40 protein-coding genes (1 of these 40 cut by a window edge) are annotated in these 40,402 nt (G+C 62.2%); 24 read left to right on the forward strand and 16 right to left on the reverse strand.

Translation table 11 applies throughout. From position 1 onward, the window contains the following. The 4 genes in view from kdpB to NPS47_RS18620 are tightly spaced (at most 16 nt apart) and all read left to right on the forward strand, a layout consistent with a single transcriptional unit that may run on beyond the window. Window positions 1-390, forward strand: partial view of a potassium-transporting ATPase subunit KdpB gene (gene kdpB, locus NPS47_RS18605; RefSeq protein ID WP_274296265.1) — the end only. The gene continues 1,665 nt to the left of window position 1, outside the view; the window shows 390 of its 2,055 coding nt (coding positions 1,666-2,055); the start codon falls outside the window, past its left edge; it ends in the stop codon at window positions 388-390. Window positions 391-406: 16 nt separating this feature from the next. Further along, window positions 407-967: a potassium-transporting ATPase subunit KdpC gene (gene kdpC / locus NPS47_RS18610; RefSeq protein WP_274296266.1), complete on the forward strand. Its 561-nt coding sequence runs from the start codon at window positions 407-409 to the stop codon at window positions 965-967. A gap of 9 nt (window positions 968-976) precedes the next feature. Beyond that, entirely contained in the window at window positions 977-3,637 is a 2,661-nt protein-coding gene (locus NPS47_RS18615) for a sensor histidine kinase (RefSeq protein WP_274296267.1), read from the forward strand. Then, window positions 3,634-4,332: a response regulator gene (locus NPS47_RS18620; protein WP_274296268.1), complete on the forward strand. Its 699-nt coding sequence runs from the start codon at window positions 3,634-3,636 to the stop codon at window positions 4,330-4,332. The genes NPS47_RS18615 and NPS47_RS18620 overlap by 4 nt, the downstream gene beginning before the upstream one ends. Before the next feature lie 24 nt (window positions 4,333-4,356). Here the strand turns inward: NPS47_RS18620 and NPS47_RS18625 are convergent, their stop codons facing one another. Then, on the reverse strand, window positions 4,357-5,397 hold the full coding sequence (locus NPS47_RS18625; protein ID WP_274296269.1) for a patatin-like phospholipase family protein: 1,041 nt from the start codon (window positions 5,395-5,397) through the stop codon (window positions 4,357-4,359). Between the two features lie 157 nt (window positions 5,398-5,554). On the opposite strand from NPS47_RS18625, the gene NPS47_RS18630 reads away from it, so the two are divergent. The 3 genes from NPS47_RS18630 (at window position 5,555) to NPS47_RS18640 (ending at window position 7,500) form a co-directional block, all read left to right on the forward strand. Next, window positions 5,555-5,833: a hypothetical protein gene (locus NPS47_RS18630; protein ID WP_274296270.1), complete on the forward strand. Its 279-nt coding sequence runs from the start codon at window positions 5,555-5,557 to the stop codon at window positions 5,831-5,833. Between the two features lie 14 nt (window positions 5,834-5,847). Then, on the forward strand, window positions 5,848-6,615 hold the full coding sequence (locus NPS47_RS18635; RefSeq protein ID WP_274296271.1) for a CHAD domain-containing protein: 768 nt from the start codon (window positions 5,848-5,850) through the stop codon (window positions 6,613-6,615). A gap of 81 nt (window positions 6,616-6,696) precedes the next feature. Beyond that, window positions 6,697-7,500, forward strand: coding sequence for an acyl-CoA thioesterase (locus tag NPS47_RS18640; protein ID WP_274296272.1), 804 nt, complete (start codon window positions 6,697-6,699; stop codon window positions 7,498-7,500). On the opposite strand, the gene NPS47_RS18645 is transcribed toward NPS47_RS18640, so the two are convergent. The 3 genes from NPS47_RS18645 to NPS47_RS18655 form a co-directional block, all read right to left on the reverse strand. Continuing rightward, a complete protein-coding gene (locus NPS47_RS18645) occupies window positions 7,497-7,859 on the reverse strand; it encodes an Mpo1-like protein (protein WP_274296273.1) in 363 nt (120 codons plus the stop codon). The genes NPS47_RS18640 and NPS47_RS18645 overlap by 4 nt on opposite strands. Window positions 7,860-7,934: 75 nt before the next feature. Continuing rightward, window positions 7,935-9,413, reverse strand: a complete 1,479-nt coding sequence (locus tag NPS47_RS18650) for a methyl-accepting chemotaxis protein (protein ID WP_274296274.1) — start codon at window positions 9,411-9,413, stop codon at window positions 7,935-7,937. Window positions 9,414-9,499: 86 nt separating this feature from the next. Continuing rightward, window positions 9,500-10,306, reverse strand: coding sequence for a TatD family hydrolase (locus tag NPS47_RS18655; protein WP_274296275.1), 807 nt, complete (start codon window positions 10,304-10,306; stop codon window positions 9,500-9,502). 158 nt (window positions 10,307-10,464) lie between these two features. On the opposite strand from NPS47_RS18655, the gene NPS47_RS18660 reads away from it, so the two are divergent. Both NPS47_RS18660 and NPS47_RS18665 read left to right on the forward strand, forming a co-directional pair. Further along, window positions 10,465-11,883, forward strand: coding sequence for a transglycosylase SLT domain-containing protein (locus NPS47_RS18660; RefSeq protein WP_274296276.1), 1,419 nt, complete (start codon window positions 10,465-10,467; stop codon window positions 11,881-11,883). 219 nt (window positions 11,884-12,102) lie between these two features. After that, complete coding sequence (locus NPS47_RS18665) at window positions 12,103-12,411, forward strand: hypothetical protein (protein ID WP_038609161.1); 309 nt, start codon at window positions 12,103-12,105, stop codon at window positions 12,409-12,411. Between the two features lie 4 nt (window positions 12,412-12,415). On the opposite strand, the gene greB is transcribed toward NPS47_RS18665, so the two are convergent. The 3 genes from greB to NPS47_RS18680 form a co-directional block, all read right to left on the reverse strand. After that, the gene (gene greB, locus NPS47_RS18670; protein ID WP_274296277.1) at window positions 12,416-12,910 is read right to left on the reverse strand and encodes a transcription elongation factor GreB; all 495 of its coding nucleotides are present in this window, start codon (window positions 12,908-12,910) and stop codon (window positions 12,416-12,418) included. Window positions 12,911-12,989: 79 nt separating this feature from the next. Continuing rightward, on the reverse strand, window positions 12,990-15,500 hold the full coding sequence (locus tag NPS47_RS18675; RefSeq protein ID WP_274296278.1) for an ABC transporter permease: 2,511 nt from the start codon (window positions 15,498-15,500) through the stop codon (window positions 12,990-12,992). After that, window positions 15,500-16,183 carry an ABC transporter ATP-binding protein gene (locus NPS47_RS18680; RefSeq protein ID WP_274296279.1) on the reverse strand — a complete coding sequence of 228 codons (684 nt, stop codon included), beginning with the start codon at window positions 16,181-16,183 and terminating at the stop codon, window positions 15,500-15,502. The genes NPS47_RS18675 and NPS47_RS18680 overlap by 1 nt, the downstream gene beginning before the upstream one ends. Window positions 16,184-16,193: 10 nt before the next feature. Between NPS47_RS18680 and NPS47_RS18685 the strand changes: the two genes are divergently transcribed. From NPS47_RS18685 to NPS47_RS18695, 3 genes are all read left to right on the forward strand, one after another. Continuing rightward, the gene (locus tag NPS47_RS18685; RefSeq protein ID WP_274296280.1) at window positions 16,194-16,799 is read left to right on the forward strand and encodes an arylesterase; all 606 of its coding nucleotides are present in this window, start codon (window positions 16,194-16,196) and stop codon (window positions 16,797-16,799) included. A 56-nt stretch (window positions 16,800-16,855) separates the two neighbouring features. After that, window positions 16,856-17,137, forward strand: a complete 282-nt coding sequence (locus NPS47_RS18690) for a hypothetical protein (protein WP_274296281.1) — start codon at window positions 16,856-16,858, stop codon at window positions 17,135-17,137. Between the two features lie 121 nt (window positions 17,138-17,258). After that, window positions 17,259-18,230 carry a L,D-transpeptidase family protein gene (locus NPS47_RS18695; RefSeq protein WP_274296282.1) on the forward strand — a complete coding sequence of 324 codons (972 nt, stop codon included), beginning with the start codon at window positions 17,259-17,261 and terminating at the stop codon, window positions 18,228-18,230. A 491-nt stretch (window positions 18,231-18,721) separates the two neighbouring features. On the opposite strand, the gene oprI is transcribed toward NPS47_RS18695, so the two are convergent. Continuing rightward, window positions 18,722-18,973, reverse strand: coding sequence for an outer membrane lipoprotei OprI (oprI, locus tag NPS47_RS18700; protein ID WP_003259780.1), 252 nt, complete (start codon window positions 18,971-18,973; stop codon window positions 18,722-18,724). A gap of 508 nt (window positions 18,974-19,481) precedes the next feature. Here oprI and NPS47_RS18705 point away from each other — a divergent pair. Then, window positions 19,482-19,763 (forward strand): GNAT family N-acetyltransferase, encoded by a 282-nt coding sequence (locus NPS47_RS18705; RefSeq protein WP_028941432.1) that lies wholly within the window; start codon window positions 19,482-19,484, stop codon window positions 19,761-19,763. 84 nt (window positions 19,764-19,847) lie between these two features. Here NPS47_RS18705 and NPS47_RS18710 read toward each other — a convergent pair whose 3' ends face one another. Next, complete coding sequence (locus NPS47_RS18710; protein WP_274296283.1) at window positions 19,848-20,924, reverse strand: 3-deoxy-7-phosphoheptulonate synthase; 1,077 nt, start codon at window positions 20,922-20,924, stop codon at window positions 19,848-19,850. A gap of 170 nt (window positions 20,925-21,094) precedes the next feature. After that, a complete protein-coding gene (locus tag NPS47_RS18715) occupies window positions 21,095-21,541 on the reverse strand; it encodes a PilZ domain-containing protein (protein ID WP_274296284.1) in 447 nt (148 codons plus the stop codon). A gap of 116 nt (window positions 21,542-21,657) precedes the next feature. Here NPS47_RS18715 and NPS47_RS18720 point away from each other — a divergent pair, with 116 nt between their 5' ends. From NPS47_RS18720 to cysB, 4 genes are all read left to right on the forward strand, one after another. Then, the gene (locus NPS47_RS18720) at window positions 21,658-22,632 is read left to right on the forward strand and encodes a putative 2-dehydropantoate 2-reductase (protein WP_274296285.1); all 975 of its coding nucleotides are present in this window, start codon (window positions 21,658-21,660) and stop codon (window positions 22,630-22,632) included. A gap of 49 nt (window positions 22,633-22,681) precedes the next feature. Next, window positions 22,682-23,611, forward strand: a complete 930-nt coding sequence (locus NPS47_RS18725) for a 5'-nucleotidase (RefSeq protein ID WP_274296286.1) — start codon at window positions 22,682-22,684, stop codon at window positions 23,609-23,611. 72 nt (window positions 23,612-23,683) lie between these two features. Continuing rightward, window positions 23,684-24,181 carry a universal stress protein gene (locus tag NPS47_RS18730; protein WP_274296287.1) on the forward strand — a complete coding sequence of 166 codons (498 nt, stop codon included), beginning with the start codon at window positions 23,684-23,686 and terminating at the stop codon, window positions 24,179-24,181. A gap of 125 nt (window positions 24,182-24,306) precedes the next feature. Continuing rightward, on the forward strand, window positions 24,307-25,281 hold the full coding sequence (gene cysB, locus NPS47_RS18735) for an HTH-type transcriptional regulator CysB (protein ID WP_038609205.1): 975 nt from the start codon (window positions 24,307-24,309) through the stop codon (window positions 25,279-25,281). A 59-nt stretch (window positions 25,282-25,340) separates the two neighbouring features. On the opposite strand, the gene NPS47_RS18740 is transcribed toward cysB, so the two are convergent. Beyond that, window positions 25,341-26,075 (reverse strand): phosphoadenylyl-sulfate reductase, encoded by a 735-nt coding sequence (locus tag NPS47_RS18740; RefSeq protein ID WP_274296288.1) that lies wholly within the window; start codon window positions 26,073-26,075, stop codon window positions 25,341-25,343. Between the two features lie 129 nt (window positions 26,076-26,204). Between NPS47_RS18740 and thrH the strand changes: the two genes are divergently transcribed. Then, window positions 26,205-26,822: a bifunctional phosphoserine phosphatase/homoserine phosphotransferase ThrH gene (gene thrH / locus NPS47_RS18745; protein ID WP_133211780.1), complete on the forward strand. Its 618-nt coding sequence runs from the start codon at window positions 26,205-26,207 to the stop codon at window positions 26,820-26,822. Window positions 26,823-26,940: 118 nt separating this feature from the next. On the opposite strand, the gene pabB is transcribed toward thrH, so the two are convergent. The 4 genes from pabB to NPS47_RS18765 form a co-directional block, all read right to left on the reverse strand. Next, entirely contained in the window at window positions 26,941-28,284 is a 1,344-nt protein-coding gene (gene pabB / locus NPS47_RS18750; RefSeq protein WP_274296289.1) for an aminodeoxychorismate synthase component I, read from the reverse strand. A 134-nt stretch (window positions 28,285-28,418) separates the two neighbouring features. After that, the gene (locus NPS47_RS18755) at window positions 28,419-29,399 is read right to left on the reverse strand and encodes an alpha-L-glutamate ligase-like protein (protein ID WP_274296290.1); all 981 of its coding nucleotides are present in this window, start codon (window positions 29,397-29,399) and stop codon (window positions 28,419-28,421) included. Then, window positions 29,399-30,931, reverse strand: coding sequence for an inactive transglutaminase family protein (locus tag NPS47_RS18760; protein ID WP_274296291.1), 1,533 nt, complete (start codon window positions 30,929-30,931; stop codon window positions 29,399-29,401). Before NPS47_RS18760 ends, NPS47_RS18755 begins: the two co-directional genes overlap by 1 nt. Before the next feature lie 5 nt (window positions 30,932-30,936). After that, on the reverse strand, window positions 30,937-31,473 hold the full coding sequence (locus NPS47_RS18765; protein ID WP_157191901.1) for an ATP-dependent zinc protease family protein: 537 nt from the start codon (window positions 31,471-31,473) through the stop codon (window positions 30,937-30,939). A gap of 292 nt (window positions 31,474-31,765) precedes the next feature. On the opposite strand from NPS47_RS18765, the gene NPS47_RS18770 reads away from it, so the two are divergent. The 6 genes from NPS47_RS18770 (at window position 31,766) to prpD (ending at window position 40,144) form a co-directional block, all read left to right on the forward strand. Beyond that, window positions 31,766-32,476: a GntR family transcriptional regulator gene (locus tag NPS47_RS18770; RefSeq protein ID WP_274296292.1), complete on the forward strand. Its 711-nt coding sequence runs from the start codon at window positions 31,766-31,768 to the stop codon at window positions 32,474-32,476. Continuing rightward, window positions 32,473-33,363 carry a methylisocitrate lyase gene (gene prpB, locus NPS47_RS18775; protein WP_274296293.1) on the forward strand — a complete coding sequence of 297 codons (891 nt, stop codon included), beginning with the start codon at window positions 32,473-32,475 and terminating at the stop codon, window positions 33,361-33,363. The genes NPS47_RS18770 and prpB overlap by 4 nt, the downstream gene beginning before the upstream one ends. Before the next feature lie 82 nt (window positions 33,364-33,445). Further along, the gene (prpC, locus tag NPS47_RS18780; RefSeq protein WP_274296294.1) at window positions 33,446-34,573 is read left to right on the forward strand and encodes a bifunctional 2-methylcitrate synthase/citrate synthase; all 1,128 of its coding nucleotides are present in this window, start codon (window positions 33,446-33,448) and stop codon (window positions 34,571-34,573) included. A gap of 162 nt (window positions 34,574-34,735) precedes the next feature. Continuing rightward, window positions 34,736-37,324 carry a Fe/S-dependent 2-methylisocitrate dehydratase AcnD gene (gene acnD / locus NPS47_RS18785; protein ID WP_274296295.1) on the forward strand — a complete coding sequence of 863 codons (2,589 nt, stop codon included), beginning with the start codon at window positions 34,736-34,738 and terminating at the stop codon, window positions 37,322-37,324. 95 nt (window positions 37,325-37,419) lie between these two features. Continuing rightward, on the forward strand, window positions 37,420-38,610 hold the full coding sequence (gene prpF, locus NPS47_RS18790; protein ID WP_274296296.1) for a 2-methylaconitate cis-trans isomerase PrpF: 1,191 nt from the start codon (window positions 37,420-37,422) through the stop codon (window positions 38,608-38,610). Window positions 38,611-38,659: 49 nt separating this feature from the next. After that, window positions 38,660-40,144, forward strand: coding sequence for a 2-methylcitrate dehydratase (gene prpD / locus NPS47_RS18795; protein WP_274296297.1), 1,485 nt, complete (start codon window positions 38,660-38,662; stop codon window positions 40,142-40,144). Between the two features lie 139 nt (window positions 40,145-40,283). Here prpD and NPS47_RS25815 read toward each other — a convergent pair. Continuing rightward, window positions 40,284-40,402 (reverse strand): hypothetical protein (locus NPS47_RS25815; protein WP_425313530.1); only part of this gene is annotated, 119 nt, incomplete at its 5' end.

Consider the following 40,402-nt stretch of genomic DNA (forward strand, 5'->3'; position numbering starts at 1 on the left):
GACCCGACCAAGCTGCTGGATGTGGTCCAGGTCGGCAAGGAGCTGCTGGTGACCCGCGGCGCCTTGACCACCTTCTCGATTGCCAACGACGTGGCCAAGTACTTCGCCATTCTCCCGGCGCTGTTTGCGGCGATCTACCCGCAACTGGGTGTGCTCAACCTCATGCACCTGAGCAGTCCGCAGAGCGCGATCCTCTCGGCCATCGTCTTCAACGCGCTGATCATCGTCGTGCTGATTCCGCTGGCACTGCGCGGGGTGCGGGTGCAGGCCGCCAGTGCTGCACACCTGCTGCGTCGCAACCTGCTGATCTACGGCGTGGGCGGGCTGATCGTGCCGTTCGCCGGGATCAAGCTGATCGACATGCTGCTCACCGCTTTGCACCTGGTCTGAGACCAAGGAGATGACCATGACTACTTATCTACGTCCGGCCGTGAGCCTGATCCTGCTGATGACCCTGATTACCGGTGCGCTGTACCCGCTGGTGGTCACCGGGGTGGCGCAGGTAGCGTTCCCCGAACAAGCCAACGGCAGCCTGCTGCGCGATGACCAGGGCCAGGTGCGCGGCTCGCGGCTGATCGCCCAGGCGTTCAAGGGCGATGCCTGGTTCCACGCGCGGCCATCGGCGGCTGACTATGCCACCGTCGCCAGCGGTGCCAGCAACCTGGCACCGAGCAACCCGGCGCTGGCCCAGCGCATTGGCGACAGCGCCGCGCAGCAATATATCGAGGCGCAAGGGCCGGTGCCGCTGGACCTGCTGACCACCTCCGGCAGTGGCCTGGACCCGCACTTGTCGCCTGCCGCGGTGGCCTATCAGCTGCCGCGGGTGGCGGCGGCGCGGCAACTGAGCACGCAAACCTTGCAAGCCCTGGTCGAGCAGTCCACCCTGCAGCCATTGATTGGTCCGCCGGTGGTCAATGTACTGGTGTTGAACGCCGCGCTAGAGCGGCTGGCCCCGGCTTCGAATTAAGGACAGGCAGTGAGCGATAGCAATTCCGAACGCGCCGATGCGTTGTTGGCCGGGCTGCCGCGCGAAGGGCGCGGCAGGCTCAAGGTGTTTTTGGGCGCAGCGCCCGGGGTGGGCAAGACCTACGCCATGCTCCAGGCTGCCCATGCCCAGGTGCGCCAGGGCGTGCAGGTGCTGGCGGCGGTGGTCGAAACCCATGGCCGGGCCGAAACCGAGTCCTTGCTCGCCGGGCTGGTGCAACAACCGCTGGTGCGCTCGGACTATCGCGGAGTGCAGCTGGAAGAGATGGACCTCGATGGCCTGCTCAAGGCCGCGCCGCAACTGGCGCTGGTCGACGAGCTGGCCCACAGCAACGCCCCCGGCAGTCGCCACGCCAAACGCTGGCAGGATGTGCAGGAACTGCTGGCTGCCGGTATCGATGTCTACACCACGGTCAACGTTCAGCACTTGGAAAGTCTCAACGATCAGGTACGCGGCATCACCGGCGTGCAGGTGCGTGAAACCCTGCCCGACTGGGTGCTGCAGGAAGCCTTCGAACTGGTGCTGATCGACCTGCCGCCGCGCGAGTTGCTCGAGCGTTTGCGCGAAGGCAAGGTTTATGTACCGGAGCAGGCGCGGGCGGCAATCGACGCCTTCTTCAGTCAGACCAACCTCACTGCGTTGCGTGAGCTGGCCATGCAGACCGCAGCGGCTCAGGTCGATGCCGACCTGGCGCATGGTTACCGCCAGCTGGGTCAGGACGCTCCCACCTTGCGCGGGCGCTTGCTGGTCGGGGTGGATGGCGATGCCCAGGCCGAGCGCCTGGTGCGCCATGCCAGCCGGGTGGCGCAACGTCGGCATTTGCCCTGGAGTCTGGTGCATGTCGACAACGGCAGACTGCGAGACGAGACCGCCCGCCAGCGCCTGCAGGCAGCCCAGCAGCTGGCCGAGCGTCTGGGCGGCGAAGTGGTGTTGCTGCGCGCCGGTGAAGTGGCCAACACCCTGATCCAACATGCCCTGGAACGTCGCGCCAACCTGGTGTTGGTCGGCCAGTCCCGAGATCGCCTGCGCCGACGACTGTTGGGTGCCGGGGTGGCCACGCGGCTGTTGCGCGAGGCCCATGGCCTGGAAATCAACGTGCTCGACCGCGACGAGCGGCCCGAGCTGCCGAGTGCGGCGGTGAAGAAGGTCTGGGTCTGGCGCCACTACCTGCTGGCGCTGGTCGCCACCGTGCTTGCCGCGGGGATTTCCTGGGGCGTTTCCGGTGTCCTGGCCTTGCCCAACATCTCGCTGGTGTTTCTTGCCGCGGTCTTGCTGGTGGCCGTGCGCAGCAGCCTGGGCCCGGCGCTGGCCTGTGCGGCGATGTCGTTTCTGACTTATGACTTTCTGTTCATCCCGCCGAACTTCTCTTTCAGCATCCAGCGTGAAGAGGATGTGCTGACGTCGCTGTTCTTCCTGTTGATGGCGGCGCTCACCGGCAACCTCGCGGCACGCCAGCGTCGGCAGTTGCAGGCGCTGCGCGAAACTCAGGAACAGACCAACCAGTTGCTCGATCTGTCACGCAAGCTGACCGCCGCCACCGACCGTCAGGCGGTATTCAACGCGGCCGGACAACATCTGGATGGCTGGAACGATTTGCAGGTGTGCCTGCTTGAGCGCGATGTCGAAGGGCGCCTGCAGGTTGCCAGTGCTGCCAGCGTACAGTTCAACGACAATGAGCGCGCCGCTGCCGACTGGGCCTGGCAGCACGATCAGGCCGCAGGCCTGGGCAGTGACACCTTGCCCAACGGCCGCTGGTGGTGGTGGCCATTGTCGGTGGAAGAGCAGCCGCTGGCGCTGCTTGGCGTACGTCCGCGCCAGGGCCAGAGCCTCACTGCGCAGCGCCGGCGCCTGCTCAAGGCGCTCAGTCAGCCGCTGGCCCAGGCCCTGGCCCGGGCGCGACTGGCTGAACAGCTGGAAGCGGCACGTCTGCATGGCGAAACCGAGCAACTGCGCAGTGCTTTGCTGGCGTCGGTGTCGCATGACCTGCGTACGCCTTTGACCGCCATGCGCGGCAGCATCGATAGCCTTCTGGCCTTGGGTGAAGCAATCCCTCGGGCCGACCGCCAGGAGTTGCTTGAAGGCACACGCAACGAAGCCGAGCGGCTGGACCGTTATATCCAGAACCTGCTGGACATGACCCGTCTGGGCCACGGTGGGCTGAAACTGGCTCGTGACTGGGTGGCGCCCACCGATATTGTCGGCAGTGCGCTGAACCGCTTGCGGGTGCTGCTGGCGCCATTGCAGGTGTCCACTGAAGTGGCGGACGGTTTGCCGCTGCTGTTCGTGCATGCCGCCTTGATCGAGCAGGCGCTGGTCAATGTACTGGAGAACGCCGCGCGCTTTTCGCCGGTCAACGGCCGCCTGCAGTTGCGGGTGTCGGCTGGCGATGAACAGTTGCGTTTTGCCGTCAGCGATGAAGGCCCGGGTATTCCTGCGGCTGATCGCGAGAAGATCTTCGACATGTTCTACACCGCCGCCCGCGGTGATCGCGGCGGGCAGGGCACCGGTCTTGGCCTGGCAATCTGTCAGGGCATGATCGGGGCACACGGTGGACATATTCTGGTGGGTGAGGGTATCGATGGTCACGGCACCTGCATCACATTATGCTTGCCGCTTCCGACCCAGCCCGAGCCCGAAAGCGAAGCGCCATGAGCCAGATTGCCACCCTTCTGGTCATCGATGATGAACCACAGATCCGCAAATTTCTGCGCATCAGCCTCAGTTCCCAGGGCTATAAGGTCGTGGAGGCGGCCAGCGGTGCCGAAGGCCTGACCCAGGCTGCGCTGGCCCGGCCCGACCTGGTGGTGCTCGACCTTGGCCTGCCGGACATGGACGGGCAGCAGGTGCTGCGTGAGCTGCGTGAATGGAGCCCGGTGCCGGTGCTGGTGTTGTCGGTGCGGGCCAGCGAAATCCAGAAAGTCGAAGCCCTGGATAACGGCGCCAACGACTACGTGACCAAACCGTTCGGCATCCAGGAGTTTCTTGCCCGGGTGCGTGCGTTGCTGCGGCAGGCGCCTCAGGCTGCGGCAACGGATGTCGCGCCAAGCTTTGGTCCTTTGACCGTAGACCTGGCGTTTCGCAAGGTGACCCTGGACGGTGTCGAAATCGCGCTGACCCGCAAGGAGTATGCGTTGTTGGCGCAGCTGGCGACGTACCCGGGGCGGGTGATTACCCAGCAGCAATTGCTCAAGGACATCTGGGGGCCGACGCATGTCGATGACACTCATTACTTGCGAATTGTGGTCGCTCACGTGCGGCAGAAGCTGGGTGATGACCCGACGGCGCCACGCTTTATCATCACCGAACCTGGGGTGGGGTACCGCTTGGTAGGGCCGGAGCAGGGTTAAGGCTGCTCCCACACGTTCAAACAATCAGCGCCGCTCCGCCTCATAGTTCTCCATGGTATCGCGCGCAATCTCCCGGCCCAGGGCGATCAGCTCCGGTGCTTTGTAAAATTCGAAGAAACGACACACGCGCTTGGGGACGTTGATCAGCACGTCCGGCGGGTAGCCAGCGATCTTGTACTGCGCCAGCGAGGTCTGCATCACCTCGAAACTCTGGTTGATCAAATCCAGCAGTGACGCGGGGCCGACGTTATCGATGATGAACGAGCCGGCCGCCGACTTCGGTGCGCCGTCACTCTCGGGCGCTGCGGCCGGTTGCTGGGCTTCGGGGTCGGCGGCGTCGCTGAGCCAGGGGTTGGGGATCTGCGCGGCCTGTGGCGCGAGTTCCTGTTCGATACGCATCAGCTGTTCGGCCTGCTTGCGCCGGAACGGCAGGTGCGAGCCCAGCGAACTGATCAGGTTGTCAAAACGCAGCCTGAAGGCTGCCGGGCGTTCGATCACCGGCAGCTGATACTGCTTCTGGTTGGTCGAGTTGAGGTTCACGGCAATGATCAAATCGCAATGACTGGAAACCACCGGGATGATCGGCAAGGGATTGAGAATGCCGCCGTCAACCAGCATGCGATTGCCTTGCACCACCGGGGTGAACAGGCTGGGAATGGCCGCCGAGGCGCGCATGGCCTGGTGCAGGCAACCTTCCTGGAACCAGATTTCCTGCTGGTTGGTGAGGTCGGCCGCCACTGCCGTGTAGGGGATGCGCAAGTCTTCGATGTTGATGTCGCCAACGATCTTGCGAATCTGCCCGAACACCTTCTCGCCGCGAATGGCCCCCAGACGAAAACTCACATCGACCAGGCGCAGCACATCCAGGTAATCCAGGCTCTCGATCCAGTTGCGATACTCCTCAAGCTTGCCGGCGGCATAGATGCCGCCAATCACCGCGCCCATGGAACAACCGGCGATACAGGCGATGTCATAGCCGCGGCGTTCCAGTTCTTCGATCACCCCAATGTGCGCATACCCGCGAGCTCCGCCCGAGCCCAGTACCAATGCCACGCGTTTACTCATGATGGCTCCCGGTTGTCCTGAGTCGATGGTCTAACAATGCGCCCATTCGCGTCTGTGCTTCAATCGTCATGCGCGCTGCGCTACGCTTTGCAGGGCACTTTTCTTCTTTGTAGCCGTCGAACACGCCACTTTGTACTTTTCTTTTGAGGGAACACCGATGAAAGCCTGGATCTGCCTGCCCCTGATTGCTCTGGCGTTGACCGGTTGTGCTGGCAAGACAGCCTATCGCGACAGTTGTGCCAATCAGCTGGACTCGGCCTGGAAGGAGCTCGATCTGGCCAAGGCTGAAGGCTTCGCCGGTACGGTCAGCTACTCCAAGGCGCTGTCGTTGTTGACCGGGGCCAAGACCCAGCAGCAGTTCGAAGCGTTCGAAGGGTGCAGCAGCAAAGCTGAAAAAGCGCGTTTCTACATTCGTGAATCGCGTGCCGGTCGCTGATACAGGAGAACACCATGTCGGCCATGCTCGACCATGTGATTGCCCAGGTACTGGCCCTGCAGGTGCGCCTGCTCGGTTGCCAGGCGCGGCTGGCGGCTGACACCGACAGCGAGGCGCTGCATGACCTGCGGATTGCCACACGGCGCTTGCGCAGCTTGTTGCGCCCGCTGCGTGAGTTGCCCGGCGTCGAGCAACTGGAGGGCGCAGCACAAGCGCTGGGCAATCTGACTACGCCGCTGCGTGACCGCGAGGTGCTGGCAGCGCAGTTGCTCGAGCGCAATCAAGTGGCGGCAGCGCAGGTGCGCCTGGCGCATCGCCGGGAAACCTTCGCCAGCGTTGCCGAGAGTGCCGAGCTGGGCCGGCTGCTGGCGATTGTCGATGCCTTTCCGATTTTCCTGCGGGCCGCTGAACGTGAAGGCCTGATCCGTAAATTGCACAAGCGCATCGACAAGCGTCTGGAAAAGCAATGGACGAAGTTGCGCGAAGCGCTACAGGATGCGGCCCATGACCGTCATCGTCTGCGCTTGCTGATCAAGCGCGTGCGTTATGCGGCTGAGGCCTACCCGCAACTGGAGCACGCCGGGCGCCGCTTGCAGCGCTTGCTCAAGCAGTCGCAAAGCGACCTGGGCAGTTGGCACGACCTGCTGCAGTGGTTGCTGCAAGCCGAGCAACAGCGCGACCTGGCGCCTTGTGTCGAGTATTGGCAAACGCAATTGCAGGACGCTGAACAGCGTGCCGATGTCACCCTGGAGCGCCTGCAAACGTTGCTGCTGCAGCGATAGGCCGCTGATATGGCGCAAATGCGGGCTGCCGCTGGCGCCTCTGCTGGTTAAGATCGGCCTTTTCCCACGGATGAGGTCGGCATGAATTTCTCGCAATTGCTCAAGACGGTCCACCTGCATCCCCAGGCGGTGACCATTCCTGCCAACTGGGCGCAAGGGCGCGCCTGCTTCGGTGGCCTGATGGCGGCCCTGCTCTATGAAACCATGCTGACCAAGACCTCGCCCGGCCGTCCGGTGCGTTCCCTGGCGATCACCTTCGTTGGCCCGGCCGAACCCGAGGTGCCGATCAGTTTTGAAGTGGAGCTGCTGCGCGAGGGCAAAGCGGTCAGTTCCTTGTTGGGCCGCGCGGTGCAAAATGGCCAGGTAGTGACCCTGATACAGGGCAGCTTCGGTGGCGGCCGCGATTCAGTGGTCGACATCCCGGCGTTGCCTGCTGTGGAGATGAGCAGCCTTGAGGCTGCGGCGGCTAGCGAGCTCCCCTATATCAAGGGCGTGACCCCTGAATTCATGCAGCATGTGTCCCTGCGCTGGGCGATCGGCGGGATTCCGTTCAGCAACAATCGCTCGCGCAGCATGGGCGGTTGGGTCCGCTTGCGTGACGAAGGTGGTGATGAAACCCTGAGTGAAGCGCACCTGCTGGCGCTGGTCGATGCCTGGCCACCCAGCTTGTTGCCGCACCTGAACAAACCTGCGGCCGGTAGCACCCTGACCTGGACCATCGAATTCATTCAGCCGGTGGCGAGCCTGACCACCCAGGACTGGTGCAGGTACTGCGTGCAGACCGAGTATGCCCGCGATGGCTACGGGCACGCGGCGGCCGCCCTGTGGACGGCTTCAGGTGAGTTGCTGGCGATCAGCCGGCAAACGGTAACCGTGTTCGCCTAGTGACGATGGCGGTTGCGCCAGGCGCGCCACCAGGCGCCACTGAGCACAAAGCGCGGAAAGGTGATGAACTGCTCCACCAGCAACCGGCCGATGGCGTCCTTGCGGTCGCTGAAGGGTTCCGGTTGTTCGGCTTCCAGGCGATGGCCCTGACGCTGCAGGCCAAGGCCTGCGATCAGGGCGATGATGCCGACGGCCAGTTGCCCCAGGTCCAGCGAGAACAATCCGGATAGCACCAGTAGCGCGCCGAGGATGAACAGCGGCACAGCGATCAGGTGCAACACCAGGTTGGTCGGGTTGCGGTGATTGTGGTGGTAGCCACGCCATTGCCAGGCGTGCAGGTTGGGCAGGCGTTTGCTCATGGGTCATTCCTCAGGGCTATGTCTGAAGAATAGTGCGGCCCCCGTCAGGGGGCCAATGAGCGCCGGCTATCGGGGTTATAGCTTGAGTTGGCCGATGGCCTTGCTCAGTTCACCGGCCAGGGTGGCCAGTTCGCTGCTGGTGGTGGCCGAGTCGACGGTCTGCTGCACGGTCTCTTCGGTGACGTCGCGAATACTCACCACCGCCCGGTTCATTTCTTCGGCCACCTGGCTTTGCTGCTCGGCAGCGACGGCAATCTGGGTATTGCTTTCGCGCATCTGCGCGACCGCACTGGTGATCTCGGCCAGGGCGGCCCCGGCTTCCTGGGCCTGCTGGACGCAATCGTCAGCTTTGAACGAGCTCTCCTGCATGAAGTCCACTGCATCGCGGGTACCTGCCTGCAGGGCCGAGACCATGGTGGTGATTTCATCGGTGGAAGCCTGCACACGCTTGGCCAGGTTGCGTACTTCATCGGCGACGACGGCAAAGCCACGACCCAGATCGCCAGCACGGGCGGCTTCGATGGCGGCGTTGAGTGCCAGCAGGTTGGTCTGCTCGGCAATGCTATGGATCACGCCGACCACGCCGTTGATCTTCTGGCTGTCTTCAGCCAGTTGGCGAATCATTTCGGCGGTCTGTTGCACGCCGCTGGACAATCCGGAAATCGAGGTCTGCACGCGGCTGACCACTTCCTGGCCGCTGCCGGCCAGGCTGTCGGCGGTCTGTGACAGGTCGCGGGTGGCACCGGCATGCTGGGCGATGTGATAGACCGTGGCCGACATCTCGTTGATGGCGGTGGCGGCCTGATCGGTTTCGCTCTGCTGGCCGAGCATGCCGTGGCGCACGTCATTCATGCTCGCCGCCAGGCGCGCGGCACCGGAGTCGAGCTGGGCGGCAGTACGCGCCACGGTGTTGACCACGCGGTGATAGGTGGTCTGCATGGCGTTGAAGGCACTGGCCATCTGCCCGACTTCATCACCACAGGACAAGGGCACCCGGGCTGAGAGGTCACCGGTCTTTTCGACATGCAGCATCACGTCCTTGAGGGTGTTGAGCTGGCTGAGCAGGAAACGGATCAGCAACTGCGAGGCGCAGAGCATTGCCAGCATCAGGATCAGCACGCAGACCGCGTAGTTGGTGAAGCGGTCGGTAAACACCTGCAGCAGGCTTGGGGAGGGGGCGAGCACGGCAATTTGCTGGCCGTCGCGGCTGATCACCTGAGCGCCGCTCAGTGGATCGGTGCCGGTCAGGGCCAGACCGTGCAATTCGACCCAACCCTGGGCGCTGGCCAGGGCTTCGAGATTTTCATCGGCAAAGGCGGGCACCTGGCCCGGGGCGTACTGCAGCCACAACGGGTTGTGCGGCAGGGCCTGGCCCGTCGGCCAGGCCGCCAGCAACTGCGCCTCGGACTGGGCCTTGGCCTGGGCTTCCTGCGCCCGGGCCTGCTGCTCCAAGTGCACGGCATACAGCACCAGGAACAGGGTTGTGACAAAGGCCACCGCATTGACGGCCCAGAACTTGTATTTCAGGGAGATATTGCTAAGCCAGGCACCCATGGAAGGTCTTCTCTGATTGAGCGGAAACATTGTTGGCAAGGTGCCATCATTGTGCCGGGCCGAGCAGGGGTGCGCCTTGATATGCGTCAAATAATCGCGGGCAGGTTAAAGAAGGCGCGCGCGCAGGCCGTGGTGTGGGCGGCCAGCTGCTCAGTGCTTTCGCCCCGATGCAGGGCGACTTCGCGCAGCACTTCGGTGAGAAATGCCGGCTCGTTGCGCCCGCTCTTGGGTTTTGGCCGCAGGCTGCGCGGCAGCAGGTACGGCGCATCGCTTTCGAGCATCAGGCGGCCCTGGGGAATACTGCTGACCAGCGGGTGCAGGTGAGTGCCACGGCGCTCGTCGCAGATCCAGCCGGTGATGCCGATGTGCAGGTCGAGATCGAGGTAGCCGAACAGCGCAGCGCGTTCGCCGGTAAAGCAATGCACCACCGCAGCGGGCAGGCGGTCACGGTAGTCCTTGAGGATTGCCAGCAGGCGCTCGCTGGCATCACGCTCATGGAGAAATACCGGCATCTGTAACTCGACCGCCAGCGCCAGTTGTTCCTCCAGGGCTTTCTCCTGCTGTGGGCGAGGGGAGAAATCGCGGTTGAAGTCCAGCCCGCATTCGCCCACTGCGCGTACCCGCGGTTGCTCCAGCAAGGCGCGCATCTGTCGGGCACTGTCGCTGCTCCAGTGGCTGGCATCGTGGGGGTGAACGCCGGCGGTGCTGAACAGCCGTTGGCCACTTTCATCCAGCGCCAGGCACAGCTCCAGTGCCTGTTCGCTGCCCTCAAGGCTGGTGCCGGTGACCATCATTTGCACCACGCCAGCGGCCTCGGCACGCTCGAGAATCGCTTGGTGTTTGTCGGCAAAACTTGGGTTGGTCAGATTGACGCCGATGTCGATGAGTTGCATGGTGCTACCTCAGGCCGCTGGCCGGCCAGCATAGCAAAGCTCGATGAATTTCGATAAATCGAAGAACTTCAATGAGTTGTCGTGGTCATTTACGGTCAATTGTCATGGAGTGACCGTAGGCTATGGCGCCAACCCCACACGCGCGGACCTTGATACGGATGACCCGAGCGCTGTTTTTGTTGATCGTGCTTGGCTTTGGGCTGCTTCTGGCAGGCCCGGCCAGCGCGCGCCTGCCCGGTCCGCAACAAACGGTGAGCAAAACCCAGGTCCGCGACCTGGCGCAGATCCGCAGCAGCCGGGTCCTCAAGGTGCTGGTCAACCAGAGCCGCAACAGCTCCGGCGAAGTCAAAGGTGAGCCGGTGGGCGTTGAGTATCACCGCCTGCGGGCCTTCGAACACTACCTCAATGGCCGCGCCCGCGATGGCCAGGAAATCCGCCTGAAAATCATTCCGCGGGCCAAGGAGCAACTGCTGGCGGCGCTGCAGCGTGGCGAAGCCGATCTGGTGGCACCGGGTGAACTGCTTGATCCCACTTCTACCCGTGGCCTGGTGGCCAGCGATCCGGTGGTGGACAACGTGCCCATGGTGCTGGTGGGACGCAAGGGCGAACGCAGCTATCAGCGGGTCGAGCAGCTGTCCGGGCGAACCCTGGCCCTGACCAGTGCCAGTGCCGCTGGCGATACCCTGCATGAAATCAATCAGCAGCTGGCCCTGCGCAAGCTACCGCCGATCAAGGTCGAATGGGTCGACCCGACCTTGGCGGTGGAAGATGTGCTGGAAATGGTCCAGGCCGGCATCTTTCACCTGACCGTCGTCGAGCAGCCAATCGCCGAGCGTTGGGCCCGGGTCATGCCCAAGCTACGTATCGATCGCAAGGTGCAGGTTGCCGCGCCCGAAGCGATGCGCTGGTATGTGCGGCGCGATGCGGTGATGTTGCATGCCAGTGTCGACCGGTTCTTGCAGGGCTACAAGCCGCCGGAGAACCAGGACGCGGCGTTCGAGCGTATCTATCGGCGCCTGTACCGGGTGCATAATCCGTTGGCGCGCAATGACCGCAAGCGCCTGGAAGCCCTGCGTCCGGTGTTGCAGCGTCATGCCAGCGAACAGAATATCGATTGGTTGAACCTGGCCGCGGTGGCCTTCAAGGAGTCGTCGCTCAACCCTGCGGCCCGAGGTGCCGGGGGAACCCATGGGTTGATGCAGATTACGTCCAGTGCGGCGCAACGGGTGGGGGTGAGCAATATCAGTAATGTCGATGGCAATGTGCAGGCCAGTGCGCGGTATATGGCGATGATCCGGCGCAAGTTCTTTTCCAGTAATCAGCTTAACGAGCGTGAGCGCATGGCCTTTACGTTGGCCGCCTACAATCTGGGGCCGGAGCGGGTTCAGGCGATGCGGGCTGAGGCGCGGCGCCGGGGGCTGAATGGCAATCAGTGGTTTTTTCAGACTGAGCGGATTGCGATGGAGCAGGTGGGGATGGGGCCGGTCAGTTACGTGAACAGTGTTAACAAGTATTTTCTGGCCTTCGACCGTGAGCGGGCGTCGTTGGAGCCTAAGCGCAGCAAGCTGGCTCCGTAGGCCGCGCCGCAGTGTTTCCCTTCCACGACGCCAAGACGACTCTCTACCGGTTGACATTCCGCCCGCGGCTTCTCTAGGATGCTGACTTGCGCCGATTTAAACAGCTACTTGCGGGGCGCAGGAGGAACCTCACCGGTTTCACCGAATACCGCTAAAACGCTGGTTCGGTGACGCCTCCCACCGCAGCCCAGCGGGATCTGCGAGGCGGAGAATTACTCCATGAGTTGTCCACGTACCAGTGTCTGTCTGACCCCTCTGCCTGCCAGCCAGGCCACCCGTGTGCCGCGCATTCTGCTGGGCGGTAGCCACCAACCTACACTCTTGCGATTTCTCGATGGCTGGCCGCGCCGCAAAGGCAGCGCCACCGCCTTTCTGATTCAGTTCGCCGACACCCGTGCTTCCCTTGATCAGTTCGCCAGTGACCGCTTCGACCTGGCGGTGATCCAGTCGCCCAGCGCTGAAGACGCCGCCGAGGTGATCGGGCACCTGACCCGCGTTGCGCGGCAAGGTTTGATCACCCGCGGTTGATTGGTTACGCGTCTTCGGGGGGAGTGGGCGGGCTGTAGCTGACACTGTTGATGTACCAGGTGGCTTCGCCGCCAGGTGTCTGCACAACCACCTCGTCATCCTTGCCTTTTTTCAGTAACGCCCGGGCCATGGGTGAATCGATCGAGATGTAGTCGTTTCGCCCGTAGATTTCATCGTAACCAACGATCCTGAACGTCTTGGTCTCGCCTTCGTCGTTCTCGATTTCAACCCAGGCGCCGAAGAACACCTTGCCTTCCTGCTCGGGTGAATAATCGACGACTTTCGCGTCCTCCAGGCGTTTGCGCAGGTAGCGCACGCGCCTGTCGATTTCTCGCAGTAGCTTCTTGTTGTACTGGTAGTCGGCATTTTCACTGCGGTCACCCAGCGATGCCGCCCAGGCCACCTTGGCGGTAATTTCGGGGCGGTAAGTGCGCCAGAGGTGATCCAGCTCGCTTTTCAGCGCCTCGTAGCCCTCTCGGGTGATGATGTTTGTAGCCACGCTTGGTCCTTTATCGGGTAGGTATGACCAGAGATGCTCAAGATTCTAACGATATCTCATCGTCACGACCTGCTTTCCATCAGCCTTCGCGCAGCACTTTCAGCGGGCTTGCATTGAGCGCGCGGCGGGTGCCATAGACGCCGGCACTGCCCACCAGCAAGGCGCCGATCAGCGGCAGCAACAGCAACCACGGATGCGGGCTCCAGCTCAGGTCGAAGGCGTAGCGGTACAGCAGCAAGGTAATCAGTTCGCAGCCGATGGCTGCCAGTAAACCGCTGGCGGCGCCGAGCAAGCCGAACTCGATGCGCCGGGCCTTGATCAGCAGCCCGCGGCTGGCGCCCAGGGCACGCAACAGCGCGCCCTGGCGAATACGCTCGTCCAGTGTGGCCTGCAGGCCGGCAAACAACACTGCCAGCCCTGCCGCAAGCACAAACAACAACACATACTCAACCGCCAGGGTGACCTGGGCAAGGATGCTGCGTAGCTGTTCCAGGAGTGCATCGACCTGCAGGATGGTGACCGCCGGGAACGCCCGCGACAATGCCACCACCTGCTGGTCGTGGCCGGCGGCGAGGAAGAAGCTGGTCAAGTAGGTGGTGGGCAAATTCTGCAACGTGCCGGGCTGGAAGATCATGTAGAAGTTCGGCTGGAAGCTGTCCCAGTTGACGCTGCGCAGGCTGCTGACCACGGCCTGGCGTTGCCGGCCGCCGATGCTGAAGGTGAGCTGGTCGCCAAGTTTAAGCTTGAGGCTCTGCGCCAGTTCGCTCTCAACCGACACACCGGGCAGGCCGTTGCCACTGTCAGGACCTGCCTGCCACCACTGGCCTTCGCTCAGGGCGTTACCCTGGGGCAGGTCGGCGGCCCAGGTCAGGCTCAGGTCGCGTTGTACGGCGCGATCACCGGTGGATTCCTTGCTGACGATCTGCTGCACGGCCTGGCCGTTGATTTCGGTCAGGCGCCCGGGGATCACCGGGTAGAGCGGTGCGGCTTCGGCGGAGAATTCGTTCAGGCGCTGGGCGAAGGTGTTCTTGTCGTCGGGCAGAATGTTCAGGGCGAAGTAGTTCGGCGCGTCCTTGGGTAACTGGTTTTGCCAGGTGTCGAGCAGCTCGGCACGCAGCAGGGCGATCAGCGCCATGGCCAACAGGATCAGGCCGAAGGCCAGGGATTGTCCGGCGGCTGCCAGCGGGTGACGTAACAGCTGGCCCAGGCCCAGGCGCCAGGCCAGTGGCGAGCCGGCAAGCAAGCGCCGCAGGCTGCGCAGGCCGAGCAATAGCAAACCGCCGAGGAGTACGGCGGCCACCAGACCGCCACCGAGCAGGGCAAAGGTCAGCAGCAGGTCGAGGCTCAAGCGCCACATGATCAGGCCCAGGGCGAGCAGGGCGGCGCCATACACCAGCCAGCTGCTTGGCGGCACCGGCAGCAGGTCGCGGCGCAGCACTCGTAGCGGTGGCACCCGGCCCAATGCGGCCAGTGGCGGCAGGGCAAAACCAGCCAGAGCGACCAGGCCGGTGGCGATCCCGGCCAGCGCGGGTGCCAGCCCACCGGGTGGGATCTGCGCTGGCATCAGGCCTTGCAGCAGCTTGAACAGGCCAAGTTGCGCCAGCCAGCCTAGCAGGGCGCCGCCGAGGGCGGCCAGGCTGCCGAGGATTGCCAGTTGCAGGCAGAACAGGCTCAGTGCCTGGCGCCGCGACAGCCCCAGGCAACGCAGCAGGGCGCTGGCATCGAAGCGGCGGACGGCAAAGCGGCTGGCCGACAAGGCCACGGCGACACCGGCCAGCAGCACCGCAACCAGGCTGGCCATGTTCAGGTAGCGCTCGGCCTTGCCCAGGGCTCCGCCGATCTGCCGGTTACCATCGCGCGAGTCCTGCAGGCGCTGGTTTGGCGCCAGACCTTTGCTGATGCTGTCACGGTAGCTGGCCAGGGCCTCGGGTTCGCCGCGCCATAGGTCACGGTAACTGACCCGGCTGCCAGGTTGCACCACACCTGTGGCGTCAAGGTCGACAAGGTTGATCAGCACGCGTGGCGTCAGGCTGTAGAAATTACCGGCGCGGTCCGGCTCATAAGTCAGCACCCGGCTCATGCGCAAGGTCTTCATGCCGACATCGATACTGTCGCCGATCTTCAGGTTCAGGGCTGCCAACAGTCGCGGTTCGACCCAGGCCTCGCCGGGTGCCGGTCCGCCGCCGCTGGTTTCGCTGGCATAGGGTTGGGCAGCGCTGCGCAGCTCACCGCGTAGTGGATAGGCGTTGTCGGCAGCCTTGATGCTCGACAGCTGAATGCCGCTATCGGTGGCAATCACGCTGGAGAATTCAACCACCTGGGCGTGCAGCAACCCGGCGGACGTGCCACTGGCGATCTGTTCGGGTTGGGCCGGGGAACTGCCTTGCAGCACCAGGTCGGCGCCGAGAAACTCAGTGGCGCGCAGCAGCATGGCGCCATTGAGGCGGGCACCGAAATAACCGATGGCGGTGCTGGCGGCTACTGCCACCAGCAGGGCGAAGAACAGCACACGCAGCTCACCGGCGCGGGCGTCACGCAGCAATTGACGCAGGGCCAGGGCGAACAGGCGGAAAAACGGCAGGCGGGCCATCAGGGCTCCAGCGGCGCGACCAGGTGGCCGGCGTCCAGGCGGATCAGGCGACGGCAGCGCTGGGCCAGGCGTTCGTCATGGGTAACCAGTACCAGGGTGGTACCGCGTTCCTGGTTCAGTTCGAACAGCAGGTCGCTGATGCGCTCGCCGGTATGGCTGTCGAGGTTGCCGGTCGGCTCATCGGCGAACAGCACCGCAGGTTCGGCGGCAAAGGCTCGGGCGATGGCCACGCGTTGCTGCTCGCCACCCGACAATTGCCGCGGCGAGTGGCTCAGCCGCTGGCCCAGGCCAACCCGTTCGAGCAGGCTACGGGCGTGCTCGCGGGCGTCACGGCGACCGTCCAGCTCCAGCGGCAGCATGACGTTCTCCAGGGCATTGAGACTGTCGAGCAACTGGAACGACTGGAACACGAAGCCCACATGTTCGGCCCGTACCCGCGCGCGCTGGTCTTCGTCCAACGGACCGAGGTCATGGCCTGCGAGGGTCACCGAACCTGCACTGGGCAGATCCAGACCGGCAAGCAGGCCGAGCAGGGTCGACTTGCCCGAACCCGAGGCGCCGACAATGGCCAGGCTGTCACCCTGTTTCAATTCCAGGGAGAGTTCGTGCAGGATGGTCAGGTCGCCTTCCGCGCTGGGAACCACTTTGCTAAGGTTCCGCGCAGTGAGAATGCTGGGGCCCATGGAGAATCCGATGCGAGTGTGGTTATTGAGTGCTGGCCTGGCCTTGATGTGCATGGCCCAGGGCGCAGCGGCAGGTACCGTGCTGATTGTCGGCGATAGTATCAGTGCCGCTTTCGGCCTGGATACCCGCCAGGGCTGGGTTGCCTTGCTGGAGCAACGCCTGAAAGCCGAGGGAATCGACGCCACAGTGGTCAACGCTTCGATCAGTGGCGACACCAGTGCAGGTGGCCAGGCGCGGCTGCCAGCGCTGCTTGCAGAGCACAAGCCGGAGGTGGTGGTACTGGAGCTGGGGGGCAATGATGGCCTGCGTGGGCAGCTTCCAACGCAATTGCAACAAAACCTTGCGGCGATGATCGATGATTCCCGTGCAGCCGGTGCCAAGGTGCTGTTGCTGGGCATGCGTTTACCGCCTAATTACGGCAAGCGTTACACCGATGCGTTCGCTCAGGTGTATGAAAATCTGGCGACGCAAAAACAGGTGCCGCTGGTGCCGTTTTTCCTGGAAGGCGTGGGCGGTGTGCCCGCGCTGATGCAGGCCGATGGTATCCATCCGGGGCAGGGCGCCCAGGCCCGCTTGCTGGAAAATGCCTGGCCGCAGCTAAAACCGCTGCTTTGACGCTTTTATACTGACCGGCTTTCGGCTAATGTGGCGCCCCCGATTTGGAGCCCCCGATGCCGCGTCCCGCCTGGTCCCTGTTTGCCTATCAATTGATCGAGCCTGACGAACAGCTTGACCTGTTCGCCTGCCAGGAGATCCGCGTCCATCTTGTGGCCCGTCAGCTGGAGCTGGGAGGCTCGGCTGACCGCACGCTTTGCGGCACCTTGTTGCCGGCGCAGCCGCGCTGGTCGACGGTCGAGCGCGGTATCTACCGTGACCGGCGTCTGTGCTCGCTGTGCCGGGCGATTCTCGATGCCCAGCGCCGCGGCACACGGCCGGTGTGGCCTGAGCTGTAACAGTTCGACATAGCCTTTCATCCCTTACAGTGCCTTCAGCAGCCCCGATCACTCCCGATTGTGCTGGGGGCGGTGTACAATCGTCGTCTTGACCTCACTGAATTAGCGAAGGATTTCCCGGATGTTGCCGCGCTTTCCCGCCGTCACCCGTTGCCTGTCCCTGGCCGCCCTGCTGGCGGCAGGTCCTGCTGCTGCGCTGGAGTTTCCCCTGCCACCGCCCGGCGAAGATGTCATTGGTCAGGTTCAGGTGATCAAGGCCAAGTACGAAGACACCTTTGCCGATATCGGCACGGCCAACGACCTGGGCTATCTGGAAATGATCGCCGCCAACCCGGGCGTCGACCCCTGGTTGCCAGGCGCCGGCACCGAAATCATCCTGCCAACCCGCTTCATCCTGCCACCAGGCCCGCGCGAAGGTATCGTCATCAACCTGGCCGAGTACCGCATGTACTTCTATCCGAAAGGGCAGAATGTGGTGCACACCTATCCGCTGGGTATCGGCCGTGAAGGCTGGGGATCGCCGATCGCCAATACCAAGGTCACGGCGAAGACGCCGAACCCGACCTGGACCCCTCCCGCCTCGATCCGCAAGGAACACGCCGAAGACGGTGACATCTTGCCCGCCGTGGTACCGGCAGGCCCGGACAACCCGCTGGGCCCGTACAAGTTTACCCTCGGCGTACCGGGTTACCTGATTCACGGCTCGAACAAGAAGTTCGGTATCGGCATGCGCACTAGCCACGGTTGTTTCCGCATGTTCAACAACAACGTGCTGGAACTGTCGAAGATGGCCCCGGTCGGTGTGCCGGTGCGTATCATCAACGAGCCGTACAAGTTCGGTCTCAGCGCTGGCAAGGTCTACCTCGAGGCGCATACGCCGCTGGACGACAAAGGCGACCCGTCGGTAGTCGACAAACACACCGCCGTGATCAATGCCTTGCTCAAGCGCGAAGACCTGGCCAACAACCTGCGCATGAACTGGGACATGGTGCGTGACGTGGTTGCTGCGGAAGACGGCATGCCGGTGGAAATCGCTGTGCCAACCACTGGCCAGCAGCCAATGGTTTCAAGCGTACCGTTGGACATGCAGTAACCCCTGGGGTTGTTTTAACGAGGCCTGCCATTGTGCAGGCCTCGTCGTTTCTGCCGGCCCATTATCGACTCGCTCTTGCACTTGATCTTCATGCACGCAAGTTCAGACGCTGCGGACTGCGACTTCAGGAGGCTGAGCGTAGGTGCCTGTAGGGGCCAGTGCGTAGCACCTTCGGCGTAGCCGAAGAGCGCGAGCCGTAGACTTGGCGTAGCAAGTCGTAGGCCGCGTGGCCCCGGAAGGTGCCGTAGCGAAGGGACCCGGAGCGCAGCGTAGGGCCGGATGCAGGAGCGAGCGGTTTTGCCTACTTTTTCCAAGAAAAAAGTAGGCCGCCGTAAGGGCGGAAGGGGGTGGCTGCATCGCCGCATCTAATGGATAAGCTCGAAACCACAGCTTCCCAACCCAAGGATCATAGTGTCCAGAACTCAGTGAAGAGCTATAAAAAAAGCCGACCCACAAGTGGGTCGGCTCCAAATAAAAATCCCGAGGGATAATTACTTACGGCTGGCTTTGTCCAGCATACGCAGAGCGCGCTCGTTAGCTTCGTCAGCGGTCTGTTGTGCTTTTTGAGCAGCAGCCAGAGCGTCGTCAGCTTTGCGGTAGGCTTCGTCAGCGCGAGCTTGTGCACGAGCAGCTGCGTCTTCAGTAGCGGTCAGACGAGCTTCGGTTTCTTTGGATACGCTGCTGCAACCGGTAGCCAGAACTGCGGCCAGAGCCAGAGCAGAAAATTTCAGAACGTTGTTCATCGTGTTCCCCTTCAAGGACTTTCTATTAAATAGCCATCTCTCAGCAAAGAGAAACTAGCCGGTGTACATAGTACCCATTACTTGTAGTAAGTAAACTGACAGAGCGCAAGAACTGCAAAAAAATACGCCTGTCCCGGGGCCGCCACAGCCTTTGTAAAAAAACTGTGAAGGCGCCGCCGCAGCGGCTGTAATCTAGTGTAGCAAGTGTGTTTTTTTGTTGAACTAACGGTGACTTAAAGTGTCATCCAACGTCTTAGCTCTACAACATCCGGCAAGTGTTCAGGCCGCTGCCCGCTGACGGGTTCGCTGGCTGCAAGTGCACGATTTTTGCGACCAGACACCTTGAGCATTCGGGCCCAGGGCGCCTACTATTTGTACGTGCTCTTTTGCCAGAGAACGACCAGGCTGTTCTTGCTGTCCAAACGGGCACGGGGTGGCGTAGAGGTTCCTTCGCCGGATAAACATCGGTAAGGTAGGGGTCAGATCATAAGACCCGCGAGGAGTAGTGATGAGCGAGGCGTTGTCCATCCACCATGACCAGGCTGGTCATCAATTCGAGACCAGTGTGGACGGTCATCGTGCTTACCTGACCTACATGGACCTGGGTAAGCAAACCCTGGATATCTACCGCACCTTTGTTCCCAATGCGTTGCGGGGCCGGGGTATTGCCGCGGCGCTGACCGAAAAGGCGTTGCAGTATGCAGAAGACATGGGCTACACCGTGATTCCGTCATGCTCGTACGTGGAACGTTACATGGAGCGCCAGCAGCGGCACTCCACCAAGGCCTGAGAATCGCGAAGGGCAGCCATGCTGCTGCCATTCAACGCACACACAAAAACGCCGGGCATTGCCCGGCGTTTTTGTATCTGCCTGTCAGGCGCGGTTGCGCTTGGGCAGCACGTCCTTGAGCTTGGCGTGCATGCTGCGCAGGGTCTTCTCGGTGGCGTCCCAATCGATGCAGGCGTCGGTGATGGAGACACCGTACTGCAAGTCGTTGAGGTCCTTCGGAATCGCCTGGCAGCCCCAGTTCAAGTGGCTTTCGACCATCAGGCCGATGATCGACTGGTTGCCTTCGAGGATCTGGTTGGCGACGTTCTCCATCACCAGCGGCTGCAGGGCCGGGTCCTTGTTGGAGTTGGCGTGGCTGCAGTCGACCATGATGTTCGGCTTGATCTTGGCCTTGGCCAGCGCCTGTTCGCACAGGGCGACACTGACGGAGTCGTAGTTCGGTTTGCCGTTTCCGCCGCGCAGTACCACGTGACCGTAGGCGTTGCCTTTGGTGGTGACGATGGACACGCCGCCTTCCTGGTTGATACCGAGGAATCGGTGAGGGCTGGAGACCGACTGCAGGGCATTGATCGCCACAGTCAGGCCGCCATCGGTGCCGTTCTTGAAGCCCACTGCCGAGGACAGGCCGGAGGCCATTTCGCGGTGGGTCTGGGATTCGGTGGTGCGCGCGCCAATAGCCGACCAGCTGATCAAGTCCTGCAGGTACTGCGGGGAGATCGGGTCGAGGGCTTCGGTGGCGGTAGGCAGGCCCATTTCAGCCAGGTCCAACAGCAGTTGGCGGCCGATGTGCAAACCATCCTGAATCTTGAACGAGTCGTCCAGGTACGGATCGTTGATCAGGCCTTTCCAGCCGACCGTGGTGCGTGGCTTCTCGAAGTACACACGCATGACCAGGTACAGGGTATCGGACACTTCGGCGGCCAGGGCCTTGAGGCGTTCGGCGTACTCGTGGGCCGCTTTGATGTCGTGGATCGAGCAGGGACCGATCACCACGAACAGGCGGTGATCCTTGCCGTCGAGGATATTGCGCACCACTTCACGGCCCGCAGTCACGGTCTTGAGCGCGGTGGCGCTCAGGGGGATTTCCTTCTTGAGCTGATCGGGGGTGATCAAGGTCTCGTTGGAGGCAACGTTTAGGTCATCGATCGGTAAATCAGCCATCGTGTTACTCGTCAGGTCACGGGTGCCGGCCGCCAGCGATCCCCGTGCGGCGGAGCAGCGAAAATTGTACGCAGCGGGGAGCCGAACCTTAGCGCGTTACACCGTGGCTCGACAATGGGTAGCGCCCGCTTTCCTGCGTGTGAAAGCCCGCTGGCGCAGGGTTTTTGCCCTTAAATGAGGATTTGTCGGGTATGGGTGGCCTCAAGGCTGGCTTCAGAGAATTCGCCGGCATGCAGGCTGACCCATTGCTGGGCCAGGGTATTGAGGTCGGGCGGGGTGCTTTGATCATGGGCCTGCTGCTGATAAAGGTGCTGGATCTGGCAGATCTGTTCGCTCATTCTCGCCCCGAACAGCGCTTGTTCATCAATGAAGGCGATGCCAACCCGGTAGCCATCCTGCTGCTTCTGGCACCAGGCCACATAGCCGGGGTAACGGGCTGACTCACCGAGGGAAGGGATGATCATTTCGACAGCCATGCCGCGGCGGTAGGCGCGGGGGTGGTTGCAGGCGATACCGCCCAGGCTGATAGTGTGCAGACGCTGGCGAAACAGGCTCGGCGACGGGCGCAACGCCAGTTCGACCGGAACATCGTCCGGGTGAGGCAGGAATCCACGCATGATCGACTCCGTGTCGATTTTTTGACCTTGTTCGGCTCAGTATAGTGGGGGAACCTGAAGCGGTTGATTTGCGTGTAAATAAATTGAATAAAAAATGAACGGTTGAGGAGAGCAGTATGCACAGCAGCAGTCCGCGTATCGGCATTATCGGCACCGGTGCCATTGGCGGTTATTACGGCCTGATGCTCGCCAGGGCCGGGTTTGACGTGCATTTCCTCCTGCGTAGCGAGTTCGATGCGGTCCGTACTCACGGGGTGCGGGTCGAAAGTGCCGTGCACGGCACACTGCAGATGCCGGTGCAGGCCTATGCCGATGCCGCCGACATGCCGCCCTGCGACTGGCTGCTGGTGGGCGCCAAGACCACCAGCAATGCCGAGCTGGCACCTTTGATCGCCAAGGTTGCGGCCAGTGATTGCAAAGTTCTGCTGTTGCAGAATGGTCTGGGTGTCGAACATCACTTGCGCCCGCTGTTACCTGACACTGTGCATCTGCTCGGCGGCCTGTGCTTTATCTGTGCCAACCGCGAGGCGCCTGGCGTGATTCGTCACCAGGCGCTGGGGGCGGTGCATCTGGGCTATCACAGCGGCCCTGCGGCCGATGCCGGGGCTGGTCAGCAGATTGCCGAGGCCGGAGCCGAAATGTTCCGCGCGGCCGGCATCGACTCGCAGGTTGCGGGCAATCTGGCCCAGGCGCGTTGGCAAAAGCTGGTGTGGAATGTGCCTTACAACGGTCTGTCCGTGCTGCTCGGGGCCAGCACCACGCCCTTGATGGCTGATCCGCACAGCCGGGCATTGATCCAGGCGCTGATGGCTGAGGTGGTGGAAGGGGCTCGCAGTTGTGGCCACGAGATGCCCCAGGGCTATGCTGAGCATCTGTTCGCAATGACGGAAAAGATGCCGGACTATTGGCCGAGCATGTACCACGACTTTGCTCAGCAGCGGCCACTGGAGCTGGCGGCGATCTATGCCGAGCCTTTGGCGCAGGCGCGAGCAAACGGGTGCAGCCTGCCGCGCATTGAAGCGTTGTATCAGACGCTAGGGTTTATTGATCGGGCCAATCGCGGGGCAAGCCCGCTCCCACCGGTTCGGTGATCTACGGTAGGAGCGGGCTTGCCCCGCGATGGCCTTACAGGAGCAGAACATGAGCAAGACCCTCGGCGATAAACTGGTCGTCGCCATCTCCTCGCGGGCGTTGTTCGACCTCAGCGAAAGCCATCGCCTCTACCTGGCGCAAGGGGTTGAGGCTTACCGTCAGTATCAGATCGATCACGAGGACGAAGTGCTGGCGCCCGGTGACGCGTTCCCGCTGGTGCAAAAGCTGTTGGGCCTTAACGCCCATCTTGGCCAACCGCGGGTCGAAGTGGTGCTGGTGTCGCGCAACAGTGCCGACACCGGTCTGCGAGTATTCAACTCCATCGAGCATCACGGCCTGGGCATCTTCCGCGCCGCCTTTGTTGGCGGGCGCAGCCCGTATCCGTATCTGGCGGCCTTCGGTTGTCATCTGTTCCTGTCCACCGATCCCGATGATGTGCGCAGTGCCCTTGAGGCCGGCTTCGCCGCAGCGACCATCCTCTCCGGCGGGGCGCAGCGAGCCGCCAGCGACGAACTGCGGATCGCCTTTGACGGTGACGCCGTGCTGTTTTCCGACGAGTCAGAACGGGTCTATCAGTTGGGTGGTCTGGAGGCGTTCCAGGCCAGCGAGCGCCAGTCGGCCCGCGAACCCTTGCGAGGCGGGCCGTTCAAGCCATTCCTGGCCGCGCTGAACCTGCTGCAGAAGGAATTCCCCGAAGGCGCCTGTCCGATCCGCACGGCCTTGGTGACGGCACGTTCTGCGCCCGCGCACGAGCGGGTGATCCGCACCTTGCGCGAATGGGATATCCGTCTCGACGAGTCGCTGTTCCTCGGCGGTCTGGACAAGTCGGCGTTCCTTGAGGCCTTCGCCGCCGATGTGTTCTTCGACGATCAGGCTGGCCATTGCGAGCGGGCGCGCAGTGTCGTCGCAACTGGCCATGTGCCGCATGGCATCAGCAACGAACCAGCCCCGGGCCAGGCCGCTGATACCGGGCGCTAGACGGAACGGCACGACATCGGCGCGCTGCTAAGCTGTAGCTTGCCCTGCCCACGCGGCAGTCGAGGAGGTCGAATGATCCGTTCCATGCTGTATGCCACTGACCTCGGTGTCTACGCGCCTTTTGTCCTGCAGCACGCGCTGGCGTTGGCGCGCACGTTCGATGCAGAGCTCTATGTAATCCATGCCGTCGAGCCCATGGGGCAATTCGCCGAGTCGCTGCTGCAAAGCTACCTGGACGAGCAAACGCTGGACCAACTGCACAGTCAGGGGGTCAACAATGTCATGGCCAATATCGAGCAGCGGGTCCTGGAAAATTTTCGTGACGAGCTCGGTGAAGAAGCGGATCTGGCGCTGATCAAAGCGGTGCGGGTGCGCCAGGGCGATCCGGCCCAGGTGATACTGGAGCAGGCCCAGCGCCTGAGTGTCGATCTGCTGATTTTCGGCAGCCACAGCCAGGGCGCAGGCGTCGATATCCCCCTTGGCCGCACGGCAGTGCGGTTGTTGCAGCTGTCGCCCGTGCCCGTGTACATGGTGCCGTTGGCTCAGCACCTGGGGCGTCGGAAGGCTTAAGGCTGCCTTGTCAGTGGATTCCTACTAGACTGTTAAAATAGTTCTAGATTTATTCTTCAAACCACTAATATAGTTATAAATCGTCGCTGCTGCCGGTGACGCCCCAGCTGATTTGAGGGATACCTATGAAGCTTCAACAATTGCGCTACATCTGGGAAGTGGCGCACCACGACCTCAACGTCTCCGCGACAGCGCAGAGTCTGTATACGTCCCAGCCGGGCATCAGCAAGCAGATCCGCTTGCTCGAGGACGAATTGGGCGTTGAAGTGTTCGCCCGCAGCGGCAAGCACCTGACCCGCGTGACCCCGGCTGGTGAGCGGATCATCACTACCGCTGGCGAAATCCTGCGCAAGGTCGAAAGCATCAAGCAGATTGCCCAGGAGTTCTCCAACGAGAAGAAAGGCACCCTGTCGATTGCCACCACCCATACCCAGGCACGCTATGCGCTGCCGCCGGTGATCAGCAGCTTCATCAAGCAGTACCCGGAAGTGGCTCTGCACATGCATCAGGGGTCGCCGATGCAGATCGCCGAAATGGCTGCCGACGGCACCGTGGATTTTGCCATCGCCACGGAAGCCCTGGAGCTGTTCGGTGACCTGGTCATGATGCCGTGCTATCGCTGGAACCGTTGCGTGGTGGTGCCGCAAGGTCATCCGCTGACCAAGCTGCCCAAGCTTACCCTCGAAGCCCTGGCCGAATACCCGATCGTCACTTACGTGTTCGGTTTCACCGGTCGCTCCAAGCTCGACGAAGCCTTCAGCCATCGCGGCCTGACGCCGAAAGTGGTGTTCACCGCCGCCGACGCCGACGTGATCAAGACCTACGTACGCCTGGGTCTGGGCGTGGGCATCGTGGCCAAGATGGCGGTCGATACCAAGCTCGACAATGACCTGGTGGTCCTCGACGCCAGCGAACTGTTCGAGTCCAGCGTGACCAAGATCGGCTTCCGCCGTGGCACTTTCCTGCGTGGCTTCATGTGCGACTTCATCGAGAAGTTTGCCCCGCACCTGACCCGTGAAGTGATGGCCAAGGCCATCCAGTGCCACAACAAACAAGAGCTCGAAGAGCTGTTTGCAGATGTCGAGTTGCCGGTGCATTGATCGCGGCGAGACACACAAAAAAACCGGCGTGATGCCGGTTTTTTTGTGCCTGAACCTTATCAGCCTTTGCTGATCAGGTTGCCGGCATGCAGGCCGCATTCCTTCTGGGTCGACTCTTCCCACCACCAGCGGCCTTCGCGTTCATGCTGGTTCGGCAGCACCGGGCGGGTGCAGGGTTCGCAGCCGATGCTGATGAAACCGCGCTCGTGCAGGCTGTTGTACGGCAGTTCAAGCATGCGGATATAGCCCCAGACCTCTTCGCTGCTCATCTGCGCCAGCGGGTTGAATTTGTACAGGGTGCGCTCTGGGGTAGAGAACGCGCTGTCGATTTCCAGTGCCGCCACCTGGCTGCGGGTGCCCGGGCTCTGGTCGCGGCGCTGGCCGGTGGCCCAGGCGCTGACGGTGCTCAGCTTGCGGCGCAACGGCTCGATCTTGCGGATGCCGCAGCATTCGCTGTGGCCATCTTTGTAGAAGCTGAACAGGCCTTTCTCTTTGACAAAGGGATCAAGTTTGCTGCGATCGGGGGAGAGGATCTCGATAGGCAGGTTGTAATGCTCGCGCACCTGGTCGATGAAGCGGTAGGTCTCCGGGTGCAGGCGGCCGGTGTCGAGGCTGAACACCTTGACGTTCTTGTTCAGCTTCCAGGCCATGTCCACCAGCACCACGTCTTCGGCGCCGCTGAAGGAGATCCACAGGTCGTCGCCAAAGTGTTCGAAGGCAAGCTTGAGGATGTCTTGCGGGGACTTGTTGGCATAAGTCGCGGCCAGGGCGGCGACGTCGAAGGGTTGGCTCATCAGGCGGCTTCCGGTCATTGAATGGCGCTTGGCGCTCGTAATACCACGATCTTAACAAAAATTGCCGGGGCCGACGCCGCGCATGTAGAGTGCGGCTTCCCATTTTTGGCGTTGTTCGAGGAGTGTGCTGTGGAAATTGCCTGTCTCGACCTGGAAGGCGTACTGGTCCCAGAAATCTGGATCGCCTTTGCGGAAAAAACCGGAATCGAATCGTTGCGGGCCACCACCCGTGATATTCCCGATTACGATGTGCTGATGAAACAGCGCCTGCGCATTCTCGATGAGCACGGGCTGAAGCTTTCCGATATCCAGGCGGTGATCGCCACGCTCAAGCCGCTGGACGGCGCCATTGAATTCGTTGACTGGCTGCGCGAGCGCTTCCAGGTGGTGATTCTCTCCGACACCTTCTACGAGTTCTCGCAGCCGCTGATGCGCCAGCTGGGCTTTCCGACCTTGCTCTGCCATCGCCTGATCACTGACGAAACGGACCGGGTGACCGGTTACCAATTGCGCCAGAAAGATCCCAAACGCCAGTCGGTGCTGGCCTTCAAGAGCCTGTACTACCGGGTGATTGCTGCAGGTGATTCGTACAACGACACCACCATGTTGGGCGAGGCCGATGCGGGGATTCTGTTCCATGCGCCGGAGAATGTGATCCGCGAGTTCCCGCAGTTTCCGGCGGTGCATGATTTCGAGGCGTTGAAGAAAGAGTTCATCAAGGCTTCGAGTCGTTCGCTAAGCCTCTGATTGGGGGCGGAGTCGATCTGCACCGTATGCGGAGCGGCTCATCGCCGGCAAGGCCGGCTCCCACAATGGTCCAGTGCATGCAGTACCTTGTGGGAGCCGGCCTTGCCGGCGATGCTTTTCAAAGGCTCTGCAAGGTATCGAGCAGTACCTTCACCTTGGTGATCGACTCTTCATACTCCGCCTGCCAGTTCGAATCAGCTACCACTGCGCCACCCCCCCAGCAGCACACCTGACCCTCCTTGACCAGCAAGCTGCGTATGGCAATCGAGCTGTCCATTTCGCCGCGCACGTCGACATACAGCAATGACCCGCAATACAGCGCCCGGCGGCTGGGCTCCAGCTCGTCGATGATCTGCATGGCGCGAATCTTCGGCGCGCCGGTGATCGAGCCGCCGGGGAAGCTGCCGGCGATCAGGTCCAGAGCGTCCTTGTCGGCGGCCAGCTGCCCGGTGACGCTGCTGACCAGGTGATGCACGTTGGGGTAGCTTTCCAGGCTGAACAGCTCCGGCACTTTCACCGAACCGATCTCGCAGGTGCGCCCTAGGTCGTTGCGCAGCAGGTCGACGATCATCAGGTTTTCCGCGCGGTCCTTGCTGCTGGCCAGCAGTTCGGCGCCGTTGCGTGCGTCCTGTTCCGGATCTGCGCTGCGCGGGCGGGTACCTTTGATCGGCCGGGTCTCGACCCGGCCTTCACTGACCTGGATAAAGCGTTCCGGCGAGAAACTCAGCAGCGTGCTGCCATCGGCCAGCGTTTGGAAGCCCGAGTACGGCGTGGGGCAGACTTGGCGTACAGCCAGGTAGGCATGCCAGGGATCGCCCTGGCACGGCGCGCGAAAACGTTGGGTGAGGTTGATCTGGTAGCAGTCACCGGCATGGATGTACGCCTGCACCCGCTCAAAGGCCTGGTGGTAGTCCTCGGCGCTGATATCGCCGCGCATCGGTGCCAGCAGGGAGAATTGCCCCTCGCAGTCCACCACCGGTGCTTCGAACAGCGCGATCAGACGCTGACGCTCGGCCTCGGCCAGGCTCGGATGAAACAGCAATTGGCTACGCCCGAGATGGTGGTCGCTGATCAGTGCCCAGGCATACAGTCCGAGGCTGGCGTCGCCCAGACCCAGGTCGTCGGTGGCGAGGGTCGGCAGGTGCTCCAGGCGGCGCCCGAAGTCGTAGCTGAGGTAGCCGATCAGGCCGCCGGCAAAGGGCAGCTCGACGCCATCTGGCAGTTCTGTCCGTCCCAGCTGTGCAAGGCTGATGCGCAGACGTTGGAGGTAGGCCTCACCGCTTTCAGTGGCGTGGGGCACCAGGGTTTGGACTGGCCAGGCGCTGAGCAGGTCGAAACGGCCGCGCTCGGCGCTTGGGCGGGCGCTGTCGAGCAGCACGGCACCGGGTGCCTGGCGGATGCGCGCAAAGTAGGCCGTAGGGTCGGCCAGGTAGGGCAGGGGGTGGAGCGTACAGGTCGGCATGCAAGTAACAGCTATGAATGCGGGGAGGCGATTGTAGTCCTGTGCAGGAAATGCGCCTAGCGCAGACTTCTGCCTTGAGTGCCTTGTCCGCGTCAGTCAGCCAGGGCTGACTGACGCGGGCAAAGTGGCTGCACTCAGTTGGACGGTACGTGACCGAACAGCTCCTGAGCAAAACGTACGCGCTCTTCGGCGGTTTCCTTGCGGCCTTCTTTGGCCAGTTGCTCCAGATGCGCTTCTACCGCGTGGGTGCGTTTGGTCAGGCCGCAGTCGTTGGCGATCTGGATGTTCAGGCCAGGGCGGGCGTTGAGCTCGAGGATCAATGGGCCCTTGTCCTGGTCCAGGACCATGTCGACACCGATGTAACCCAGCCCGCACAGCTCATAGCAGCCAGCAGCCAGCTTCATGAAGCCGTCCCAGTTCGGCAGTTGCACACCGTCCACCGCGTTGGTGGTGTCCGGGTGTTTGCTGATGATGTTGTTCAGCCAGGTGCCGCGCAGGGTCATGCCGGTCGCCAGGTCCACGCCGACACCGATGGCGCCCTGGTGCAGGTTGGCCTTGCCGCCCGACTGACGGGTCGGCAGGCGCAGCATGGCCATCACCGGGTAGCCCATCAGCACGATGATGCGGATGTCCGGCACGCCTTCGTAGCTGATGCTTTTGAAGATCTGGTCGGGGATCACCCGGTACTCGATCAGCGCGCGGTCACGGTGGCCGCCCAGCGAATACAGGCCAGTGAGGATGCTGGAGATCTGGTGCTCGATTTCCTCGTGGCTGATGATCCTGCCCGAGACCGTGCGATAACGGTCTTCGAAGCGGTCGGCGACCACCAGAATGCCGTCACCGCCGGCACCCTGGGCGGGCTTGATGACGAAGTCGTTGCGCTCGCCGATGATCTCACCGAGTTTGTCGATCTCCTTCTCGGTGGAGATGATCCCGTACATTTCCGGCACATGGATGCCGGCCTTGATCGCACGCTCCTTGGTGATGATCTTGTCATCGACGATCGGGTACAGGTGGCGCTTGTTGTACTTGAGGACGTAGTCCGCATTGCGCCGGTTGATACCCATGATGCCCCGGGCCTCCAGGGCTTTCCAGGTTTTCCAGAGACCGAACATCAGGCGTCAGCCTTCACGAAAGCTTTGAAACGAACCAGCTCCGTCAGGCGGTAGCCGCGGTAGCGACCCATTGCCAGCATGAAGCCCACCAGAATCAGCAGTACCGCCGGGAAGGTGAAGACGAAGTACACCAGCTCCGGCACGCTCATCAGCAGGTGTGCCACGGAGGCGGCGAACAGGGTGCCGATGGCGACTTTCATCGCATGGCCACCGCCACGCTCTTCCCAGGTGATCGACAGGCGTTCGATGGTCATGGTCAGGATCACCATCGGGAACAGTGCCACCGACAGACCACGCTCCAGGCCCAGCTTATGGCTGAACAGGCTGATCGCGGCGATCAGCACCACGACGAAGGTCAGCACCACCGACAGGCGCGGCAGCATCTGCAATTTAAGGTGTTCAAGGTAGGAACGCAGCGACAGGCCGAGAGCGGTAATCACCGTGAACAGGATGATACCGAAGCCCAGCTGGGTTTCACGGAACGCCAGGGCGATCAGTACCGGGGTGAAGGTACCCAGGGTCTGCAAGCCGATCAGGTTGCGCAGCACGAGAATCACCAGCACGCCGATCGGGATCATCACCATGATCATGAAGGTCTGCTGGGTCTGCAGCGGCAGGCCATAGAGCGAGTATTCGAGGAAGTCGGCGTCGGTGTTCTCGTCGGTCAGCTTGGCCAGGCGGATGGCGTTCATCTCGCTGTTGTTCAGGCTGAAGCTGACGTTGGCTTTCTTGCCGCCATCGACCGTGATCAGGTTGTCATCGCCGGTCCACCACAGCAGGCGGTCTGTCGGCAGGCCCTGTTCGCCAGTGTCCGGATTGAAGTACAGCCAGTCGGTGCCGTTGAAGCTGCGCAGCCACAGTTCAGGGGTTTGCGGCTGGTCGGCCACCAGGCGGATGGTGTGGACCTTTTCCACCGGCACGTGGGCGATCGACAGCAGCAGGTCGATGACCTTGGCTTTGTTCAGCGACGAGGTGTCACCGGCCAGCAGCAGCTTGACGTTGTCGTCATTGAGGTTGTTGACCCGCTTGATGGTTTCGCTGACAAAGGTTTCGACGTCAGCCGAGTGCTGGCGGATTGGCGCCATCAGGGCTTCGGCGGCGATCTTTTCCGGGCCCTCTACGGCCAGGCTGTCGCGGAAGGTCGGGCCCTTGATCTTGGCTTTTTCGGTGCTGTAGCGCTTGGTCAGGACCAGGCGGTAGTACAGGGTCTGGTTGCCGCTGGCGCGACGGGCCGACCAGGTGACCTTGCGGTTGCCGTCGACACGGTTGACGCTGACCCCGTAGTTGTTGGAGATGAAGCTCTCATTGAGGCTGACGTAATCGCGGCTCAACGGCGGAACGAACATCTGTACCTTGATCGGATCCTTGGGGTTGGCGACGAACTCGACCTTGGCGTCGATGTTCCACAGGTCGTCGGTCTCGTCTTCGGTTACCGGAATCCCGAGAAAGAAGATCTGATAGGCCGTGACGATGATGCCCAGTAGCACCAGTACGGTGATCAGGACTTTCAGATGAAGGGTAAGAGAGCGCATCGGGATTACTCTGCGGTGTGAGCGACAGGGGCGCAGGCAGGTTTGCCGGCCGCGTATTTAAGGCTTGGGTCGACCAGCGCATCGAAGTGTTTGAGTGCCTCGGAGCCGATCAGCAGCGGGTACTGGAACGCGCTGCGGTCGGTCAGGTTCACTTCGATCACGCGTTGGGCCGTGCCCATGCAGATGTTCAGTTCAATCACCGGGCGGGCGGTGTAGGCCTTGCCCTCATCCGGGTTGTAATCGCCGGCGCGCCGCTTGATCTTGCTGACACGGGCCAGCGGTCGTTCTATCGGATGCGCGTGGGCGGCGTCAATCGCCAGGTAGAAGCGTACCCAGGACTCGCCATTGCGCTTGAAACGCTTGATGTCGCGAGCGCTGAGCGAGGCAGTCTTGGCCCCGGTATCGAGCTTGGCGGCAACCTCCAGGTCGATATCGGCAAGGCGGGCGTATTCATTAAGGCCGTACACGGTCTTTTCCGCAGCCTGGCCAACGGCAGGCAACAAAAACAGGCTGAGCAACAGTAGAAGGGGCGTAAGTCTCATAAATCCTGGCGCGGTGCTATGCGGTGTTCGGGTCAAGGCCACTGGCAGTACTGCGCAAGCTTCCTCGTTTATCTGCCATCACCACAAAATGATGACAAGCCCACTATTCATGCCCTGTGTGGGGCGCGGCATTCTATCACGCTGGTGTGCTGGCGCCAGCGGCTGCACTCAGACAACAGCTCGGTGTGTGAAGTTCGTTCTTAGACGATTGTCGACAATGTTGATTTTGTCTTTGACTATCTCGGTCGATTTGGCTAGTTTTGGCCTCATTGATTTATGAGGTGTCAACAATATGCTGGACACAGCCCAAGCCCCCGGCGCGACCGCAGAGGATTCCGAAACCCTCTCGGAAAACGTCTTTCGGCGCATCCAGGCGGCCATCGTCAAGGGCGAGATCGCCCCTGGCAGCAAGATCTCCGAGCCTGAGCTGGCGCGCACCTACGGCATCAGCCGCGGGCCGCTGCGCGAAGCGATCCATCGCCTGGAAGGCCAGCGCCTGCTGGTGCGCGTGCCGCATGTCGGTGCGCGGGTGGTATCGCTGAGCCATGCCGAGCTGATCGAGCTGTACGAGATCCGCGAGTCTCTGGAAGGCATGGCCTGTCGCCTGGCTGCCGAGCGTATGAGCGTAGCCGAGATCGATGAGCTGCGCCGCGTCCTCGATACCCACGAGCGTGATGCTACGTTTCAGGCGGGCCTGGGCTACTACCAGCAGGAAGGCGATTACGACTTCCACTACCGGATCATTCAAGGCAGCGGCAACCGCACCCTGGTGCAGATGCTCTGTGGCGAGCTGTACCAACTGGTGCGCATGTACCGCATCCAGTTTTCCGCCACGCCCAACCGGCCGCACCAGGCGTTCGCCGAACACCACCGGATTCTCGATGCCATCGCCGACCGTGACGGCGAACTGGCCGAGCTCTTGATGCGCCGTCACATCGGCGCTTCCAAACGTAATATCGAGCGTCACTACCTGGACGCTTCCAGCCCACGAGGTGAGTCATGAGTCAGAAAACTAGTCCCGGCCAGCGTTTTCGCGATGCGGTTGCCGCCGAACACCCTCTGCAGGTCGTTGGTGCAATCAACGCCAACCATGCACTGCTGGCCAAGCGTGCCGGTTTCAAGGCCATCTACCTCTCCGGTGGCGGTGTAGCTGCCGGTTCCCTGGGCCTGCCAGATCTGGGTATCTCCGGGCTGGATGACGTGCTGACCGACGTACGTCGTATCACCGACGTCTGCGACCTGCCGCTGCTGGTGGATGTCGACACCGGTTTCGGTTCTTCGGCGTTCAACGTCGCCCGTACCGTCAAGTCGATGATCAAGTTCGGCGCGGCGGCGATCCACATCGAGGATCAGGTCGGTGCCAAGCGCTGCGGCCATCGTCCGAACAAGGAAATCGTCTCCCAGCAGGAAATGGTCGACCGCATCAAGGCCGCAGTTGACGCCCGTACCGACGACAGCTTCGTGATCATGGCGCGTACCGATGCCCTCGCGGTAGAAGGTCTGAACGCTGCCCTGGACCGCGCTGCCGCCTGTATTGAAGCCGGTGCCGACATGATTTTCCCGGAAGCGATCACCGAACTGGCGATGTACAAGACCTTCGCTGACCGCGTGAAAGCCCCGATCCTGGCCAACATCACCGAATTCGGCGCGACCCCGCTGTACACCACCGAAGAACTGGCTTCGGTCGACGTATCGCTGGTGCTCTACCCGCTGTCGGCGTTCCGCGCCATGAACAAGGCGGCCGAGAATGTCTACACCGCACTGCGTCGCGACGGCACGCAAAAGAATGTCATCGACACCATGCAGACTCGGATGGAGCTGTACGACGCCATCAACTACCACGCGTTCGAGCAAAGCCTCGACGCCCTGTTCGCCCAGAAAAAGGGCTGAACACCTGCTGAACCCTGTAGAAGCGGGCTTGCCCCGCGATTAGCCAAAGATTCCATAACAAATTCAAGAGTGGAGAAAAGCGATGGCCGAAGCAAAAGTACTCAGTGGAGCCGGCCTGCGTGGTCAAGTGGCCGGGCAAACTGCACTGTCGACCGTCGGGCAGGCCGGTGCCGGTCTGACCTACCGTGGTTATGACGTCCGTGACCTGGCCGCTGGTGCCGAGTTCGAAGAAGTGGCCTACCTGCTGCTGTACGGCGAACTGCCGAGCGCAGCCGAGCTGGCCGAGTACAAGGGGCGACTCAAAACCCTGCGTGACTTGCCGCAAGCCCTCAAGGAAGTGCTTGAGCGCATTCCGGCAGATGCCCATCCGATGGATGTCATGCGCACCGGTTGCTCGATGCTTGGCACCCTGGAGCCCGAGCTGACGTTCGAGCAGCAACGCGACAAGACTGACCGCCTGCTGGCCCTGTTCCCGGCGGTGATGTGCTACTGGTACCGCTTCAGCCACCATGGCGTGCGCATCGACTGCACCAGCGACGAAGACACTATTGGCGGCCACTTCCTGCACCTGCTGCACGGCAAAAAGCCGAGCGAGCTGCACGTCAAAGTGATGAACGTCTCGCTGATTCTCTACGCCGAGCACGAGTTCAACGCTTCGACCTTCACCGCCCGCGTCTGCGCTTCGACCCTGTCGGACCTGTACTCGTGCATCACCGCAGCCATCGGCTCGCTGCGCGGCCCGCTGCACGGTGGCGCCAACGAAGCGGCAATGGAGCTGATCGAGCGCTTCCAGAGCCCGCAGGACGCGGTGGCCGAGCTGCTGCAGATGCTTGAGCGCAAAGACAAGATCATGGGCTTCGGCCACGCGATCTACAAAGAGTCCGACCCGCGTAACGAAGTGATCAAGGGCTGGTCGAAAAAGCTTGCTGAGGAAGTCGGCGACACCGTGCTGTACCCGGTGTCCGAAGCCATCGACAAGACCATGTGGGAGCAGAAGAAGCTCTTCCCCAACGCCGACTTCTACCATGCCTCGGCGTATCACTTCATGGGCATCCCGACCAAGCTGTTCACCCCGATCTTCGTCTGCTCGCGCCTGACCGGCTGGGCGGCCCACGTGTTCGAACAGCGTGCCAACAACCGCATCATCCGTCCGAGCGCCGAATACACCGGCGTTGAGCAGCGCAAGTTCGTGCCAATCGAACAACGCTGAGCCTGGCTGCAAGCTGATTGGCCTGACCCCAGCCGGTGGGAGCGGGCTTGTCCCGCGATGCGATGTATCCGCTAGATCGCAATCGCGGGGCAAGCCCGCTCCCACCTGGCAGGCAAGCCAACCCGCCAGCCACCGACCTTACCGTGATTGAGTCCCTGTGCCATGAATACTGAATTTCGCAAGAACCTGCCGGGCACTGGCCTGGATTATTTCGACGCTCGCGCGGCTGTCGACGCCATCAAGCCCGGCGCTTACGACCGTCTTCCCTACACCTCGCGCGTGCTGGCAGAAAACCTTGTACGCCGCTGCGATCCGGCGACCCTCAATGCCTCGCTGAGCCAGCTGATCGAGCGCAAGCGCGACCTCGACTTCCCGTGGTTCCCGGCCCGTGTGGTGTGCCACGACATTCTTGGCCAGACCGCGCTGGTCGACCTTGCCGGCCTGCGTGACGCCATCGCCGAAGGCGGCGGTGACCCGGCCCAGGTCAATCCGGTGGTGCCGGTACAATTGATCGTCGACCACTCCCTGGCAGTGGAATGCGGTGGTTTCGACCCGCAGGCGTTCGAGAAGAACCGCGCCATCGAAGACCGCCGCAACGAAGACCGTTTCCACTTCATCAATTGGACCAAAAAGGCGTTCAAAAACGTCGACGTGATCCAGCCGGGCAACGGCATCATGCACCAGATCAACCTGGAGAAGATGTCGCCGGTGATCCATGCCGAGCGTGGCGTGGCTTACCCTGACACCTGCGTCGGCACCGACAGCCACACCCCGCACGTCGATGCCCTGGGCGTGATCGCCATCGGTGTTGGCGGCCTCGAAGCCGAGAACGTCATGCTCGGCCGCGCCTCGTGGATGCGCCTGCCGGAAATCGTTGGCGTCGAGCTGTCGGGCAAGCCGCAACCCGGCATCACCGCCACTGACGTGGTACTGGCCCTGACCGAGTTCCTGCGCAAGGAAAAGGTCGTCGGTGCCTACCTCGAATTCTACGGCGAAGGCGCCCGCGCCCTGACCCTGGGCGATCGCGCGACCATCTCCAACATGGCCCCGGAATACGGCGCCACTGCAGCGATGTTCTCCATCGACCAGCAGACCATCGACTACCTCAAGCTGACCGGTCGTGAAGACGAACAGGTCAAGCTGGTGGAAACCTATGCCAAGGTTGCCGGCCTGTGGTCCGACAGCCTGGCCAATGCCGAGTACGAGCGAGTGCTGCGCTTCGATCTGTCCAGCGTCGTGCGTAACATGGCCGGCCCGTCCAACCCGCACGCCCGCGTGGCGACCAGCGACCTGGCCAGCAAGGGTATCGCCGGTCAGTGGGAAGAAGTGCCGGGGCAGATGCCTGACGGCGCGGTGATCATTGCCGCCATCACCAGCTGCACCAACACCAGTAACCCGCGCAACGTGATTGCCGCCGGCCTGCTGGCGCGTAACGCCAACAAGCTGGGGCTGGTTCGCAAGCCCTGGGTCAAATCGTCCCTGGCGCCGGGCTCCAAGACTGTAGCCCTGTACCTGAAAGAAGCGGGTCTTGATGCAGAGCTGGAGCAGCTCGGTTTCGGCATCGTGGCCTTTGCCTGCACTACCTGCAACGGCATGTCCGGCGCACTGGACCCGGTGATCCAACAGGAAATCATCGACCGCGACCTGTACGCCACTGCCGTGCTCTCGGGCAACCGCAATTTCGACGGGCGTATTCACCCTTACGCCAAGCAGGCGTTCCTGGCCTCTCCGCCATTGGTAGTGGCCTATGCCATTGCCGGTACCATCCGCTTCGACATCGAGAAAGATGTACTGGCGGTGGTCGATGGCAAGGAAGTCCGCCTCAAGGATATCTGGCCGAGCGACGAAGAGATCGACGCCGTGGTCAAGGCCGCGGTCAAGCCGGAGCAGTTCCGTCAGGTCTACATCCCGATGTTCGCCATTCAGGAAGACACCGGGCCGAAAGTCGATCCGTTGTACGACTGGCGTGAGATGAGCACCTACATCCGTCGTCCGCCGTACTGGGAAGGCGCCTTGGCCGGGGAGCGCACGCTCAAGGGCATGCGTCCGCTGGCGGTGCTGCCGGACAACATCACCACCGACCACCTGTCGCCGTCGAACGCGATCATGCTCGACAGCGCTGCGGGTGAATACCTGGCGAAAATGGGCCTGCCGGAAGAAGACTTCAACTCCTACGCAACCCACCGCGGTGATCACCTGACCGCGCAACGCGCGACCTTCGCCAACCCGAAACTGTTCAACGAAATGGTTCGGGAAGATGGCAAGGTCAAGCAGGGTTCGCTGGCGCGGGTCGAGCCGGAAGGCAAGGTCACCCGCATGTGGGAAGCCATCGAAACCTACATGGAGCGCAAGCAGCCGCTGATCATCGTTGCCGGTGCCGACTACGGTCAGGGTTCGTCCCGCGACTGGGCGGCCAAGGGCGTGCGCCTGGCCGGTGTCGAGGCCATCGTTGCTGAAGGTTTCGAGCGTATCCACCGTACCAACCTGGTCGGCATGGGCGTATTGCCGCTGGAGTTCAAGCCGGGCGTGAACCGCAAGACCCTGGACATCGATGGCACCGAGATCTTCGATGTGGTCGGCGAGCGTACCCCGCGGGCGACCCTGACCCTAGTGATCACTCGTCACACCGGTGAAAGCGTCGAGGTGCCGGTAACCTGCCGTCTGGACACCGCTGAAGAAGTCTCGATCTATGAAGCGGGCGGCGTGCTGCAGCGCTTTGCCCAGGACTTCCTCGAGTCGGCGGCGGTTTGAGGTAAGGCCTTATCGCGGGTCAAGCCCCCACCTGACCGGTGGGAGCGGGCTTGCCCCGCGATAGCCTCCCACAGCACTTACAGGACAACTCACCTATGGCACATGCACCTCAAGTCAAAATCCCCGCCACCTACATCCGCGGCGGCACCAGCAAAGGCGTGTTCTTCCGCCTCCAGGACCTGCCTGAGCGCGCGCAGGTACCGGGCCCGGCCCGCGACGCATTGCTGCTGCGGGTAATCGGCAGTCCCGACCCCTATGGCAAGCAGATCGACGGCATGGGTGGCGCCACTTCCAGCACCAGCAAGAGCGTGATTCTCTCGCACAGCAGCAAGCCGGAACACGATGTCGACTACCTGTTCGGTCAGGTGTCGATCGACAAGGCCTTTGTCGACTGGAGCGGCAACTGCGGCAACCTCTCGGCAGCGGTTGGCTCGTTTGCCATCAGCGCCGGCCTGGTCGACGCTAGCCGCATCCCGCACAACGGTGTCGCCACCGTGCGTATCTGGCAGGCCAATATCGGCAAGACCATCATCGCCCATGTGCCGATCACCAATGGTGAGGTTCAGGAGACCGGTGATTTCGAACTGGACGGCGTGACCTTCCCGGCTGCCGAAGTGCAGCTCGAATTCATGGACCCGGCCGCCGACGAAGACGGTGAGGGCGGTTCGATGTTCCCCACCGGCAACCTGATCGATGACCTGGTAGTACCCGGTATCGGTACCCTCAAAGCGACCCTGATCAACGCCGGCATTCCAACCATCTTTATCCAGGCCGAAGCCATCGGCTACACCGGTACCGAGCTGCAGGACGCGATCAACAGCGATCCTGAGGCCTTGGCCCGGTTCGAGACGATTCGTGCCTATGGCGCCGTACGCATGGGCTTGATCGAACACATCGATGAGGCGGCCAAGCGCCAGCACACCCCGAAAGTCGCTTTTGTCGCACCGCCGACGGCCTATCAGTCTTCCAGCGGTAAAGCGGTCGCGGCGGCAGACGTTGATCTGTTGGTGCGTGCGCTGTCGATGGGCAAATTGCACCACGCGATGATGGGCACCGCAGCCGTCGCCATCGGTACCGCTGCGGCGGTCCCCGGCACCCTGGTCAACCTCGCGGCCGGTGGTGGCGAGCGCAGTGCAGTACGTTTCGGTCACCCTTCGGGCACCCTGCGTGTTGGCGCCGAGGCGCGTCAGGTGAACGGTGAGTGGACTGTCACCAAAGCAATCATGAGCCGCAGTGCGCGGATACTGATGGAGGGCTGGGTGCGGGTACCCGGTGATGCTTTCTAACCAGTAACGGCGCCTGGCTCCCTGTTTACCTACAACAGAGAGACATGAAATGAGTGCCAACGTTGATCTGAACAACCGCCCCGACTACGACCGGGTGCTGCAGGACATCGCCGACTATGTCCTGAATTACCAGGTCGGGTCCGCACCGGCGCTGGACACGGCGCGCAACTGCCTGATGGACACCCTGGGCTGCGGCCTGCTGGCCTTGCGCTTCCCCGAATGCAGCAAGCATCTGGGGCCGCTGGTGGAGGGTACGGTGGTGCCATACGGCGCGCGGGTGCCAGGCACCAGCTACCGCCTTGATCCGGTCAAGGCTGCCTGGGACATCGGTTGTATCGTCCGTTGGCTCGATTTCAACGACACCTGGCTGGCCGCCGAGTGGGGGCATCCCTCGGACAACCTCGGCGGCATCCTCGCGGTGGCCGACCATCTTTCGCAAAAACGTGTGGCCAATGGCGAAGCGCCGTTGAACATGCGGGTGGTGCTCGAAGCCATGGTCATGGCCCACGAGATCCAGGGAGTGATGGCCCTGGAAAACTCCTTCAACCGCGTGGGCCTGGACCATGTATTGCTGGTCAAGGTCGCGTCCACGGCGGTTTGCGCCAAGCTCATGGGCGCCAACCGCGAGCAGCTGCTGTCGGCACTTTCCCATGCCTTTGCCGATGGTCAGGCGCTGCGTACCTATCGTCATGCACCGAATGCCGGTTCGCGCAAATCCTGGGCTGCGGGTGACGCATCGAGCCGTGGCGTGCGCCTGGCGGATATCGCCTTGCGTGGCGAGATGGGGATTCCGGGCGTTCTGACGGCGCCGCAGTGGGGCTTCTACGATGTGTTGTTCAGCCACACCAACAAGGATCTGGCGCTCAAGCCTGAAGACAAGCGCGCCTTCAGAATTCCCCAGCCGTTTGCCAGCTACGTGATGGAGAACGTGCTGTTCAAGATCAGCTTCCCCGCCGAATTCCACGCCCAGACCGCCTGTGAGGCGGCGGTGGCGCTGCACCCACAGGTGCGTAACCGCCTGCATGAAATCGACCGGATCGTCATCACCACCCATGAGTCGGCGATCCGCATCATCTCCAAGGTCGGCAAGCTGGCCAACGCCGCCGACCGCGACCATTGTCTCCAGTACATGACCGCGGTACCGCTGATTTTTGGCAATCTGGTCGCCGAGCAGTACGAGGATGAATTCCACGCCGCTCACCCGATTATCGATAGGCTGCGCGAGAAGATGGAGGTCGTCGAAGAGCCGCGTTTTACCCGTGAGTACCTGGAGTCCGACAAGCGCTCGATTGCCAATGCCGTGCAGGTGTTCTTTGTCGATGGGTCGAGCACAGGGCAGGTGGTGGTGGAGTACCCGATTGGTCATCGCCGGCGTCGGGCCGAGGGTATTCCGTTGCTGGAGGAGAAGTTCAAGGCCAGCCTGGCGACGCGCTTTGCCGGGCAGCGGGTGGATAAGATCTTTGCCTTGTGCAAGGATCAGGCGGCGCTGGAGGCGACTGCTGTACATCGGTTTATGGATCTGTTTGTGATCTGACCGGCCTCATCGCTGGCAAGCCAGCTCCCACAATGTTCCGGTGCATACCCTACCTGTGGGAGCTGGCTTGCCAGCGATGCTTTTCAAAGGTCAATAAAAAACCCCGCCGATTGGCGGGGTTTTTTTACGCTAAGTCAGCTTACGCTTGAACAACCGGGATATTGGCGTTCGCAGCGGCTTCACGGAACTCGGCGATCTGGTCGAAGCTCAGGTAGCGGTAAACGTCGGCAGCCATGCTATCGATGTTCTTCGCGTACT

The sequence above is a fragment of the Pseudomonas putida genome (genome assembly GCF_028682475.1).
Classification (GTDB): domain Bacteria; phylum Pseudomonadota; class Gammaproteobacteria; order Pseudomonadales; family Pseudomonadaceae; genus Aquipseudomonas; species Aquipseudomonas putida_AG.

Excerpts from the sequence above, each read along its gene's own strand:
- kdpC (WP_274296266.1), top strand. The coding sequence starts at position 407 with ATGACTACTTATCTACGTCCGGCCGTGAGCCTGATCCTGCTGATGACC.
- NPS47_RS18620 (WP_274296268.1), top strand. The coding sequence starts at position 3,634 with ATGAGCCAGATTGCCACCCTTCTGGTCATCGATGATGAACCACAGATC.
- NPS47_RS18625 (WP_274296269.1), bottom strand. The coding sequence starts at position 5,397 with ATGAGTAAACGCGTGGCATTGGTACTGGGCTCGGGCGGAGCTCGCGGG.
- NPS47_RS18630 (WP_274296270.1), top strand. The coding sequence starts at position 5,555 with ATGAAAGCCTGGATCTGCCTGCCCCTGATTGCTCTGGCGTTGACCGGT.
- NPS47_RS18635 (WP_274296271.1), top strand. The coding sequence starts at position 5,848 with ATGTCGGCCATGCTCGACCATGTGATTGCCCAGGTACTGGCCCTGCAG.
- NPS47_RS18640 (WP_274296272.1), top strand. The coding sequence starts at position 6,697 with ATGAATTTCTCGCAATTGCTCAAGACGGTCCACCTGCATCCCCAGGCG.
- NPS47_RS18645 (WP_274296273.1), bottom strand. The coding sequence starts at position 7,859 with ATGAGCAAACGCCTGCCCAACCTGCACGCCTGGCAATGGCGTGGCTAC.
- NPS47_RS18650 (WP_274296274.1), bottom strand. The coding sequence starts at position 9,413 with ATGGGTGCCTGGCTTAGCAATATCTCCCTGAAATACAAGTTCTGGGCC.
- NPS47_RS18655 (WP_274296275.1), bottom strand. The coding sequence starts at position 10,306 with ATGCAACTCATCGACATCGGCGTCAATCTGACCAACCCAAGTTTTGCC.
- NPS47_RS18660 (WP_274296276.1), top strand. The coding sequence starts at position 10,465 with ATGACCCGAGCGCTGTTTTTGTTGATCGTGCTTGGCTTTGGGCTGCTT.
- NPS47_RS18665 (WP_038609161.1), top strand. The coding sequence starts at position 12,103 with ATGAGTTGTCCACGTACCAGTGTCTGTCTGACCCCTCTGCCTGCCAGC.
- NPS47_RS18675 (WP_274296278.1), bottom strand. The coding sequence starts at position 15,500 with ATGGCCCGCCTGCCGTTTTTCCGCCTGTTCGCCCTGGCCCTGCGTCAA.
- NPS47_RS18680 (WP_274296279.1), bottom strand. The coding sequence starts at position 16,183 with ATGGGCCCCAGCATTCTCACTGCGCGGAACCTTAGCAAAGTGGTTCCC.
- NPS47_RS18685 (WP_274296280.1), top strand. The coding sequence starts at position 16,194 with ATGCGAGTGTGGTTATTGAGTGCTGGCCTGGCCTTGATGTGCATGGCC.
- NPS47_RS18690 (WP_274296281.1), top strand. The coding sequence starts at position 16,856 with ATGCCGCGTCCCGCCTGGTCCCTGTTTGCCTATCAATTGATCGAGCCT.
- NPS47_RS18695 (WP_274296282.1), top strand. The coding sequence starts at position 17,259 with ATGTTGCCGCGCTTTCCCGCCGTCACCCGTTGCCTGTCCCTGGCCGCC.
- oprI (WP_003259780.1), bottom strand. The coding sequence starts at position 18,973 with ATGAACAACGTTCTGAAATTTTCTGCTCTGGCTCTGGCCGCAGTTCTG.
- NPS47_RS18705 (WP_028941432.1), top strand. The coding sequence starts at position 19,482 with ATGAGCGAGGCGTTGTCCATCCACCATGACCAGGCTGGTCATCAATTC.
- NPS47_RS18710 (WP_274296283.1), bottom strand. The coding sequence starts at position 20,924 with ATGGCTGATTTACCGATCGATGACCTAAACGTTGCCTCCAACGAGACC.
- NPS47_RS18715 (WP_274296284.1), bottom strand. The coding sequence starts at position 21,541 with ATGCGTGGATTCCTGCCTCACCCGGACGATGTTCCGGTCGAACTGGCG.
- NPS47_RS18720 (WP_274296285.1), top strand. The coding sequence starts at position 21,658 with ATGCACAGCAGCAGTCCGCGTATCGGCATTATCGGCACCGGTGCCATT.
- NPS47_RS18725 (WP_274296286.1), top strand. The coding sequence starts at position 22,682 with ATGAGCAAGACCCTCGGCGATAAACTGGTCGTCGCCATCTCCTCGCGG.
- NPS47_RS18730 (WP_274296287.1), top strand. The coding sequence starts at position 23,684 with ATGATCCGTTCCATGCTGTATGCCACTGACCTCGGTGTCTACGCGCCT.
- cysB (WP_038609205.1), top strand. The coding sequence starts at position 24,307 with ATGAAGCTTCAACAATTGCGCTACATCTGGGAAGTGGCGCACCACGAC.
- NPS47_RS18740 (WP_274296288.1), bottom strand. The coding sequence starts at position 26,075 with ATGAGCCAACCCTTCGACGTCGCCGCCCTGGCCGCGACTTATGCCAAC.
- pabB (WP_274296289.1), bottom strand. The coding sequence starts at position 28,284 with ATGCCGACCTGTACGCTCCACCCCCTGCCCTACCTGGCCGACCCTACG.
- NPS47_RS18755 (WP_274296290.1), bottom strand. The coding sequence starts at position 29,399 with ATGTTCGGTCTCTGGAAAACCTGGAAAGCCCTGGAGGCCCGGGGCATC.
- NPS47_RS18760 (WP_274296291.1), bottom strand. The coding sequence starts at position 30,931 with ATGCGCTCTCTTACCCTTCATCTGAAAGTCCTGATCACCGTACTGGTG.
- NPS47_RS18765 (WP_157191901.1), bottom strand. The coding sequence starts at position 31,473 with ATGAGACTTACGCCCCTTCTACTGTTGCTCAGCCTGTTTTTGTTGCCT.
- NPS47_RS18770 (WP_274296292.1), top strand. The coding sequence starts at position 31,766 with ATGCTGGACACAGCCCAAGCCCCCGGCGCGACCGCAGAGGATTCCGAA.
- prpB (WP_274296293.1), top strand. The coding sequence starts at position 32,473 with ATGAGTCAGAAAACTAGTCCCGGCCAGCGTTTTCGCGATGCGGTTGCC.
- prpC (WP_274296294.1), top strand. The coding sequence starts at position 33,446 with ATGGCCGAAGCAAAAGTACTCAGTGGAGCCGGCCTGCGTGGTCAAGTG.
- acnD (WP_274296295.1), top strand. The coding sequence starts at position 34,736 with ATGAATACTGAATTTCGCAAGAACCTGCCGGGCACTGGCCTGGATTAT.
- prpF (WP_274296296.1), top strand. The coding sequence starts at position 37,420 with ATGGCACATGCACCTCAAGTCAAAATCCCCGCCACCTACATCCGCGGC.
- prpD (WP_274296297.1), top strand. The coding sequence starts at position 38,660 with ATGAGTGCCAACGTTGATCTGAACAACCGCCCCGACTACGACCGGGTG.